This is a genomic window from Allobosea sp. GW821-FHT10B12 (assembly GCF_059415545.1).
This window is the reverse complement of sequence record NZ_JBWKNL010000001.1, coordinates 836,810-892,925: the sequence shown is the minus strand read 5'-3', so window position 1 is coordinate 892,925 and position 56,116 is coordinate 836,810. Positions and strand designations below refer to the sequence as shown.

At 66.4% G+C, this 56,116-nt stretch carries 52 protein-coding genes (2 of these 52 cut by a window edge); 21 read left to right on the top strand and 31 right to left on the bottom strand.

What is annotated here, in order from left to right; genetic code table 11:
* Nucleotides 1-1,337 carry the 3' portion of an apolipoprotein A-IV repeat region-like domain-containing protein gene (locus AC07O0_RS04300; RefSeq protein ID WP_494620335.1) on the top strand. 4,813 nt of this gene lie to the left of the window's left edge, so the window shows 1,337 of its 6,150 coding nt (coding positions 4,814-6,150); its start codon lies off the left edge, out of view; the stop codon is at nt 1,335-1,337.
* A gap of 102 nt (nt 1,338-1,439) precedes the next feature.
* On the opposite strand, the gene AC07O0_RS04295 is transcribed toward AC07O0_RS04300, so the two are convergent.
* The 5 genes from AC07O0_RS04295 to AC07O0_RS04275 all read right to left on the bottom strand — a co-directional run bounded on the left by AC07O0_RS04295 (nt 1,440) and on the right by AC07O0_RS04275 (nt 6,389).
* Entirely contained in the window at nt 1,440-2,033 is a 594-nt protein-coding gene (locus AC07O0_RS04295; RefSeq protein ID WP_494620333.1) for an ABC-type transport auxiliary lipoprotein family protein, read from the bottom strand.
* Between the two features lie 12 nt (nt 2,034-2,045).
* Complete coding sequence (locus AC07O0_RS04290; RefSeq protein WP_494620331.1) at nt 2,046-3,179, bottom strand: MlaD family protein; 1,134 nt, start codon at nt 3,177-3,179, stop codon at nt 2,046-2,048.
* Nucleotides 3,180-3,191: 12 nt separating this feature from the next.
* On the bottom strand, nt 3,192-3,905 hold the full coding sequence (locus AC07O0_RS04285) for an ABC transporter ATP-binding protein (RefSeq protein ID WP_493686085.1): 714 nt from the start codon (nt 3,903-3,905) through the stop codon (nt 3,192-3,194).
* Between the two features lie 128 nt (nt 3,906-4,033).
* The gene (locus tag AC07O0_RS04280) at nt 4,034-5,179 is read right to left on the bottom strand and encodes an MlaE family lipid ABC transporter permease subunit (protein ID WP_494620329.1); all 1,146 of its coding nucleotides are present in this window, start codon (nt 5,177-5,179) and stop codon (nt 4,034-4,036) included.
* A gap of 22 nt (nt 5,180-5,201) precedes the next feature.
* Complete coding sequence (locus AC07O0_RS04275) at nt 5,202-6,389, bottom strand: MFS transporter (protein ID WP_494620327.1); 1,188 nt, start codon at nt 6,387-6,389, stop codon at nt 5,202-5,204.
* A gap of 101 nt (nt 6,390-6,490) precedes the next feature.
* Here AC07O0_RS04275 and AC07O0_RS04270 point away from each other — a divergent pair, with 101 nt between their 5' ends.
* Nucleotides 6,491-7,381 (top strand): hypothetical protein, encoded by an 891-nt coding sequence (locus AC07O0_RS04270; protein ID WP_494620325.1) that lies wholly within the window; start codon nt 6,491-6,493, stop codon nt 7,379-7,381.
* 13 nt (nt 7,382-7,394) lie between these two features.
* On the opposite strand, the gene AC07O0_RS04265 is transcribed toward AC07O0_RS04270, so the two are convergent.
* The 3 genes from AC07O0_RS04265 to AC07O0_RS04255 all read right to left on the bottom strand — a co-directional run bounded on the left by AC07O0_RS04265 (nt 7,395) and on the right by AC07O0_RS04255 (nt 10,209).
* Complete coding sequence (locus AC07O0_RS04265; protein WP_494620323.1) at nt 7,395-8,273, bottom strand: ABC transporter permease; 879 nt, start codon at nt 8,271-8,273, stop codon at nt 7,395-7,397.
* Nucleotides 8,270-9,076 (bottom strand): ABC transporter ATP-binding protein, encoded by an 807-nt coding sequence (locus AC07O0_RS04260; RefSeq protein ID WP_494620321.1) that lies wholly within the window; start codon nt 9,074-9,076, stop codon nt 8,270-8,272. Before AC07O0_RS04260 ends, AC07O0_RS04265 begins: the two co-directional genes overlap by 4 nt.
* Before the next feature lie 104 nt (nt 9,077-9,180).
* Nucleotides 9,181-10,209, bottom strand: coding sequence for an ABC transporter substrate-binding protein (locus AC07O0_RS04255; RefSeq protein WP_494620319.1), 1,029 nt, complete (start codon nt 10,207-10,209; stop codon nt 9,181-9,183).
* A gap of 231 nt (nt 10,210-10,440) precedes the next feature.
* Between AC07O0_RS04255 and AC07O0_RS04250 the strand changes: the two genes are divergently transcribed.
* The gene (locus AC07O0_RS04250; RefSeq protein ID WP_494620317.1) at nt 10,441-11,100 is read left to right on the top strand and encodes an NAD-dependent epimerase/dehydratase family protein; all 660 of its coding nucleotides are present in this window, start codon (nt 10,441-10,443) and stop codon (nt 11,098-11,100) included.
* Between the two features lie 25 nt (nt 11,101-11,125).
* Complete coding sequence (locus AC07O0_RS04245; protein WP_494620315.1) at nt 11,126-11,926, top strand: creatininase family protein; 801 nt, start codon at nt 11,126-11,128, stop codon at nt 11,924-11,926.
* Nucleotides 11,927-11,933: 7 nt separating this feature from the next.
* Here AC07O0_RS04245 and soxR read toward each other — a convergent pair whose 3' ends face one another.
* A complete protein-coding gene (soxR, locus tag AC07O0_RS04240) occupies nt 11,934-12,395 on the bottom strand; it encodes a redox-sensitive transcriptional activator SoxR (protein ID WP_494620313.1) in 462 nt (153 codons plus the stop codon).
* A gap of 75 nt (nt 12,396-12,470) precedes the next feature.
* Between soxR and AC07O0_RS04235 the strand changes: the two genes are divergently transcribed.
* Nucleotides 12,471-13,025, top strand: a complete 555-nt coding sequence (locus AC07O0_RS04235) for an NADPH-dependent FMN reductase (protein WP_494620311.1) — start codon at nt 12,471-12,473, stop codon at nt 13,023-13,025.
* Between the two features lie 226 nt (nt 13,026-13,251).
* A complete protein-coding gene (locus AC07O0_RS04230) occupies nt 13,252-14,022 on the top strand; it encodes an MBL fold metallo-hydrolase (RefSeq protein WP_494620309.1) in 771 nt (256 codons plus the stop codon).
* A 129-nt stretch (nt 14,023-14,151) separates the two neighbouring features.
* On the opposite strand, the gene AC07O0_RS04225 is transcribed toward AC07O0_RS04230, so the two are convergent.
* From AC07O0_RS04225 to otnK, 3 genes are all read right to left on the bottom strand, one after another.
* Entirely contained in the window at nt 14,152-15,681 is a 1,530-nt protein-coding gene (locus AC07O0_RS04225; RefSeq protein ID WP_494620307.1) for a malonate--CoA ligase, read from the bottom strand.
* A gap of 37 nt (nt 15,682-15,718) precedes the next feature.
* Complete coding sequence (locus AC07O0_RS04220; RefSeq protein ID WP_494620305.1) at nt 15,719-17,047, bottom strand: malonyl-CoA decarboxylase; 1,329 nt, start codon at nt 17,045-17,047, stop codon at nt 15,719-15,721.
* An 82-nt stretch (nt 17,048-17,129) separates the two neighbouring features.
* Entirely contained in the window at nt 17,130-18,395 is a 1,266-nt protein-coding gene (gene otnK / locus AC07O0_RS04215) for a 3-oxo-tetronate kinase (protein WP_494620303.1), read from the bottom strand.
* A 356-nt stretch (nt 18,396-18,751) separates the two neighbouring features.
* On the opposite strand from otnK, the gene AC07O0_RS04210 reads away from it, so the two are divergent.
* The 5 genes from AC07O0_RS04210 to AC07O0_RS04190 all read left to right on the top strand — a co-directional run bounded on the left by AC07O0_RS04210 (nt 18,752) and on the right by AC07O0_RS04190 (nt 24,704).
* Nucleotides 18,752-20,257 (top strand): ABC transporter substrate-binding protein, encoded by a 1,506-nt coding sequence (locus AC07O0_RS04210; RefSeq protein WP_494620301.1) that lies wholly within the window; start codon nt 18,752-18,754, stop codon nt 20,255-20,257.
* A gap of 67 nt (nt 20,258-20,324) precedes the next feature.
* A complete protein-coding gene (locus AC07O0_RS04205; RefSeq protein ID WP_494620299.1) occupies nt 20,325-21,269 on the top strand; it encodes an ABC transporter permease in 945 nt (314 codons plus the stop codon).
* Nucleotides 21,269-22,141 carry an ABC transporter permease gene (locus tag AC07O0_RS04200; protein ID WP_494620297.1) on the top strand — a complete coding sequence of 291 codons (873 nt, stop codon included), beginning with the start codon at nt 21,269-21,271 and terminating at the stop codon, nt 22,139-22,141. The genes AC07O0_RS04205 and AC07O0_RS04200 overlap by 1 nt, the downstream gene beginning before the upstream one ends.
* Before the next feature lie 23 nt (nt 22,142-22,164).
* Nucleotides 22,165-23,967: a gamma-glutamyltransferase family protein gene (locus AC07O0_RS04195; protein ID WP_494620295.1), complete on the top strand. Its 1,803-nt coding sequence runs from the start codon at nt 22,165-22,167 to the stop codon at nt 23,965-23,967.
* Nucleotides 23,968-23,978: 11 nt separating this feature from the next.
* Entirely contained in the window at nt 23,979-24,704 is a 726-nt protein-coding gene (locus tag AC07O0_RS04190; RefSeq protein ID WP_494620293.1) for a DUF1028 domain-containing protein, read from the top strand.
* Between the two features lie 118 nt (nt 24,705-24,822).
* Here the strand turns inward: AC07O0_RS04190 and AC07O0_RS04185 are convergent, their stop codons facing one another.
* The 4 genes from AC07O0_RS04185 to AC07O0_RS04170 form a co-directional block, all read right to left on the bottom strand.
* Complete coding sequence (locus AC07O0_RS04185) at nt 24,823-25,779, bottom strand: dihydrodipicolinate synthase family protein (RefSeq protein ID WP_494620291.1); 957 nt, start codon at nt 25,777-25,779, stop codon at nt 24,823-24,825.
* A 71-nt stretch (nt 25,780-25,850) separates the two neighbouring features.
* Nucleotides 25,851-26,840: a TRAP transporter substrate-binding protein gene (locus AC07O0_RS04180; protein WP_494620289.1), complete on the bottom strand. Its 990-nt coding sequence runs from the start codon at nt 26,838-26,840 to the stop codon at nt 25,851-25,853.
* 33 nt (nt 26,841-26,873) lie between these two features.
* Nucleotides 26,874-28,142, bottom strand: coding sequence for a TRAP transporter large permease (locus AC07O0_RS04175; protein ID WP_494620287.1), 1,269 nt, complete (start codon nt 28,140-28,142; stop codon nt 26,874-26,876).
* On the bottom strand, nt 28,142-28,768 hold the full coding sequence (locus tag AC07O0_RS04170; RefSeq protein ID WP_494620285.1) for a TRAP transporter small permease: 627 nt from the start codon (nt 28,766-28,768) through the stop codon (nt 28,142-28,144). Before AC07O0_RS04170 ends, AC07O0_RS04175 begins: the two co-directional genes overlap by 1 nt.
* A gap of 86 nt (nt 28,769-28,854) precedes the next feature.
* Here AC07O0_RS04170 and AC07O0_RS04165 point away from each other — a divergent pair, with 86 nt between their 5' ends.
* Nucleotides 28,855-29,520: a GntR family transcriptional regulator gene (locus tag AC07O0_RS04165; RefSeq protein ID WP_494620283.1), complete on the top strand. Its 666-nt coding sequence runs from the start codon at nt 28,855-28,857 to the stop codon at nt 29,518-29,520.
* A gap of 130 nt (nt 29,521-29,650) precedes the next feature.
* On the opposite strand, the gene AC07O0_RS04160 is transcribed toward AC07O0_RS04165, so the two are convergent.
* The 6 genes from AC07O0_RS04160 to AC07O0_RS04135 form a co-directional block, all read right to left on the bottom strand.
* Complete coding sequence (locus AC07O0_RS04160; protein WP_494620281.1) at nt 29,651-30,730, bottom strand: alanine racemase; 1,080 nt, start codon at nt 30,728-30,730, stop codon at nt 29,651-29,653.
* Nucleotides 30,727-31,185 (bottom strand): RidA family protein, encoded by a 459-nt coding sequence (locus AC07O0_RS04155; protein WP_494620279.1) that lies wholly within the window; start codon nt 31,183-31,185, stop codon nt 30,727-30,729. Before AC07O0_RS04155 ends, AC07O0_RS04160 begins: the two co-directional genes overlap by 4 nt.
* The gene (locus AC07O0_RS04150) at nt 31,182-31,706 is read right to left on the bottom strand and encodes a GNAT family N-acetyltransferase (RefSeq protein WP_494620277.1); all 525 of its coding nucleotides are present in this window, start codon (nt 31,704-31,706) and stop codon (nt 31,182-31,184) included. Before AC07O0_RS04150 ends, AC07O0_RS04155 begins: the two co-directional genes overlap by 4 nt.
* 126 nt (nt 31,707-31,832) lie before the next feature.
* Nucleotides 31,833-32,999: an amidohydrolase/deacetylase family metallohydrolase gene (locus AC07O0_RS04145; RefSeq protein WP_494620275.1), complete on the bottom strand. Its 1,167-nt coding sequence runs from the start codon at nt 32,997-32,999 to the stop codon at nt 31,833-31,835.
* 41 nt (nt 33,000-33,040) lie between these two features.
* Entirely contained in the window at nt 33,041-33,616 is a 576-nt protein-coding gene (locus AC07O0_RS04140; protein WP_494620273.1) for a hypothetical protein, read from the bottom strand.
* A 128-nt stretch (nt 33,617-33,744) separates the two neighbouring features.
* The gene (locus AC07O0_RS04135) at nt 33,745-34,677 is read right to left on the bottom strand and encodes an N-carbamoyl-D-amino-acid hydrolase (protein ID WP_494620271.1); all 933 of its coding nucleotides are present in this window, start codon (nt 34,675-34,677) and stop codon (nt 33,745-33,747) included.
* A gap of 179 nt (nt 34,678-34,856) precedes the next feature.
* On the opposite strand from AC07O0_RS04135, the gene AC07O0_RS04130 reads away from it, so the two are divergent.
* The gene (locus AC07O0_RS04130; protein WP_494620270.1) at nt 34,857-35,156 is read left to right on the top strand and encodes an antibiotic biosynthesis monooxygenase; all 300 of its coding nucleotides are present in this window, start codon (nt 34,857-34,859) and stop codon (nt 35,154-35,156) included.
* A 138-nt stretch (nt 35,157-35,294) separates the two neighbouring features.
* Here the strand turns inward: AC07O0_RS04130 and AC07O0_RS04125 are convergent, their stop codons facing one another.
* The 5 genes from AC07O0_RS04125 to AC07O0_RS04105 form a co-directional block, all read right to left on the bottom strand.
* The gene (locus AC07O0_RS04125) at nt 35,295-36,161 is read right to left on the bottom strand and encodes an ABC transporter permease (protein ID WP_494620660.1); all 867 of its coding nucleotides are present in this window, start codon (nt 36,159-36,161) and stop codon (nt 35,295-35,297) included.
* A gap of 17 nt (nt 36,162-36,178) precedes the next feature.
* On the bottom strand, nt 36,179-37,120 hold the full coding sequence (locus tag AC07O0_RS04120; RefSeq protein WP_454026063.1) for an ABC transporter permease: 942 nt from the start codon (nt 37,118-37,120) through the stop codon (nt 36,179-36,181).
* 120 nt (nt 37,121-37,240) lie between these two features.
* On the bottom strand, nt 37,241-38,839 hold the full coding sequence (locus AC07O0_RS04115; protein ID WP_494620268.1) for an ABC transporter substrate-binding protein: 1,599 nt from the start codon (nt 38,837-38,839) through the stop codon (nt 37,241-37,243).
* 221 nt (nt 38,840-39,060) lie between these two features.
* On the bottom strand, nt 39,061-40,473 hold the full coding sequence (locus AC07O0_RS04110; RefSeq protein ID WP_494620266.1) for an amidase: 1,413 nt from the start codon (nt 40,471-40,473) through the stop codon (nt 39,061-39,063).
* Nucleotides 40,474-40,487: 14 nt separating this feature from the next.
* Nucleotides 40,488-41,717, bottom strand: a complete 1,230-nt coding sequence (locus AC07O0_RS04105) for a M20 family metallo-hydrolase (protein ID WP_494620264.1) — start codon at nt 41,715-41,717, stop codon at nt 40,488-40,490.
* A gap of 186 nt (nt 41,718-41,903) precedes the next feature.
* Here AC07O0_RS04105 and AC07O0_RS04100 point away from each other — a divergent pair, with 186 nt between their 5' ends.
* A complete protein-coding gene (locus AC07O0_RS04100) occupies nt 41,904-43,313 on the top strand; it encodes an MATE family efflux transporter (RefSeq protein ID WP_494620263.1) in 1,410 nt (469 codons plus the stop codon).
* Nucleotides 43,314-43,427: 114 nt separating this feature from the next.
* Nucleotides 43,428-43,850, top strand: a complete 423-nt coding sequence (locus AC07O0_RS04095) for a globin family protein (protein ID WP_454026068.1) — start codon at nt 43,428-43,430, stop codon at nt 43,848-43,850.
* Between the two features lie 6 nt (nt 43,851-43,856).
* Here AC07O0_RS04095 and AC07O0_RS04090 read toward each other — a convergent pair whose 3' ends face one another.
* A complete protein-coding gene (locus AC07O0_RS04090) occupies nt 43,857-46,028 on the bottom strand; it encodes a methyl-accepting chemotaxis protein (protein WP_494620262.1) in 2,172 nt (723 codons plus the stop codon).
* A 472-nt stretch (nt 46,029-46,500) separates the two neighbouring features.
* Between AC07O0_RS04090 and AC07O0_RS04085 the strand changes: the two genes are divergently transcribed.
* Nucleotides 46,501-47,199, top strand: coding sequence for a L,D-transpeptidase (locus AC07O0_RS04085; RefSeq protein ID WP_494620658.1), 699 nt, complete (start codon nt 46,501-46,503; stop codon nt 47,197-47,199).
* A gap of 168 nt (nt 47,200-47,367) precedes the next feature.
* Here the strand turns inward: AC07O0_RS04085 and AC07O0_RS04080 are convergent, their stop codons facing one another.
* Nucleotides 47,368-48,894: a calcium-binding protein gene (locus AC07O0_RS04080; RefSeq protein ID WP_494620260.1), complete on the bottom strand. Its 1,527-nt coding sequence runs from the start codon at nt 48,892-48,894 to the stop codon at nt 47,368-47,370.
* A 680-nt stretch (nt 48,895-49,574) separates the two neighbouring features.
* Between AC07O0_RS04080 and AC07O0_RS04075 the strand changes: the two genes are divergently transcribed.
* Together AC07O0_RS04075 and AC07O0_RS04070 are read left to right on the top strand one after the other, a co-directional pair.
* Complete coding sequence (locus tag AC07O0_RS04075) at nt 49,575-50,879, top strand: UDP-glucose dehydrogenase family protein (protein ID WP_494620259.1); 1,305 nt, start codon at nt 49,575-49,577, stop codon at nt 50,877-50,879.
* Nucleotides 50,880-51,001: 122 nt separating this feature from the next.
* Nucleotides 51,002-51,793 (top strand): DUF2076 domain-containing protein, encoded by a 792-nt coding sequence (locus AC07O0_RS04070; protein WP_494620258.1) that lies wholly within the window; start codon nt 51,002-51,004, stop codon nt 51,791-51,793.
* A 78-nt stretch (nt 51,794-51,871) separates the two neighbouring features.
* On the opposite strand, the gene AC07O0_RS04065 is transcribed toward AC07O0_RS04070, so the two are convergent.
* Together AC07O0_RS04065 and AC07O0_RS04060 are read right to left on the bottom strand one after the other, a co-directional pair.
* Nucleotides 51,872-52,687, bottom strand: coding sequence for a L,D-transpeptidase (locus tag AC07O0_RS04065; protein ID WP_494620256.1), 816 nt, complete (start codon nt 52,685-52,687; stop codon nt 51,872-51,874).
* Nucleotides 52,688-52,843: 156 nt separating this feature from the next.
* Nucleotides 52,844-54,268 (bottom strand): lipopolysaccharide biosynthesis protein, encoded by a 1,425-nt coding sequence (locus AC07O0_RS04060; protein WP_494620255.1) that lies wholly within the window; start codon nt 54,266-54,268, stop codon nt 52,844-52,846.
* 137 nt (nt 54,269-54,405) lie between these two features.
* On the opposite strand from AC07O0_RS04060, the gene AC07O0_RS04055 reads away from it, so the two are divergent.
* The 3 genes from AC07O0_RS04055 to AC07O0_RS04045 form a co-directional block, all read left to right on the top strand.
* Nucleotides 54,406-55,170, top strand: a complete 765-nt coding sequence (locus AC07O0_RS04055) for a sulfite exporter TauE/SafE family protein (protein ID WP_494620253.1) — start codon at nt 54,406-54,408, stop codon at nt 55,168-55,170.
* A gap of 65 nt (nt 55,171-55,235) precedes the next feature.
* Nucleotides 55,236-55,736 carry a GNAT family N-acetyltransferase gene (locus tag AC07O0_RS04050; RefSeq protein WP_494620251.1) on the top strand — a complete coding sequence of 167 codons (501 nt, stop codon included), beginning with the start codon at nt 55,236-55,238 and terminating at the stop codon, nt 55,734-55,736.
* On the top strand, nt 55,733-56,116 hold the start of the coding sequence (locus AC07O0_RS04045; RefSeq protein WP_494620249.1) for a DMT family transporter. It continues 459 nt past the right edge of the window; the window shows 384 of its 843 coding nt (coding positions 1-384); the start codon lies at nt 55,733-55,735; the stop codon falls past the right edge of the window. The genes AC07O0_RS04050 and AC07O0_RS04045 overlap by 4 nt, the downstream gene beginning before the upstream one ends.

Here is a 56,116-nt window from a genome sequence, read left to right as displayed (position 1 = left end):
AGGGCTACTCGGAAGGCACGCTGCGTGACACCGTGGCACTGATCTCCCGCATCGACGAGCAGGGCTCGGCGATGACCGAGACCTCGCAGGCCAATGCCGCGGCGCTCAACGCCGTCGCGCAGCGGCTGGAGCAGGTCGAGGCGCGCGTCGGCAATGTCCTGGCCGACCGCAAGGAATCGCTGGAGCACCTGCACGGGCTGATCGCCACGCGCACCGACGACATCGAGCAGATTACCCGCTCCTTCTCGTCGCTCCTCGATGAATCGCTCAGCAATGCCGAGACGCGCACCCGCCAGCTCAGCACCGTGCTCAGCGACGCGGCAGAATCGACCAGCAGCGCCATCGCCCAGCAGTTCGACTCGATCCGCGCCGCCAGCGGCCGCGAGCGCGAGGTCACGGCACAGGCGCTGCGGGCTGCCTATGAGGAGGTGGTGAACGAAGTCTCCGGCGAGCTCGGCAAGGTCACCGAGCGCTTCCAGAGCGCCGCCGAGGACATGCGCTCGATGTCGGCGGAGATCCATCGCGAGCTCGAGACGACCCGCACCGAACTCAAGAAGGGCGTGCTCGAGCTCCCGCGCGAGACACAGGAGTCGACCGCCGCCATGCGCCGCGTCGTCGCCGACCAGATCAAGGCGCTCAACGAGCTGACCGAGATCGTCTCGCGCTCGGGCCGCAGCAGCGACGTCGCACGCCCGCAGGGCGAGCGACGGGCGGTTGCCTACCAGCAGCCCGCACCGGTCGTCAGCACCTCGTCCGTCGCGGTGCAGAGTGCGCCGGTGCTGACCGAGCCGCTGCGCGCCTCGATCGACCCGACGCCGGAGCCGGCGCGCTCCGAGCCGAAGGTCCAGGCGCGTCCTGCCCCGGCGCCCGAGCCGGTGCGGCCCGAGGTCCAGCGTGCCGAGCCCGCTCCGGCCAAATCGGGCTGGCTCTCGGACCTGCTCAGCCGTGCCTCGCGCGACGATCGGGCACCCGAGGCCGCCAAGCCGACGGCGCACAGCATCGAGAAGCTCGATTCGCTCTCGGTCGACATCGCCCGGATGATCGACCATGACGCCGCGGTCGAGCTCTGGGAGCGCTACAAGCGCGGCGAGCGCAACGTCTTCACCCGCCGGCTCTACACCCTGCAGGGCCAGCAGACCTTCGACGAGATCCGGCGCAAATACCGTCGCGACATCGAGTTCAAGCAGACGGTCGACCGTTATATCGAGGAGTTCGAGCGCCTGCTCGGCGAAGCGGCCAAGGACGACCGAGACTCGATGGTGGCGAAGACCTACCTGACCTCCGAGACCGGCAAGGTCTACACCATGCTGGCCCATGCCAGCGGGCGCTTCGAGTAAGGAGCCGCGTACAGGAACGAAGAATGAAAAGGCCGCCAATTGGCGGCCTTTTTCTGTGCTAGCGGGCGTTGGAGAGTGCCTCTGGCTGCCAGGCTTGTTCCCTCAGCGCGCCCAGCGGGCGATCTGGATCAGCACCTGCGAGAGGGCCTGGTCGAGGGCCTGCGCCGCTCCTGCCCCTTCGGCGCCCGCCGGCACGCGTGCCGAGAACAGCTTGGCACGCTGGACCTTGCCGGTGCGATCGCCGATCAGCTTGGCGGTGATCTCGACCACGGCCTGGCCGCTGGCGGCGTCGATATTGAAGGCGCGGATATCGGTGTTGAGCTGGAAGTCGGGCACGATGCGTTCGCCCGGCCGGCCGACGGCGGCGATGCGGCTGCCGTTCTCGAAGGTCTGGATCAGGCGGGTCTGGACCAGATTGGGCACCCGGTCGGCCCATTGCGCCCCGCCGAGGAAGGAAAGCGCGCCGCTCGAATCCTTGACGATCAGCCGATCGGAATCGAGCGCCTGCACCGCCGTTGGCTGGGCGACGATCAGCACGCCCCCACCCCCGCCGATGCGGCCGAAATCGCGTGGCGCCGAGAGGTCGTAGGTCGTCGGCGCCGATCCGCCGCCGCAGCCGGCCAGCAGCAACGAGCCTGCCGCCGCGATGGACAGGGCGCGCAGACGGCCACGAAGCAGCGGGGGCAGAATCGGCATGGTCATAACGGGCTAGCGCGATCCGCTGTATTGGGGAAGCGGCGGACGGCCGCCGAAGATGAACTGCTGGGGATTGCGCTCGACATTGCGCAGGACGCGGTTGAGATCGCCGAGCGTGCGCTTGCCGTCGGAGGCCAGCGTTTCGAGATCGCGCAGCCCCGGCCCGGTGAAGCGGTTGATGCCGCTGGTGATCTCGGCAGTGCGCTTGTCGAGATTATCGGCCAGCACCCGGATCGACTTCGCGGCATTGGCGACCTCGGCGAAAGCGCCCTGCCCGTCCTGCGTGTTCAGGAAGGATTGCGCCGCCTTGAGCACGCCCTCGACCTGATCAGCGGCACGGTTGAGCTTGTCGGTGATCGAGGCGACGTCCTTCACCGCCTTGGAGACCTCGCTGCTGGACCCACCCAGCGCCGCGGTGAACTTGTCGACATTGTCGATGATGCCGGTGATCTTGGCACGATCGACCGAACGCACGACCCCGGTCAGTTCCTCGCTCAGCGTGCCGAGCTTCTGCGAGAGCGGCGCGATCGTGTCGGCGATCTGGCCGAAGCTCGTCATCAGCTTGTCGATGTTGCCGGAGTTGTCGCCGAGCGCCTGCGAGAACTTCTCGACATTGCGGACGGTGTTGGTGATCGAGCCGGAATTCTCCTTGATCAGCCCGTCGAGGTTGCCGAGCACCTCATCGGCCTTCTTCGCGACATTGCGGACCGATTCGATAATATCCTGAAATTCGGAACGCTCGGCGGTGATGGTCGGCAGCGGTTCGCCAGGCTTCGCCTGCAGCACGGCAGCATCAGGCTCACCGCCGATCAGCTGCAGCGCGACCACACCGGCGAGCCCCTGCGCCTCGATGCGGGCGCGGGTATCGACCCGCAGCGGCGTCGTATTGTCGACTTCGATCACCCCGAAGATGCGGCGCGGGTCATCCGGCTGCAGGCCGATCTGCTTAACCTCGCCGACACGCAGGCCGTTGAAGAGCACACTGGAGCCGCGCCCCAGGCCGGTCACGGTGCCGGTGAAGATCACCCGGACATCCTGCTTGCGGCCGCCGCCGCCGCTGCCGAACCAGTAGACGAAGCCGAACATCGCCGCGATCACCGCGAGCGTGAAGAGGCCGACCAGGGCGTAGTTCGCACGGGATTCCATCGCGAGCGTCCGTCACGTCCTCGTTTGATCGGGCATGCGGGCGCGGGCGCGTTCGCCGCCGAAATACGCCTTCAGCCAGGGATGATCGGAGGCCAGCATGGTGGCGAGCGGACCGACCGCGATGACACGCTTGTCCGCCAAGGCGGCAATCCTGTCGCAAGCTACATAAAGACTGTCGAGATCATGGGTTACCATGAACACCGTCAGGCCCAAAGTCTGCTTCAGCGTCATGATCAGTTCGTCGAACTCGGCGGCGCCGATCGGGTCGAGGCCCGAGGTCGGCTCATCGAGGAAGACGATCTCGGGATCGAGCGCCAGCGCCCGGGCGAGCGCCGCGCGCTTGATCATGCCGCCGGACAGTTCCGAGGGCACCTTGTCGGCTGCATCGGGCTTCAGCCCCACCATCTCGACCTTGAGCATGGCAAGCTCTTCGAGCAGCTTTGGCGAGAGCTTGAGATATTCCCGCATCGGCACCTGGATGTTCTGCTTGACGGTCAGCGCCGAGAACAGCGCCCCCTGCTGGAACATCACGCCGAAGCGGCGCTCGAGCCGGCGTCGGCCGTTCGGATCGAGCTTGTCGACGTTTTCGCCGAAGACCTCGATGGTGCCGCGCTGCTTGCGCACCAGGCCGAGGATGGTGCGGGTCAGCACCGACTTGCCCTGGCCGGAGCCGCCGACGAAGCCGAGGATCTCGCCGCGCATCACGTCGAGATCGAGCCCGTCCATGATCACCTTGTCGCCGAAGGCAACCTTGAGATCGCGGACGCGAATCACTGCCTCGGGCTCCGGCCCGGCGGCACCTTGCGGCCCGCGCGGGCCAGTCTGAGAAGGCCTGTCGAGCATCGCTCCGCCCCTCACATCCGGATCGAGGCGAAGAACATGGCGAAAAGCCCGTCGACCACGATGACCATGAAGATCGCCTTCACCACCGACGCCGTCACCTGATGGCCGAGCGATTCGGCCGAACCCTTGACCGCCAGACCTTCGATCGAGGCGATCAGGCCGATCACGAACGCCATGAACGGGGCCTTGATGAGGCCAACGGCGAAATGCTGCCAGGTGATCACCGACTTCAGGCGATCGAGATAGGTGTCGAGGCCGATGCCGCCATAGAGCCAGCTCACCAACCCGGCGCCGACGAGGCCCGACATGGCCGAGATGAAAGTCAGGATCGGCAGCGCGATGATCAGCGCCAGGATGCGCGGCACGACCAAGACCTCGATCGGGTCGAGCCCCATCACCCGGAGCGCGTCGATCTCCTCGCGCATCTTCATCGAGCCGATCTCGGCAGTGAAGGCAGAACCCGAACGGCCGGCGACCATGATCGAGGTCAGGAGCACCGAGAGCTCGCGCAGGACGAGGATGCCGGTCAGGTTGACGACGAAGGCGGTGGCGCCGAAGCGCTGGAGCTGGAAGATGCCCTGCTGCGCCACGATGCAGCCGACCAGGAACGAGATCAGGATGATGATCGGCGCGCCGTTGAAGGCGATCAGCTCGACCTGATTGACCAGCGACGGCCCACGGAACCGCCTTGGCCCGAACAAGGCGCCGACGCAGCCCGCCATCACCTCGCCGAGGAAGACGGCACCACCGGCCAGATCGCGGCCAAAGCGCATCACGCCCTGGCCGATGTCGACGAGGACAGTGACGAGGCCAATCGGGCGGACCGGCGGCTGATAATCGGTGACGTCGCGCTCGACCTCGGCGAGAAGCACCTCGTGCTCGGGACGGCGGCTGGTCAGCTCGACCGACGCCCCCTTCGCCTCGCCTTCCTGCTTGACCTGCCCGAGCAGATAGGCGCCGAGCGTGTCGAGGCGCTCGATTGCCGACAGATCGAGTCGGGCCTGGCGCACGCTGCCGATGCGCTCGACCAGCTCACTCGTCAGGGCCTCGAGACGCGGCGCTCGTCCCACGCTCCAGCGCCCGGCCAGCGCCACGACGAGAACGCCACCATCATCACGATAGACCGCCTGCGGCTCAGCGTCGTCGACGACAGCCATGACGGATCGCCAGCTCCCACACTCAGATTCGGCCCCCACGGCCTGTATCGCCGCGTGCCCGAAGGATAGCAAGCGCCGCCAGGATGAGCCCGAGTAGCGCGACCGGCACCATGGCGAGGAACACGCCCGGCCCGAACAGACGATAGAGATAGCCGGAGAAAATAGTGGTCAGCCCCATCGCCAGTGCACCGGCGGCAACCAAGCGGCCCTGCGCTGCTGCACGCCGGGCCTCCGGAGCGAGCGCCGAAAGCGCCGCCAGCGAGCCGAGATGGGCGCAGCCGAAAGTGGCGCCGTGCAGGAGTTGCAGCAGGAAGGTAACGGCGAGGCCGGGATCGGCGCTCATCATCCCGAAGCGCAGCGCCGCCGCCACCGCCGCGAGCGCGATCCAGAGCAGGCCGGCGAGGCCTCGTGCCGCGATGCTGCCGGCGACGAGGAAGACCACGATTTCGGCAAGGACCGCGACCGCCCAGAGCCAGCCGATCGCCTGGTCGCTGAAGCCGAGACTGCGCCAATGCAGCGAACCGAAGGCATAGAGGGCCGCATGGGTGGCGTTGACGCAGGCCGCCGCGCCGACCGCGAGCCAGAAGGGTAGTTTGAAACCGGCAGGAGATGCACCCTGCCGGATCGTCGGCGAGCTTCCCCCCGGCGGAGAGGGTGCCTGCAGGGCGGCGAGCGCCGCGAGCGAGCTGCTGCCGGCGAGGACGAACGGGATCAGCCAGGCACCGTACCGCGCGATCAGGTACCCGCCGGCAAGGTTCGAGAGCACGAAGGTCACCGAGCCCCAGAGCCTGACGCGGCCATAATCCTTCAGCGCCCCGGCTTTCACCTGCTCGGTGGTCAGGACATCAGCGAGCGGCACCACGCCTGACAACGCGATGGCGCTCAGCGCGGTCAGCACCGCGATCGGGATGAGCAGCGCCTGCTGCGCCAGAGCGAAATAGATGATTGCCGCCAGCGCGTTGAGCAGCGCCAGCAGGATGTTCGGGCGCAACCGGTCACCGAGGCCGGTCACAGATGAAGCGACGAAGACGCGGACCAGGATCGGGATCGCCAAGACATAGCCGATGTCGACATCGCTCAGCCCCTTGGAGCCGAGCCAGACCGGGAAGAACGGCAAATAGAAGCCGACGCCGAGGAAATTCAGCGCGTGCATGAGCGACAGGCGCACAGCCAGCAGGCGCGAGAATCCGGACCGGAGAGGCGGTGACATGCCCGTGGCAGCGATTTCTTAAAGAATCATCAGCAAGTTCGCAGGGGGCATCTTCGGCCGGCGAAACGCGATTCGGCCAGCCCATGGAGAGCAGCCTGGCCATGAGCGACGCGCGTTCGCTATCACCGCTGAGCGCGGCCGACTATGACGCGATCGCCGCCGCCGTGATGGAAACGGGGCGCGGTCGCTGGTTCCTGGCCGAGTATGCAAGGCGCAACCGGCAGGCCGACACCGAGATGGTGCTTTCGGCGATCGCCCGTCTCGAGCGCCTTTGCACCGTTCCCATCGCGGCGACGGAGCTTGCCCCGGACCTCTCGGAAACGGCGCGTGCGATCGCCGAACTGCGCGACGACCTCGACCGCGCCGGAGTCAGCGGCAGTTCTTCGCGCCTGTCTGCCCGCATTCAGGAGACCGCATCAGGCATCCTGGAGTCGGCGGAAGCGATCCAGGAAATCGCCTGGACGCTGCGCGAGTCGGGCTCTGAGCCGGACCTTTGCGACCGGCTCGACCGACGTGCGACCGAGATCTATGGCGCAACCACGGTGATCGAGGCTGGCGCCAACCAGATCGAAAAGGTCGCCGACACCATTGCCATGCTCGATGCGAGCCTGCGGGCAGCGGTAGATGATACCGGCTACACCCTGGCTGACGCGCCGCCACAAGTCCCCGCCGTGCCGACGGAGGTCCGCACGCCGCTCGCTCCACGGGCTGCGACCGATCCCGGCGACATCGACGTGGTCGAGGCAGGCACGCAGCAGCGCGCGCCCCTGAACGAGGCCGGCTTGCGGCTGTCGACGCAGTCCTATCGCCGACGCGGCAGCATCCAGGCCGCCGAGGACGATATCGCCTTCACCGATGTCGGCGCAGCGGCCGAGACGATCTCCATCCCAGCGCCAGCCAGCTCGGCCCGGATCGAGTTCAGCTATTCGGAGGCTGATCTGCGGGCGATTGGCTCGCTGCCGGTCGAAGACCGACTGCGCTTCTTCGGCTAGGTCCTCTCCGCGCTCAGTTCTCGCGCTTCAGCGCACTCTCGTGCCAGCGTCGCAGCAAGAGGTGCGAGACCAGGCTGGTCGCCAGGAAGATGGCGATGCCCGAGAGCGAGATCATCAGCAGCGCGGCGAAGACGCGCGGGATCTTGAGCTGATAGCCGGCCTCGAGGATGCGGTAGGCCAATCCCGACTCCGAACCACCCGTCCCTGCCACGAATTCGGCGACGACGGCGCCGATCAGCGCGAGCCCGCCCGAGATCTTCAGCCCGGCGAGGAAATAGGGCAGCGCCGCCGGCAGCTTGAGATGGCGCAGGGTCTGCCAGCGCGTCGCGCCGTGGAGCTGGAAGAAATTGATCAGGTTGTGGTCGGCCGAGTTCAGCCCGAGGATGGTGTTCGACAGGATCGGGAAAAAGGCGACGATCCAGGCGCAGATCAGCAGCGACAGGTTGATGTCGCCGGCCCAGATGATGATCAGCGGCGCGATCGCGACGATCGGCGTCACCTGCAGGATCACCGCATAGGGCAGAAGCGCCATCTCCAGCCATTTCGATTGGGTGAACAGCACCGCGAGCGTGACGCCGACGATGACAGCCGCCGCCAGCGCCATGAAGGTGATGCGCAAGGTGACCCAAAGCGACGTGGAGAGCGTGCCCCAGTCGGCGATCAGCGTCTGGCCGACCAGGAGCGGCCCGGGCAGCACATAGGACGGCACCTCGTTCCAGCGCACGGCGAACTCCCAGAGCCCGAGCACCAGAATGCCGACGAAGATCGGCGCGAGGATGCGCGGCCAGAAGCTGACCGGCAGGCCGAGGATGGTCGGCTCGGCGAGGGCAAGCGGGCGGGCTTCGGCGTCGGTGCCGTCATGCGGCACGGAGGTCGCGGATGGAGAACTCATGCGCCGATCGCCTCCTTGAGCTTGCCGGAGGCGAGCCGGCAGAGGTGAGCGTATTCGGCCGAGGTCCGGAACAATTCGTCGCGTGGATAGGGCGCGGAGACGTCGAGATCTGCCATGACACGGCCGGGCCGCGCCGCCATCACCACGATGCGCTGCGAGAGATAGACCGACTCGAAGACCGAATGGGTCACGAAGACGGCGGTGAAGCGCTCGCGCCACCACAGGTTCAGGAGGTCGTCGTTGAGGCGATGGCGGGTGATCTCGTCGAGCGCGGCGAAAGGCTCGTCCATCAGAAGGATCTTCGGCCGCATCACCAGAGCGCGCGCGATCGAGACCCGCATCTTCATGCCGCCTGAGAGTTCGCGCGGATAGGATTTCTCGAAACCCTTCAGTCCAACCAGCGCCAGCATCTCGGCCGCGCGCTCCTCGGCCTCCCGCCGCGGTACGTGCTTCAGAACCAGCGGCAGCATGACGTTGGAGAGCGCATTGGCCCAGGGCATCAACGTCGGGTCCTGGAAGACGAAGCCGAGATCGCGCTCCGATTTACCCTCGCCCGCACCGGGCCAGTCGATCGTGCCGGTGGACGGGCTGCCCAGCCCGGCGATCATGCGCAGCAAGGTCGACTTGCCGCAGCCGGACGGGCCGAGCAGGCTGACGAACTCGCCGGCGCCGAGGTCGAGATCGACGTCGCGCACGGCGATGGTGCCGTTGGCGAACTGCTTCGAGACCCGGCGGATCGAGACGAGCGGAGTTCCGCTCTTGTCGCCTGTCGCCGGAGGTGTGCTCAGATAGGCTGTGTCCAAAGGCCTGATGATCCAGTTTGCAAAAGGCCGTCATTCTCGGGCGGAGCGCAGACCCGAGAATCTCCGGCAAGAGATGCTCGGGACAAGCCCGAGCATGACGTTTCTCAGGGCTTGCCGACGCCCTTGTTGATGAACTCCAGGCTGTAGGCCTTCTTGACGTCGACGCCTGCAGGGATGACGCCGGCCTCGGTCATGGTCTTGGCGAAGCTCGCCCAGCGCGCATCGGTCATGGCACCGATGCCGAGGGTGCGCGCGTCGCCGGAGACGACGATGCCGTTCTCGTTCATCACCTTGAGAGCGTAATCGATCTTCTCCTGATCCATGTCGGGATTGTCCTTCAGGATCCGGGCGTTGGCGGCGGCGATGTTCGGGCCGCCCTTCATGTACTCAGCCCAGCCCTCGGCGGTCGCATCGACGAAGCGCTGCACGATCTCCTTCTTCTCCTGCACCATCTTGCGGGAGATCGTGATGGTGGTGTTGTAGTTCTCGAAGCCGGCATCGGCGAGGAGATGGACGACCGGCTCGACGCCGGCCTTGCGGATCACGAAGGGCTCGGAGGACAAAAAGCCCTGCTGAGTCAGCTTCTTGTCGGCGAGAAACGGCGCCATGTTGAAGGTGTAGGGCCGGATCTGCTCGTCGCGATAGCCGAATTTCAGCTTCAGGAACGGCCAGAAGCCGACGCGGGCCTGCGCCGCGATCAGGATCGGCTTGTCCTTGAGGGCGGCGAGCGTGTCGTTGCCCTGGCCGGGATGCGAGATCAGGACCTGCGGGTCCTTCTGGAAGATCGAGGCGATGCAGAGGAAGGGTAGGTTCTCCTGCGCGAAGCTCAGCGCCTCCAGCGAATTGCCCATGATCATGTCGACGCGGCCGCCGAGCAGGAGCTGGGTCGGGTTCTGCTGCGGACCGCCGGGGCGTATCTCGACGTCGAGGCCGTACTTCTTGTAGATGCCGTTGGCCGCGGCGAGGTAGAAGCCGCCATGCTCGGTCTGGGCGCGCCAGTTGGTCTGGTAGCTGACCTTGTCGAGGGTCTGGGCGTTGACGCGCGCGCCGGGCACCGGGATCAGCACCGAGGCGGCCGAGCCACCGAGCAAGCCGAGCGCAGCGCGCCGGTCGAGGCGATATTTCATCGTCATGGCCGAACCCCCTCCATCATGTCGCGAACCTGTCGCCGGGCTGCGCGATACCTGCGGCCGGCAAGCAGCTTGTATGCCACGGCCAAGGCCGTCATGTGAATGTGCGCCAGCGTTCTGCACACAGGCGGCAGCAGCGCTTCCATCGCGCCGCTCGCCGGCTATGCTGTGATCAGCCAAGGCCGTCTCCGGTGATGTCCTGCGGCGGGAAATCCAGCTGAAAACGTCTTCGCCATGAAAGCCCTGATCTTCGGCGCCACCGGCATGGTTGGACAAGGCGTTCTGCGCGAGTGCCTGCACGACCCCGGCGTCGAGGAGGTCGTCACGATCGGCCGCACGGCGACGGTCCAAAGCCACGCCAAGCTGCGCGAGATCGTCCATGCCGACCTCACCGACTATTCGGCGATCGAAGCAGAGCTCACCGGTTTCGATGCCTGCTTCTTCTGCCTCGGCGTCGCCTCGGCCGGGATGAGCGAGGCCGATTACAGCCGGATCACCCATGACATACCGCTCGCCGCGGCGCGGACGCTTGTTCGGCTCAACCCAGCGATGGCGTTCGTCCATACCTCCGCAGCAGGCACCGACAGCAGCGAGAGCGGCCGCGTGATGTGGGCCAGGGTCAAGGGCAGGACCGAGAACGCTTTGCTCCGCCTGCCGTTCAAGGCGGTCTACATTTTCCGGCCCGCCGGCATCCGCCCGATGCACGGCATCACCTCGCGCACCACGCTCTACCGTATCGGCTATGCCATTACGGCCCCGCTCCTGCCCTGGCTCGAGCGGACTTTCCCGCGCTACGTCACCTCGACCGAACGGCTGGGCAAGGCGATGCTGAAGGCCGCCCGCGTGGGCGCGCCCAAGCCGATCCTCGAATGCGAAGACATCAACCGGCTATGAACTGCCGCCGGCAAGGACAGACGACATGAGCGCGCGTTTCTGGGGCGACCTGAAGACCACCGACTTCGCCGGCCTCTCGCCCGATGCGACGATCGCCGTGCTCCCGCTGGCGGCGATCGAGCAGCATGGCCCGCATCTGCCCGTCTCGGTCGACACCACCGTGATGAACGCGATGCTGGCGCTCGCCATGCCGCAGGTTCCGGCCGAGCTCGATGTGCTGGTGCTGCCGACCCAGGCGATCTGCAAGTCGAACGAGCATCTGCATTCGCCGGGGACGCTGACGATCTCCTGGGACAGCGCGATCCGAAGCTGGATCGAAATCGGCGAGAGCGTGAAGCGCGCCGGCCTGCGCAAGCTCGTGCTCGTCACCTCGCATGGCGGCAATGTCGACCCGATGAAGGTTGTGGCGCGAGAACTCCGCGTCAGCCAGGGCGTGTTCGCGGTCTCGACCTCCTGGAGCAGTTTCGGCCTGCCGCCCGGGCTCTATGACGAGATGGACGCCAAGCACGGCATCCATGCCGGCGACATCGAGACCTCGCTGATGCTGCATTTTCGGCCCGATCTCGTCGACATGAGCCAGGCCGGCCGCTTCGTGCCGAGGACGGTCGAGATGGCGGACGAGGGCTACAAATGGCTGAGGCCGACCGGAGCCCATCCCTTTGCCTGGATGGCGCAGGATGTTCATTCGTCCGGCGCGGCGGGCGATGCCAGCCTCGCCACCGCCGAGAAAGGCAAGGCGACGGCCGAATTCCAGGCCGCGGGTTTCGTCGAATTGCTGGCGGATGTGGCGCGGTTTCCGCTGGCGAAATTGCACAAGGCAGAGTGAGCCGGCGTCAATCCGGATCGAGCAGCCTCGGCCCTGCGCCCTGTTTGCCGAGCTCGTCCCAGGGATTGTGCAGCGGGCAGCTCCTCACGGAGAGACAGCCGCAGCCGATGCAATCGGTGAGGTGGTCGCGCAGGCGCGTCAGCCGGTCGATGCGATGCTCAAGCTCCTCCTTCCAGGCGGCGGAGAGCCGGCTCCAGTCCTCCGCCGTCGGCGTGCGCTCCTGCGGCAGCGCCTTGAAGGCCTCGCGGATGGTCTTCAGCGGGATGCCGGTGCGCTGCGCCACCTTGATGATGGCGACGCGGCGCAGCACCTCGCGCGGATAGCGGCGCTGGTTGCCGGCATTGCGGCGGCTGCGGATCAGCCCTTCCGCCTCGTAGAAGTGCAGCGCGGAGACGGCGATGCCGCTGCGGCTCGCGACCTGACCGACGCTGAGATCGTCGGTGAAGGGATTGCGGGCTGGGTGCTTCATGACGCTTGACCTTAACCTTACTTGAGGTCTTATAGAGGTCGCTCCGCTGCATCGCCAGCCCCCCGGAGCCATCCCATGCACCGCCCGCTCATCCCCCAGATCAAGGTCGCCGTGATCTATGGCAGCACGCGCCAGGGGCGCCTGTGCACCAAGGTCGCAGGCTGGACGATCGCGCAGATCGAGGGCGACGGCCCCTTCTCAGTCGAGAGCGTCGACCCCGGCGCCCACGACCTCGCCGAACAGGCGGAACGGCTCGGCCGGGCCGATGCCTTCATCGTGGTGACGCCCGAATACAACCGCAGCTTCCCGGCTCCGCTGAAGGCGCTGATCGACGGCACGGGCGCGCAATGGCGCGGCAAGCCGATCGCCTTCGTCTCCTATGGCGGCGTCTCGGGCGGCCTGCGCGCCGTCGAGCAACTGCGCCTTGTCTTCGCCGAATTGCACGCGGCGACGATCCGGGACGGGGTCTGCTTCGCTAATGCCTGGGACCAGTTCGACGAGACCGGCCGCCTGCGCGATGCCGATCGCGCCGAGCGAGCAATGGCGACCATGCTCGGCCAGCTGCATTGGTGGGCAAGCGCGCTCCGGACCGCCCGCAATACCGTGCCCTACGGCCAGTTCGCGGCCTGAGCGGCCTCTGGCAGGACACAATATCGATAGCTGCTCGCGGGGATTTTCCCGTGTCAGCAGCTTGTCGGAGGCGAATTCATCGGCCGGACACCTGCCAGTGGAAGATTTCCCTGAAAATGCAGGCACCTAACGCCGCGATGCAGTTTGCTTCACAAATTCGAACTGGTGCCAGCGGCGGCATCCGGGAAGGATCGGGTGGACCGACCCCTCCTTCTGCGGAGCCGCCATGCAGCTCAAACTCCTGCGCAACGCCCTGCTCAAGCTGAGCTATGCCGGCAAGACCCTGCTGATCGATCCGGATTTCGGCGAGAAACTCAGCCGCCGCTCGATCGCCGGCAAGTCGCAGAACCCGATGGTCGACCTGCCCGAGCCGATCGAGGAGATCCTCGCCGGTGTCGACCATGTCATCGTCTCGCATCTGCATGCCGACCATTTCGACGATGTCGCCAAGGCGCGTATCCCGAAGGACATCCCGCTGATCTGCCAGCCCGGCAACGAGGAGGCGATCCGGGCGGCCGGCTTCACCAATGTCGAGCCGCTCGACCATTTCGTCCGCATCGGCCCGATCGTGGTCAAGCCGCAGCCGGCGCAGCACGGCACCGGGCCGGTCATCGAGGTGATGGGCAAGGTGATGGGCTTCACCCTGGAAGCGCCGGGCGAGCCTTGGATCTACTGGTGCGGCGACAGCGTGCTTTATCCGCCGCTGCAGGAGGCCGTCGCCAAGGCCGAACCCGACGTGATCGTCACCCATTCCTGCGGCGCGCTCTGGGACGGCACGCTGATCGTGATGGATGCGCAGCAGACGCTCGACTTGGCCGAGCAGGCGTCGCAGGCGACGATCGTCGCCGTCCATATGGAAGCGCTCGACCATGCCAGCGTCAGCCGGCAGGCGTTGCGCGAGGCGGCCGAGGCCCGCGGCATCGGCCGCGAGCGGCTGCTGATCCCGGCCGATGGCGAGACGATCGAGCTGAAGACGTCGGTGCACGCCGGCACCTGACCGACGCTGTCATCTCGGACAAGCCGCGAAGCGGGCTGATCCGGGATCCATGCCTGAACCGTTCCGGCATGGGTCCCGGGTCTGCGCTTCACTCACCCGGGACGACCTGAATTCAAGTACGAAAGGCCCCTATTCCCCCGCCTTGAGCTGCTTGGCGTAGATGTCCTTGTACTGCTCGCGCAGCAGGTTCTTCTGGACCTTGCCCATGGTGTTGCGCGGCAGGTCGGCGACGATGAAGACCTGCTTCGGCAACTTGAACTTGGCTAGGCGCTGCTCCAGAGCCTTGGCGATGCCTGCGGCGGAGATCTCCGAACCGGCCTTGGCCACCACCACGGCGGTGACGCCCTCGCCGAAATCCGGATGCGGGCAGCCGATCACGGCGCTCTCGATCACGCCCGGCATCTCGTCGATCTCGGCCTCGACCTCCTTGGGATAAACGTTGTAGCCGCCGGTGATGATCAGGTCCTTGCCGCGCCCGACGATGTGGACATAGCCGGCCGGGTCAATCTTGCCGAGATCGCCGGTGATGAAGAAGCCATCCGGACGGAACTCCGCTGCGGTCTTCTCGGGATTGCGCCAATAGCCCTTGAAGACGTTCGGGCCCTTGACCTCGATCATGCCGATCTCGTCGCGGACGAGCTCCTTGCCGCTCTCCGGATCGGTGACGCGCGCCGAGACGCCCGGCAGCGGAAAGCCGACCGTGCCCGCCACCCGGTCCCCGTCATAGGGGTTCGAGGTGTTCATATTGGTCTCGGTCATGCCGTAGCGCTCGAGGATGGCGTGGCCGGTGCGCTCGCGCCATTCGCGATGCGTCTCGGCGAGCAGCGGCGCCGAGCCGGAGACGAAGAGGCGCATATGCTTCACCGCCTCCTTCGACAGGCGCTGGTCCTGGAGCAGGCGGACATAGAAGGTCGGCACGCCCATCATGCTGGTCGCCTTGGGCAAGTGCTTGAAGACCTGCTCAGGGTCGAACTTCGGCAGCAGGATCATCGCCGCGCCGGCGAAGAGGATCACATTGGTCGCGACGAAGAGGCCATGGGTGTGGAAGATCGGCAGCGCGTGCAGCAGCACGTCGCCCTTGGTGAAGCGCCAGTAGTCGACCAGCGCCAGCGCGTTCGAGGCGAGGTTGTCATGGCTGAGCATCGCGCCCTTGGAGCGCCCGGTCGTGCCGGAGGTGTAGAGGATGGCGGCTAGATCGTCCGCACCGCGGGCGACATCGGCGAACTCGCCGGAAGCAGCGTTGGCCTTGTCGAGCAGGCTGCCCGCGCCGACGCCGAGCGTTTCCAGCTTCGCACCGGTCTTGTCGGCGAAGGGCTTCAGTGCCTCCGACTTGGCGGGATCGCAGACGAAGACGGCCGGCTCGGCATCGCCGAGAAAGTATTCGATCTCGGCCGGGGTATAGGCGGTGTTGAGCGGCAGGAAGATCGCCCCAGCCCGAACGGTGCCGAGATAAAGCATCAGCGCCTCGATGCTCTTCTCGACCTGGACGGCGACGCGATCGCCCGGCTTCACGCCGAGCGCCACCAGCGCATTGGCGAAGCGGGCGGAGACCGCAACCATGTCGGCGTAAGTATAGGTCCGGCCGTCATCGAGGAACGCGAAGGGCGCGGTTGGCGCCGGCATGCGGGCCTTGATCAGGTCGAACAGATGATTGCCCATGATTTCGGGTCCTTTCAGGCGTTTCCGTTGTTTTTGGTCAGTTATTGGCCGGCCGCAACTGCTTCTTCACCGAGGAGGAAGCGACCACGGTATTGCGGCTGGCGAAGGCCTCGTGATTGGTCTCGATGTCGTCGAGCTCGTAGCGATAGTTGACCATCACGCCATGCGACTCGCGCAGACCGCGATCGGAGAGATTGCCACCGACGTTGATCCGCTCCAGCCGCGCGCCATTGCCGAGATGGAAGCGCGCGACCGGGTCGATCACACGGCCCGAAGAAGTCCGGGCCCGCAGCATGTACTGCGCCATCATCTGGCCGAGGAGCTTGTCGCGGCGGGCACTGGTGACCTCGTCCTGCTTCGCGATCTCGGCCGGCGCCTGGATCAGCAGCGCCGCTTCCTCATTGGTCAGGCCCAGTTCGGCCGGCTCCGCCAGCGCCGGTCCGAGCCAGCGGGCGAAGCCCGGCACCGGCGACAGCGTGACGAAGACGTCGAGCCCCGGCAATTCGCGCTTCAGATCCTCGGCGACCTGCTTGATCAGAAAATTGCCGAAGGAGATGCCGCGCAACCCCTCCTGGCAGTTCGAGATCGAATAGAACACTGCAGTCGTCGCGGACGAGGCCGGCAGCACCTCGCGCGCTTCACTCAGCACGTCGACGATGCGGCTCGGGCTCTCGCGGGTCAGCGCCACTTCGACGAAGATCAAGGGCTCGTCGATGAGCTGCGGATGGAAGAAGGCGAAGCAGCGCCGGTCGGCTGGCTCGAGCCGGCGGCGCAGATCGTCCCAGTCCTTGATCGCGTGAACCGCCTCATAGCGGATGATCTTCTCCAGCACATTGGCGGGAGTGGTCCAGTCGATGCGGCGCAGCACCAGGAAGCCACGATTGAACCAGGAACCGAACAGGTGCCGGAAGTCGGCATCGACCGCCTTGAGCTCCGGCTCCTGTTTCATCGCCTCGAACAGGCTCTCACGCATCCGCACCAGCACATGGGTGCCGCCGGGCGCGAGATTGAGCCGGCGGAAGAGCTCCTGCCGGCGCGGCTCGGAGGCGAGATGGAGCTGGCCGATCGCCTCGGCGTCGGGATTGTCGCGATAACGCTCCAGCGCGGCGTCGAGCCGCTCGCGATCAGGACCGAAGCGCTCCTGCAGCAGCTGGAAGAAGGCGAGCCGGCCGGGCTCGTCGAGCTGCTCCCAATCGTCGAGCACGGCCTGCGCCAGCGCCATGCCCGAGGCCTCGCCGCGGCCCGAGAGCAGATCCTCGCAGAGCTTGTCGAGCGGTCGGCGGCGATTCGAGGCGAAGCGCTCGAAATTGATCAGCGCCCGGCCGCGATCGGCGACGCTAGTCAGGAGATCGCCAAGAAACGCCATCTGCACCCCCAAGGCCTGCTACCAGCGCCATCCTATACGAGTTTACCGCAGTGCAAACGCGACAGGCCGCGACACGATCGCGCTACTTCAACAGCTCCCAGGCCTTGAGGAAGAAATCGGGCGCGCCGAAGTTCCCCGACTTCAGCGCCACCACCATCTCCGGCCCGTCAACGACGCGGGTCCAGGGCACGCCGGGATCGATCTCCGGCCCGATCTCCAGCGTACGGATGGCAAGACCCTGCACGACCGCGCCGGAGGTCTCGCCGCCGGCCACGAGCAGGCGGGTGACGCCGCCGGCGCTCAGAAGCCGAGCGACCTCGGCGAAAGCATGCTCGACGATCTCGCCGGCCTTGTCGCGGCCGAGCTTGTCCTGCACCGAAGCGACCTCGGCCGGGTCGTCGCTGGAATAGACGAGGAAGGGCTTGTCGGCCGGCTGAGCCAGGGCCCAATCCGCCAGCTCCTTCGCCGTCTGCTGCCCGCCAGCCAGCGCCAGAGGATCGACTTTCAGTGCCGGGATACCGGCCGCGAGCGCTGTCTTGATCTGGCCGCGTGTCGCAGTCGAGCAGCTGCCGGAGATGATGCCGGCGCGGCCGGCCGGTGCCGAGAGATGCGTCGCGGTCTCGCGCCAGGGCAGCAGCCCAGTCTTGCGGAAGTTTTCGGGAAGGCCCATGGCGATGCCGGAGCCGCCGGTGAGCAGCACATGCTCCGAAATCGCCTCGCCGAGCACCATCAGATGGCCGTTATCGAGCGCGTCGGTGACGACATAGCGCACATCGTCGGCCGCCAGCTCGGCCAAGCGCTTGCGGACGGCGGCGGCGCCTTGGTTGACGGAAGCATAGGAGGCGAGCCCGACCTTGTGCGCGGTCTGCGCGCCCATCAATCGCATCAGGTTGGAATCCCGCATCGGGGTCAGCGGGTGATCCTTCATCGAGCTCTCATGCAGCGGCACCTCGCCGACGAAGAGGTAGCCCTGGAAGATCGAGCGGCCATTGGCCGGGAAAGCCGGGCAGACGATCGCCTGATGGGCATTGAGGCGCTGCATCAGCGCATCGGCGACCGGGCCGATATTGCCCTTGGCGGTCGAATCGAAGGTCGAGCAATACTTGAACAGGATCTGCCGCGCGCCGGCCGCCAGCAGCGCCTCGCAGGCAGCGAGCGAATCCGCCACAGCCTCGGCGACTGGATTGGTACGCGACTTCAACGCGACGACGACGGCGTCGGCCTCGGGCAGGGTTGCGCCGGCGGCAGGGGCACCGATGACCTGGACCGTGCGCATCCCGGCGCGGTTCAGCATCAGGGCGACGTCGGTCGCGCCCGTCATGTCGTCGGCAATCACACCCAGCAGCATCGTTCGACCTTTCCTTGCGTTCCCCACGACCATATGAGCGATCCGCGGCGAAAATCTTGCATACCAAAATTAGTGCGAGCGGCGACAGGCCTTGCCCGCCCTGCCGCCATGCAGGCGCCGGCGGCTGGTATTCGTCATACTGTATCCATTGCGCCAATCGCGGCGTCGTGGAATGTTCGCGGCAACGCTCGGCGGGGGCAAGCCGAGCCTATCGACGATCACCGAAAAATGCGCCAGCTTGGTACCGAATGGGACCAAACAAAAATCTCCCGCGGGGCTCCGGGATCGCCGCAAGAGCGATGGAGCCTCGGCCAACGGGCCCAGGTCAAAGCAAAACAACGATGAGGGGAACAGCGATGAAACGTATCGTTCTGCTGGCGTCGGCGGCCATGCTTGGCCTCGCCGCGCTTCCGGCACAAGCCCAATCACCATCGACCTTGCGGATCGGGCTCCAGGAGGACCCCGACATGCTCGATCCGCACAAGGCCCGCACCTTCGTCGGCCGCATCGTCTTCATGGGCCTGTGCGACCGGCTCGTCGACATCGATCCAGAGCTGAAGATCATCCCGCGGCTCGCGACCGAATGGTCGTTCTCGGCCGACGGGCTGACGCTGACGATGAAGCTGCGCACCGACGCAAAATTCCATGACGGCGAGACGTTCAACGCCGAGGCGGCCAAGGCCAATCTCGAACGAGCGATGACGCTGCCGGATTCGCTGCGGAAGTCCGAGCTCGCCTCGGTCGAGAGCGTCAGCGCGCCCGATCCGGCAACGCTCGTCCTCAAGCTCAAGCGCCCCGATGCGACGCTGCTAGCCCAGCTCACCGATCGCGCCGGAATGATGCTGTCGCCGAAGAGCCTCGGGCCCGACATCACCGCCAAGCCGATCTGCTCCGGCCCCTACCAGTTCGTCGAGCGCGTCCAGAACGACCGGATCGTGCTGGACAAGTTCAAGGGGCATTGGGAAGCGGACAAGTACCAGTTCGACCGGATCGTCTACCGCGCCATTCCCGACACCACGGTCCGCCTCGCAAACCTGCGCGCCGGCGAGCTCGACATGCTGGAGCGCCTGGCGCCGACCGATGTGAAGTCGGCCAAGGCCGACAAGAGCCTCAAGATCGAGAGCACGGCCAATCTCGGCTACCAGGGCATCACCATCAACACCAGCCATGGCGAGGCCGCCAACCAGCCCATGGGCAAGGACAAGCGAGTGCGACAGGCGCTTTCGCTCGCCGTCGACCGCAAGGTGCTGAGCCAGGTCGTGTTCGAGGGGCTCTATGAGCCGATGAACCAGCCCTTCAACCCGGGCAACCAGTATCTCTCCGCCGCCCTGCCGGTGCCGGAGCGCGACGTCGCCAAGGCCAAGGCCCTGCTGAAGGAAGCCGGCGTCGCCAAGGTCAGCGTCGAGCTCTTCGTCACCAACAATCCGGTCGACGCCCAGCTCGGCCAGGTCATCCAGGCGATGGCGCAGGAGGTCGGCATCGACGTCCAGATCCGCTCGACCGAATTCGCCAGCCAATTGCGCGACCAGCAGCAGGGCAAGTTCCAGATGAGCCGGATCGGCTGGTCCGGCCGCATCGATCCCGACGGCAACATCCACCAGTTCGTCACGACCAAGGGCAACCAGAACGACGGGCGCTACTCCAATGCCGAGGTCGACAAGCTGCTCGACGAGGCCCGCACGCTCTACGACGTCGCCGAGCGCAAGAAGCGCTATGACGCGGCGCAGAAGATCCTCCAGGACGAACTGCCGATCGTCTATCTCTACAACCAGACCGTTTTCTTCGCGCTGCGCTCCAACCTCCAGGGCTTCGTGATCAATCCCGACGGGATGATCCGGCTCTCGGGATTGAAGCGGTCGTGAGAAGTTCACCCGAGTCTAGGGAGCGCAGCCGCGCTCCCTTCCCGGCCTGCAACGGTGACCGGCAGCCATGTTCGCGCTGATCGGCCGCCGCGTCCTGATTGCGATCCCGACGCTGTTCCTGGTGTCGCTGTTCGTCTTCGCCCTGCAGAGGGCATTGCCGGGCGATCCGTTCCTCGTCATCGCAGGCGAGGAGCGCGATCCCGAGGTGATCGCCCGCCTGCGCGAAATCTACCGGATGGACGACCCGATCGTGGTGCAGTTCTTCGCCTGGCTCGGCCAGGTGATCCAAGGCGATTTCGGCCGCTCGCTGCGCACCGGCGAGCCAGTGCTGAACCTCATCCTGCAGAAGCTGCCGGTGACGATCCAGCTCGCCACCGCCTCGATCATCATCGCGCTCATCATCGGGCTTCCAACCGGCATCATCGCGGCGCGGCGCAAGGGTACGATCGTCGACTATTCGGCGAGCGCGCTCGCTCTGTCGGGCCTCTCGATCCCGAATTTCTGGCTCGGCATCATGCTGATCCTTGTTGTCGCCGTGGAGCTGAAATGGCTGCCGGCCTCGGGCTTCGAATCGATCTTCGTCGATCCCAAGGCCGCAATCGAGCGCCTGATCATGCCGGCCTTCGTCCTCGGCGGCGGGCTCTCGGCCTTCATCATGCGCCACACCCGCTCGGCCATGCTCGAAGTGCTGCGCTCCGACTATGTCCGCACCGCCCGCGCCAAGGGGCTCGACGAGGAAACCGTCGTCCACCGCCATGCGCTGCGCAACGCACTCATCCCGATCATCACCCTGTCGACACTGCTGTTCGGTGAATTGCTGGCCGGCGCCGTGCTGACCGAGCAGGTCTTCACCATCCCCGGCTTCGGCAAGCTGATCGTCGATGCCGTCTTCAACCGCGACTATGGCGTCGTACAGGGCGTGGTGCTGTGCACGGCGCTCGGCTTCATCCTGATGAACCTGCTCGCCGACGTGCTCTATATCCTCGCCAATCCGCGCCTGAGGAACGCCTGATGAGCGCCACGATCGAGACAGGCGCCACCGGGCCCTTGCAGACACGCCCGGGTGTGCTGCGACGGCTGATACGCAACCGCTCGGCACTGATCGGCGGAGCCCTCGTTCTGACCTTCGTCCTGCTGGCGATCCTGGCGCCGATCCTGCCGCTGGCCGACCCGTTGAAATCGAACTTCCTCGCGATCCGCAAGCCGCCCTCGGAACTCTACTGGTTCGGCACCGACGAGCTTGGCCGCGACCAGGTCTCGCGCCTGTTCTATGGCGCGCAGACCTCGCTGCTTGCCGGCATCGTCTCGGTCTCGATCGCGCTGGCGATCGGCATTCCGTTCGGCCTTGCCGCCGGCTGGTATGGCGGCTGGGTCGACATCGCGATCTCGCGCGTCACCGAGGCGCTGCTCGCCTGCCCTTTCCTGATCCTCGCCATCGCCTTCGCCGCGATCCTCGGCCCCTCGCTCACCAATGCGATGATCGCGATCGGCCTCTCGGCGGTGCCGATCTTCATCCGGCTGGTGCGCGGCCAGGTGATGACGGTCAAGGCCGAGGATTTCGTCGAGGGGGCGCGATCGGTCGGGGCGCGCGATCTGCGCCTGATGCTGATCCACGTCCTGCCCAACACGCTCTCGCCGATCATCGTGCAGGCGACGCTGTTCATGGCCCAGGCAATCATTCTCGAAGCCGCCCTCTCCTTCCTCGGCCTCGGCCAGCAGCCGCCCTCCCCGTCCTGGGGCCAGATGCTCAACGTCGCCAAGAATTTCATGGAGCAGGCGCCGTGGATGTCGGTAGCGCCCGGCATCGCCATCTTCCTGGCGGTACTGGGCTTCAACCTGCTCGGCGACGGCCTGCGCGACGCGCTCGATCCCAAAGAATCCTGATCCTACTGCCTAAGGAACCACCCATGTTCACCACCCGCCCCGAGATCCTCGGCACCTTCGGCGTCGTCACCTCGACGCATTGGCTCGCGACCGCGTCGGGCATGGCGATGCTGGAGAAGGGCGGCAACGCCTTCGACGCCTGCGCCGCCGCAGCCTTCGTGCTGCAGGTGGTCGAGCCGCATCTCGTCGGGCCGGCCGGCGACATGCCGGCGGTGTTCTATTCAGCCGAGACGAAGAAGGTCGAAGTGCTCTGCGCCCAGGGGCCGGCACCGGCGGCCGCGACGATCAAGGCCTATAAGGACCTCGGCATCGACATCATCCCCGGCGACGGCCTGCTCTCGACTGTGATCCCCGGTGCCTTCGGCGGCTGGATGACGATGCTGCGCGACCATGGCCGGCTGCCGCTGCGCGAGGTCCTGGAGCCGGCGATCGGCTATTTCGAGAACGGCCACCCGATGCTGCCGCGCGTCTCCGACACGATCGTGGGGCTGAGCGACCTCTTCACGAATGAATGGACGACATCGGGCGCGGTTTATCTCCCCGGCGGCAACGCCCCGAAGGGGCGCGAGCTCTTCCGCAATCCGGCTGCCGCCAACACCTACAAGCGTATTCTCGCCGAGGCGGAAGCCGCCGGCAGCGATCGCCAGAAGCAGATCCAGGCTGCCTACGACACCTGGTACAAGGGCTTCGTCGCCGAGGCGATGGACGCCTTCTGCCGCACGCAAGCGCCGATGGATTCGACCGGCCGCCGGCACAAGGGCCTGCTCACCGCGCAGGACATGGCCGGCTGGACGCCGCATTACGAAGCGCCGGCAAGCGTGACCTACCATGACTGGGAGGTCTTCAAGATCGGCCCCTGGGGTCAGGGCCCGGTCTTCCTGCAGACGCTGAAGATCCTCGAAGGCTTCGATCTCTCGGCAATGGGCCCGGCCAGCCCCGAATTCATCCATCATGTCGCCGAGGCGATGAAGCTCGCCTTCGCCGATCGCGAAGCCTATTACGGCGACCCGGATTTCGTGAAGGTGCCGCTCTCGACGCTGCTGTCGGAGGATTACGCCCGTGGCCGCCGCGAGTTGATTGGTAATGAGGCCTCGAAGGAGATCCGCCCGGGCGCGGTCCCGGGCTTCGAAGCCCAGGTCGCGCAGGCGCTCGCCAATATCCGGATCGCCGGCCAGCATGGCGCCGCGACCAGCGCGACCGTCGGCGAGCCGACATTGGCCTCGATGGTCGCCTCCTCGCAGCGCGGCGACACCGTGCATATCGACGTGATCGATCGCTGGGGCAACATGGTCGCGGCGACGCCGTCGGGCGGCTGGCTGCAATCCTCGCCGGTGATTCCCGAGCTCGGCTTCCCGCTGAACTCGCGCGCCCAGGCCTTTTTCCTCGAAGAGGGGCTGCCATCCTCGCTCGCGCCAGGCAAGCGCCCGCGCACGACGCTGACCCCGACGATCGCCTTCGAGAACGGGCAGCCGCGCCTCGCCTTCGGCACACCGGGCGGCGACCAGCAGGAACAATGGCAGCTCGGCATGTTCCTGCGCCGGGTGCATCACGGGCTCAATTTGCAGGAGGCGATCGATCTGCCGCTGTTCCACACCCAGCATTTCCCCTCGACCTTCTATCCGCGCGAGGCGCGGCCCGGCCATCTCGCGGTCGAAGAGAGCGTCGGCGAGGCTGTCCTGGCCGATCTTATCCGCCGCGGGCATGAGCTGGAGCGGGCTCCGGCCTGGACTGTCGGGCGTCTCACCGCAGCCGAGAAGAGCGCCAACGGGCTCTTGCGTGCCGCCGCGACGCCGCGTCTGATGCAGGCCTACGCCGCCGGCCGCTGAGGAAAAAGCCTATGACCTGGTCCATCGTCGCGCGCGATGCCGCGACCGGCGCCTATGGCGTCGCCGTCTCGACCTGCGCCTTCGCCGTCGGCTCGCGCGTGCCCTATGGCTGCGGCAGGGTCGGTGCGATCGCGACGCAGGCCTTCGTCAACCCGCTCTACGGGGTCGATGGCCTCCGGCTGCTGCAGGAAGGGCGCTCCTCGGTCGAGATCATCGCCAACCTGACCGCTGCAGATGAAGGCCGGGCGCACCGGCAATTCCACCTGATCGACCGCGACGGCCGCACCGCATCCTTCACCGGTAATGCCTGCATCGACTGGTGCGGGGCGGTGAACGGGCCGCAGGTCTCGGTCGCCGGCAACATGCTGGCCGGTCCGGAAGTCGTCCAGGAGACGCTGAAGGCCTATGTCGAGAACTCGGGGCTCGACTTCGACGAACGCCTGCTGGTGGCGCTCGAAGCCGGCGAGAAGGCCGGCGGTGACAAGCGCGGCCGGCAATCCTGCGCCATCCGGATCTGGGCGAGTGAGCCGGTGCCGAGCTTCGACATCCGGGTCGACGACCATGCCGATCCGCTCGCCGAACTGCGCCGGATCTGGCGGGTGGCGCATCAGCGCTATGTGCCGTTCCAGCTGGCCTCGCCCTCGCGGGCGCGGCCTGCCGGCGTCACCGACCGGGCCGAGCTCGACCGGCTGTGCGGGGAGTACGCTGCGGCGTGGAATGCGCGGCATCCGGAGTGACGGTCGGCGGAGCCGATCGTCATGCTCGGGCTTGACCCGAGCATCTCGGAAACCAGTGCCTTCTCGTCATGAGATTCTCGGGTCGGCGCTACGCGCCGCCCGAGAATGACGGCTCTGGTCACGCCGCCTTGGTAGCGCGGCCCTCGGCAGCCCACTTGGCGTACCAGCTCTTGAAGCGGCGCCACTCGGTCTCGACATAGTTGCGCTGGGCGTCGGAGAGCCTGTCAGCGTCGTTGAAGTGACGCCCATAGGCCTTGTGCCCCTCCAGCACCATCAGGTGCTTGTAGTAGAGCACCAGATCGACTCCCTCGTCGAAGGACGACAGCACATAGAGCGCCCGCTCCAGCTCGAGCGCGTCGCGCTCGGCCTGCGGGTCACCGGCGGCCGCCTTCTGCGAGAGCGCGACGAGGTGCAGCACCTCCTTGGGCAGGGCGTTGCCGATGCCGGTGATCGCGCCCTTGGCGCCGCACCGGATGAAGCCGTGGGTGACCTGCGTGTCGACGCCGACCATCAGGGTCAGCTTCGGATCACGGTTGGTGATGTGCTCGGCCGCATAGGTCAGCGCCGCGCCGCCACCGAACTCCTTGAAGCCGACGAGATGCGGGAAGCGCTCGTTGAGCGCGAAGAACAGGTCGGCCTTGGTCTCGTAGCCGTAATAGGGGCTATTGTAGATCACCGACGGCAGGTCGACCGCCGCTTCCAGGATGCCTTCGAAATGGGCGCGCTGAGCCTGGAGCGAGGAGCCGCGCGAGAGCACGCGCGGGATGACCATCAGGCCCTGGGCGCCGGCCTTCTTGGCATGAGCGGCGAGCGCGGCGGCGCGCTTGGGGTTCTGCGCGCCGGTGCCAACGATGAGCGGGATGCCACCCTTCACGAGGGCCTCGACACCCTCCATGCGCTGCTCGTCCGTCAGCAGCGGCCAGTCACCCATCGAGCCGCAATAGACGACTGCCGACATGCCGGCGTCGATCAGATGGCGGCCGGTGCGCACCAGCTCAGCATAGTCGACATCGCCCGAGGTGGTGCAGGGGCTCATCAGGGCGGGGATGGTGCCGCTGAAGATGTTCTTGGTCATGGCAGAGGTCCGCTCGCAGGAGGAATGCGGCTGCGGGCCGATCGCCCGCAGCAACGATAATAGCCTGAAGATCAGGCCGTGATCGACTGGCCGGCCTTGCGCAATCCGGCGAGCACCGGCGCCTTGGGCAGCCAGATCTTGTCGAACTCGGCGATGACGGCCTCGGAATCCTTCGGGTTGGCGAGCTTGAAATTGGCACCTGCCGCCTTGAACTGCTCGACCAGCTTGGGCTCGTTGCCGGCGAGCGCGTCGATCTGCTCGTCGAGCGCGGCGCGCACCGTCTTGGTGATCAGTTCGCGATCGGCTGCCGACATGCCTTGCCAGACGCGACCCGAGGCGAGCGCGATCACCGGCATGAAGATCGCGTTCATCTGCAGGATAGTCTTCGAGACCTTGTCGAAGCGCTGGTTCCAGGAGAACTCGAGATCGGCCTCGAGCCCATCGACCTGGCCATTGGTCATGGCGTCGAAGACCTGCGGCGTCGGGATCGGGGTCGGCGCGGCGCCAAGCAGTTGGTAGAAGTCGCGGTAGACCGGCGTCGGATTGATGCGCAGTTTCATGCCCTTGATGCCGGCGACGCCATCGATCTCCTTGGCGGCGAAGACGGCGCGCATGCCTGTGATGCCCCAGGCCAGGCCGACGCAGCCGGTCTCGCGCGGCAGCACGTCGAACAGGCCCATCGCCACCGGGTGGCGCACCAGCTTGGCGATCTTGGCGGTGGAGTCGACAATATAGGGCGCGGTGATCGCGCCGATCGCCGGCACGCGCGAGCCGAGCTCGGCGGCCATGATCCAGCCCATGTCGAGCGCGCCGGACTGCATCTGCTGCAGCATCGCCGCCTCGTTGCCGAGCTGGCCGGAGTGGAAGACCGTGAGGTTCAGCCGGCCATTGGTCTCGGCCTTCAGGCGCTCACCGACCTTGACGGCCGCGACGTTCCAGGGATGGCCGTTCGGGGTGAGGATGCCCAAGCGCAGATCCTTGCTCTGGGCGAGCAGCAGCGCCGGCTTGGCGATCGGCAGGGTCGCGGCGGTGGCGATCAGGTGACGGCGTGAGATGGTCATGACGGAACTCCCCTTATTGGTTGGCGGACAGGTTCACTTCACCAGGGCCAGCGACAGCCATGGGTAGATCGAGAGTAGGACCAGGAGGACGCAGGAGATGATGAAGAAGGGCAGCGTCACCAGGAACATCTTGCCGGGCTTTGCTCCCGTCACCGCGGCGGCGACGAAGAAGCACAGGCCCACGGGTGGCGAGAGCAGGCCGAGCACGAGGTTGATCACCACGACGACGCCGAAATGGCGGGGATCGATCGCATAGACCTCGGTCGCGATCGGCAGCAGGATCGGCACCGTCATGATCAGGCCGGGGATGCCGTCGATCACCGTGCCGATGACCAGCAGGATGACGTTGACCAGCAGCATGAAGGTCACCGGGTCCTTGGCGATCGCCTGGATCGAGGCGGCGACGCTCTGCGGGACCTTGCCGTAGACCAGCACCCAGGAGAACACTGCGGCGGCGGCGACGAGGAAGAGCACGATCGCCGAATAGACGCCGGCGCGCAGCATCATCTGCGGCAGCTGGCCGAAGCTGAGCTGCTTCGTCCAATAGCGGCCGATCAGCAGCGCCGCGACCGAGCCGACCGCCGCCGCCTCCGTCGCATTGGCGAAGCCGCCAAGGATCGAGCCGACGATGACGATCGGGATCAGCAGGGTCGGCGCCGAGCTCAGCACGATCTTCGCACGCTCGCGCAGGGTCAGCTTGTCGCCGGCCGGGTAGTTGTAGACGAAGCCCATGCCGGCGATGATCAGGAAGAACAGGATGGTCAGGAGCACGCCCGGCACGATGCCGGACATCAACATGTCGCTGACCGAGACCTGCGCCAGCACGGCGTAGACGACGAACATCACCGACGGCGGAATGATCGGGCCGAGCATGCCACCATAAGCGGTCAGGCCGGCGGCGAAGTCCTTGTCGTAGCCCTTGCGCTCCATCTCGGGGACCATGACCTGCGCCATGATCGCGACCTGGGCCGTCGCCGATCCGAGGATCGAGGCGACGAACATGTTGGCGAGGATGTTGACATAGGCGAGCCCGCCCTTGAGCGAGCCGACGAAGGCCATGGCGAGATCGACGATGCGGCGGGTGATGCCGCCACCATTCATGATCTCGCCGATCAGGATGAAGAGCGGGATGGCGATCAGCCCGTAGCTGTCGACGCCACCGAACATCTGCAGCGGGTAGTTCGGCAGCAGCTGCATGTTGCCGGTCGCCGCCATGTAGATGAGGGCGCCGAGGCACAGGCACAGCGCGATCGGCACGCCGGCCAGCATGATGCCGAAGAAGGCTCCAATCGTGATCGCCATCAGTTCACCACCCCGTCGGCATTGGCGGCGAAGCCCGGCAGTTCCTGCCTGGCGACGAGGCCGAGATCCTCGAACAGGTTGGCCAGCGCATGCAGCGTCATCGAGAGCGCGAAGATCGGCATGATCAGATAGATCACCCAGGTCGGCCAGTTCAGCGTCTGGGTCCGCTCGGTGTAGATGAAGTTGAAGGACCCAGCGGCGAATTCCCTGGCGTCGAAGCCGGCCTGGGCGATGCCGACAGGATCGAGCCAGAGCCAGCACATCACGCCGAGGCTGATGCCGAACAGGACGACGCCGAGCGTCGCGACCACCCGGAAGATCGCGGCGCCGCGCGCCGAGAAGCGCTCGGTCAGCATCGTCACCGCGAAATCGAGCCGCATGCGCGTCATGGCGGAGGCGCCGATGAAGGTGAGCCAGACGACGCTGTAAACCGCGGATTCGTCGATCCAGTAGATCGGATAGCCGGTGTAGCGCGTGACCACATTGAGCAGGATCAGTGCCGAGAGCAGGAACATCAGGCCCTGGATCGCGCGGTGCTCGAGCCGGAGCAGACGCCCTGACAATCCGACGATCGCCTCCGGTACAGCCATGGAGCGGCCTTTCGCCGCGACAGCTTCGTTGTTCATGCTTGCCTTCCCCTGGCTGCGTTGTAGATTGTATAAAATCTACGTGTCAATGGTTTTTCGCAGCGCGACCAGCTAGGCTGTGGCCGATGTCCCCTCCCCTGAAGCACCGCACCCTGTCCTCGGCGATCCTCGACCGCCTGCGCCAGGAGATCCTCGACGGCAGCTACCCCGCCGGCTCGCAGTTGCGGCAGGACGCGCTGGCACAGGCCTATGAGGTCAGCCGCATCCCGGTGCGCGAGGCGCTGTTCCAGCTCGAGGCGGAAGGGTTCGTGCGGATCGTGCCGCATAAGGGCGCGATCGTCTCAGGGCTGTCACTGGATGAGATCAACGACGTCTTCGAGCTGCGCAAGCTCCTGGAGCCGCGGCTGCTGGCGAGCTCTGTACCGGCGCTGACGGCAGAGGATTTTGCGGCCGTCGCCGGGATGGAAGCGGCCTTCGAGGAGGCGATGGCGGCGCGCGACATCAGCCGCTGGGGACTGCTCAACGCCGATTTTCACATGGCGCTCTATGCGCGGGCGACGCAGCCGCGCACGCTCGCGATCGTCGCAGGACTCCTGCAAACCAGCGACCGCTATACGCGGCTGCAATTGCAGCGCAGCTCCTCGATCGAGCGGGCGCGGACCGAGCACAACGAGCTGATCCGGCTCTGCCACGCCGGGGCGATGCAGGAGGCGAGCCGCCTGCTCGTCGACCATATCGAGCTGGTCAGACGGGATCTGGTGGCGTTCCTGGAGGAGCGCGGGAAGGGGTAAGAGCTCCCCTTACCGCCATGGTCGGGCTTGTCCCGACCATCCACGTCTTCCTTCGGGCAATGCCGTGTTCAAGACGTGGATGCTCGCCACAAGGGCGAGCATGACGGCGTGATTCCCAGACGAGAGTCGATCAGGTCAGCTTGCCGCGCGCCGCCACCGGCAGCTCTCCGATCAACTTGTCGCCACGCACCGTCACCAGCCGGTCGACCATGTTGACGACGACGCAGACATGGTTCGGCACCACCCGTACGACCTCGCCGACATTGGGCCGCTCATTGCTGCCGGAGAGATCGAGGAAACCATGCTCCTCGGCGAATTGCGCGATCCTGGCCAGCGGATATTCGAGGATATAGCCGTGGCCGTCGAGCCCGCCCTTGTCGCTGGTCAGCGTCTTCGAGCCGGAATCGAGGATGCCACGCTCCGGCCCGGCCCGGCTGACGACCGTCGCGTAGACGGTCAGCGCGCAGTCGTCCAGGCTCGCCACCCCGGCCGCGATCTGCATGCGGTCGTTGAAGATCGAGGTGCCCGAGCGATGCTCGGTCGAGCCCTTGAGCTTGCCGATATTCGGGATGTTGGGCGAGCCGCCGGTCGAGATGATGCCGGCTTCGAGGCCAGCCTCGCGCAGGCCGGCATTGGCGGTGTCGAGGAAGTCCTGCGTCGCCGGCCAGCCGGTTTCGGGCGGGTACATCAGGAAGCCGGCGAAGGTCAGACCCTTGGACGCGGCGATCTGCTTGGCGAGTTCGACCGCCTCGCCGGGGGTCTCGACGCCGGCGCGCTTGCGGCCGGTATCGCATTCGACCACGACCTCGAGATTGCGCCCGGCGATCTCGGCGGCCTTGGGCAGGCCGGCGATGGTGACGGGATTATCGGCCGCGACGATCATGCGAACGCGGCGCTGCAAGGCACCGAGGCGCCCGAGCTTCTCCTCGCCCAAAATGTTGTAGCTGATCAGGATGTCGTCGATGCCGCCATCGGCCATGACCTCAGCCTCGCCGAGCTTCTGGCAGGTGATGCCGCGCGCCCCGGCCGCGACCTGGAGCCGCGCCAGCTCGGGCGATTTATGCGTCTTGATGTGCGGGCGGTTGGCGACGCCGGCGGCGTCGCAGGCGGCCTGGAGCCTGGCGATGTTGGCCTCGACCTTGTCGAGGTCGATGACGACGGCCGGCGTGCCGTAGACGCGGGCGATCTCTTCAGCGAGCGCGGTCGTCACGGCAGCACCCGGACGATGACTTCGATCTCGACGGTCATGTTGTTGGGCAGCGAGCCCATGCCGACGGCCGAGCGGGCATGGCGGCCGTTCTCGCCGAGCACGGCGACGAACAGGTCCGAGCAGCCATTGATGACTTTTGGATGCTGGGCGAAGTCGGGGGCGGCATTGACCATGCCGAGCAGCTTCACGACCTCGATCTTGTCGAGCGAGCCGGCTGCCTTCTTCATCGCCGCGAGCAGGCCGAGGCCGGTCTGCTTGGCATGCTCGTAGGCTTCCTCGATCGAGACGCCGGCGCCGACCTTGCCGGTCGGATAGGTGCCGTCGGCGCGCTTCGGACCCTGGCCGGAGAGGTAGATGAACTCGCCGACGCGCTTGAAGCTGACATAGGTCGCGACCGGGGTCGGCACCTCCGGCAGGGTCAGGCCCAATTCCTTGAGCTTGTCATCGGCACTCATGCGCTTCTCCCATCGTCTTTCAAATCGCGAACCATGTAGCGGGCCGCATCGTCATAGCTCGCAAGCTTGCGGGCAAGGGCTTCGTCATGCGCCTCGCGAAAGCCCCGGCGACGCCAGAAGCCGGCCGAGTTGCCGACGGCGACGAGGGCCATGCAGTCAAAGCCGGAGGTTCGAGCATGGGCCGCCAGCCTGTCGACGCAGATCGAGGCGGCGCCACCGCCGCGCGCGCCCGGCAACAGAGCGAGGTCGTGGATGTAATAGGCGTCTGCATCATCGGGCACAGTGCCGAGCAGGCTGTCGAGCGCCGGCACCTGTCCGAGCCGCCAGGGATGGCTCAGCACATAGCCACCGATTTCCTCTCCGCCCGACAGCACAAGGCAGCCGGCAGAGTGAAGCGCGAGGCGTTCGGCGAAGACCGCCTCGCCTTCCGGATAATCAGGATGCACCTGCGCCGCCACTGCCATCACGGCCGGAAGGTCGGCGGCGGCCATGGCGCGCCAGGAGGGTGGGGAGTTGTTCATTGCGACTCGCACGTCATGCTCGGGCTTGCCCCGAGCATCTCAGGCCGCAGAAGGCTCCAATCAGCCCCCTCTCGTCCAGAGATTCTCGGGTCTGCGCTTCGCTTCGCCCGAGAATGACGCTTTGTCCTACGCCGCCTCGACCCTCCTGAACTTGTTGCTGCGCTTGGGGTGCCACCAGGCGCCCTTCAGCACCACGCCCTCGGAGACGATCTTGCGGTCGCCGATGAGGTGCTCGCCGACGACGTCGACATAGTCGAACTTGCCTTCCTTGATGGTGAGCACCGTCGCATCGCCGAGCGAGCCGACCTTGAGCGAGCCGTATTCCATACGCTTCAACGCCATGGCGGCGTTCACAGTCGAAGCGGCGACGACATTGTTCAGGCTCATGCCCATGCAAAGGAACTTCGACATGGTGGTGACCTGATCATAGGCCGGGCCGTCGATGCAGAGCTTGTGTACGTCGGAAGAGATCACGTCCGGTTCGAAGCCGTTGGCGAGCATGGCGCGCGTCGTCTTGAACGAGAACGAGCCCTTGCCGTGGCCGATATCGAAGATGACGCCGCGCTTGCGGGCGGCGAGCACCTCGGGCTTTACCGTGCCCTGCGCGGTCGAGGGCGCGTTCGGGAACGGCCGGAAGGCGTGGGTCAGCACGTCGCCGGGGCGCAACATGCCGATCACTTCCTCATAGGATGGCGGCGGATGGTCGATATGGCACATCAGCGGCATGCCGACCTCGTTGGCGACCTGCAGCGCGATGTTGAGCGGCACCGTCCCTGACGTCCCCGAGGCGTGCAGGCCGACGCGCACCTTGATGCCGACGATCAGGTCGCGGTTCTTGTCGGCGACCTCGACGCAGTCGATCGGGTTCATCAGGCGAAGATCGCCGCTCTCACCGACCATGACGCGATGATCGAAGCCGTAGATGCCGGCATGCGAGACGTGGAGATAGGCAAGGATGCGGGCCTGGCTCTTCTCGATGACGTGCTTGCGGAAGCCCGGCCAGTTGCCGGGCCCGGCCGAGCCGGTGTCGACCGAGGTGGTGACGCCCGAGGCACGGCAGAACTCGTCGGCGTCGATGCCGAGCGAGGTGCCACCCCAATAGACATGGGTGTGCAGGTCGATCAGGCCCGGCGTGACGATGTAGCCGGAGACATCGCGGATCTCCTTGGCGCCCTTCAGGTCCTTGCCGAAGCCCGAGACCTTCCCATCCGTGAATGCAACGTCGATGACGCCGTCATGCTTCTGCGACGGGTCGATCACCCGTCCGCCCTTGAGGATGAGATCGTGAGTCATGACAGCTCCATCGGGAAACCGGGCGGGCGGCAGCGTCGCGTTCAGGCGAAGCTGGCCGTCGCGCCCTTCTGGATAATAGAGAAGGCTTTGGCGAAGTGGTTATGCAGCTCAGGAATATAGAGCTGCGAGATGGACGGGTCCTGCATGGGAATGTATTTCGCGCCGCCGTCGCGCGGATCGGCCCCGCCGAGATAAGCAGGCAGGCCGCGCCCCTTGAAGGCGTCGAGGCGATCGTCGAGACGGGCGATCACGAGCGAACCGCAATCGCCCCATTCATAGGGAATGGCGAAGTAGAGCTTGGCGGCATAGGCGAGCCGCGACGAGCCGACCATGTTGGAATAGCGCTGGATCGTCCCTTGCCGCCGCGCCGCCTGCTTCACCTTGAGGAAGACGTCGTATTCGGCCCACCAGCCGCCCGCCGCGGCACGCATCGGGTCCGATGCGAAGCGGGCCGAATCGCAGAAGCGAAAATAGTACTGTCCGACGCTGAGATGGATGCGCTGGACATGCGACATGCCGCCGTTCTGCGGGCCGCCCGAGAGCCCTCGTGCGGCTGCGTCGTGCTGGGCCAGCTTGGGCGGGAAAAAGCAGTCCTTGTTCAGGGGATCGGGGGACACTGCATCACTCCTGTCGAGGCGCCGCATCCATTGGCTCAACGAGCGCACGCGGCATCGTCGAGCCCTTGGCCTGATCAGAGCCGGTTCTCGCCCGCGCCATGGGAATGCGGCGCATGCGCCAGCTGCGTTCACGCGATCACCGCGCCCTTGCGCTCGACGATCATGCCGTAGGCTTGAGGTTCGCGATGCTTGGCGAAGTTGAAGGTCGAGTTCCTGTAGCTGTTGCCGAGGTCGAGATCGCAGCGGGCGACGACGAGCTCGTCATCCTCGGTCACGGCCTGCGCCACCACCTCGCCGGTCGGGGCGATGATGCAGGAGCCGCCGATCTGGTCGACGCCGGCTTCCAGCCCGGCCTTGGCGACGCCGACCACCCAGGTCGCGTTCTGATAGGCGCCGGCCTGCATGACGAGCTGGTTATGGAAGTTGCCGAGCCGATCATGGTCCGGCGCCGGCGGATTGTGCTTGGGCGTGTTGTAGCCGAGCACGATCATCTCGACGCCCTGCAGTCCCATGACCCGGTAGCTCTCGGGCCAGCGCCGGTCGTTGCAGATCATCATGCCGAGCCGGCCGCCCATGGTTTCCCAGACAGGCCAACCGAGATTGCCAGTTTCGAAGTAGCGCTTTTCGAGGTTCTGGAAGACGGCGTCAGGCCGATACTCGGGATGCCCCGGCAGATGGATCTTGCGATATTTGCCGACGAGCTTGCCGGATTTGTCGACGAGGATCGCGGTGTTGAAGCGGCGCTTGCGGCCGTCCTCGAAGGCGAGCTCGGGATAGCCGAGATGGAAACCGATGCCGAGCCGCTCGGCTTCGGCGAAGAGCGGCGCCGTCTCGTTCGAGGGCATGGCGCTCTCGAAATAGCCGTCGATCTCGGCGTCATCATCCATCCACCAATGTGGGAAGAAGGCGGTCAGCGCCGCCTCGGGATAGACGACGAGATCGCAGCCGCTCGATTTCGCCTGCCGCATCAGTTCGATCATGCGCGCGACCGCCGAAGCACGGCTCTCCTCGCGCTGGATCGGCCCGAGCTGGGCTGCGCCGACGGTCAGGATACGGGGCATCGGAAGGCTCCTGCTGTGCTTGCTCGTTGTTTCAAGATTCCGCAGGAGGCGGGCGCCACTATCCCTGTGCGCCATTGCGCAGCTGCCGTTACGGCAATAGCGTCAGGCGTTTCCTCTGGGCACGGTCCGGACACCCCGGCCGCGGCTGCCAGGGCAGCATCGAGCTGCGGATCAAGGCCATGACTACCTTCAATGTCGTTCGCTTCCGCATCAAGCCTGGACGCGAGGCGGAATTCCTCGATGCCCATCGCCAGGGCAAGGCCAACTGGCCGGGCCTCGCGCGGGGGCACATCGTCAAGACCGGCGACCAGACCTATTGCCTGATCGGCGAATGGGCCGACCTCGCCGCTCTGAAAGGCGCGCGCGACCAGATGATCGCAACGCTCAACAGCTTCCGCGATACGCTCGAGGATCTCGGCGGCAATCTCGGCGTCACCGATGCGGTGTCCGGAGACGTGGTCGTGGACCTTCGCGCTTAAGCCCCGGCAGACAGGCTCATCACGGAAAGCGACGGCATCGCCGCGCGAACAAGCTCGCCCGGATGCGGGCGAGTTCAATGTTCGGATCGGGCTTTGACGAGGCCCGACGACAACGCATGACATGACGCCAGGCCGCTTTCAGATGCCCTTGGCCAGCCGCGGATCGAGCGAGTCGCGCAGACCGTCGCCGAGCAGGTTCACGGCAAGCACCGTGATCGACAGGAACACGGCCGGGAAGAAGACGATGTGCGGCCTGACCTGCCAGAGCGCCCTGCCTTCGGCCATGATGTTGCCCCAGGACGGCGTCGCGGGCGGCACGCCCGCGCCGATGAAGGACAGGATCGCCTCGATGATCATGGCGCTGGCGCAGATATAGGTCGCCTGCACCGTCATCGGCGCGATCGTGTTGGGCAGGATGTGCTTCCAGATGATGCGCGGCACGCTGGCGCCGTTCGAGATCGCGGCCTCGACATAGGGCTGCTCGCGCAGGGAGAGCACGACGCTGCGCACCAGGCGGGCGACGCGCGGAATCTCGGCGATGGTGATGGCGACGATGACGTTGCCCACCGAGCCGCGCGTCAGCGCCATCAGAGCGATGGCGAGCAGGATCGGCGGGATCGACATCATGCCGTCGATGACGCGCATGACGATGCCGTCGGCCCAGCGGATGAAGCCGGAGAACAGCCCGACCGCAAGGCCGGCGACGGAGGCCAGGATCGCAACCGAGAAGCCGACGATCAGCGAGACGCGCGCGCCATAGACGACACGCGAATAGATGTCGCGACCGAGCATGTCGGTGCCGAACCAATATAGTTCGGACGGTACGCGGGTGCGCCGTGCCGTCGAGATCGCCGTCGGATCGACCGTCCAGAGCAGCGGCGCGAAGACGGCGATGAAGATCATCAGCAGCAGGAGGAAACCGCCGATCGCGACCGAGGGGTGCTTGCGCAGATAGGAGCGCCTGGGCGGCTTGAACTCCGCGCCGATTTCATCCGCCAGGGGCAGTGGAGCAGCTGGAGCGGTCAATAGCGTATCCTCGGGTCGACGAGGGTGTAGATCAAGTCGACGGCCAGGTTCACCAGCACGTAGACAAAGGAGAAGATCAGCACGACGCCCTGGATCACGGGATAGTCGCGCCGCAGGATCGCATCGAGCGTCAGGCGGCCGAGCCCCGGAATGGCGAAGACGCTCTCGGTGACGACGGCGCCGCCGATCAACAGCGCCACGCCGATGCCGATGATGGTGATGACTGGAACCGCGGCATTCTTGAGCGCGTGCAGGAAGAGGACGTTATTCTGCGCGAGCCCCTTGGAACGGGCCGTGCGGATATAGTCCTGCTGCAGGACCTCGAGCATGGTTGCGCGGGTGATGCGCGCGATCAGCGCGATATAGACCGTGCCGAGCGTGATCGAGGGCAGGATCAGGTTCTTGAACCAGGGCCAGACGCCCTGCGCGATCGGCGTGTAGCCCTGCACCGGCACCCAGTCGAGCTTGAGCGCGAAGACATAGGCGAGCAGGTAGCCGATCACGAAGACCGGGACAGAGAAGCCGAACACCGCGAAGCCGACGACGGCGCGATCGACCCAGGTGCCAGCCTTCCAGGCCGCGACGACACCGAGCGGCACGGCGATCACCACCGCGAAGATCAGCGTCAGCACCATCAGCGACAGCGTCGGCTCGATGCGCTGGGCGATCAATTGGGTCACCGGCAGCGAGGTGAAGATCGAGGTGCCGAGATCACCCTGCAGCACCCGGAAGAACCATTCGCCGAAGCGGATCAGATAGGGCCGGTCGAGGCCCAGGCTCTGGCGGATGCGTTCGACGTCGGCGGGTGAGGCCTGGTCACCGGCGATCACGGCCGCCGGATCGCCCGGCGCGATATAGAGAAGCGAGAAGACGAACAGCGCCACGAAAGCCATGACGGGGATCGTCGTGATGATACGTCTGATGATGAATGCGAGCATCGAAACCCTGAGTTGCCGCTGCTGGCGCCGGGCCAATCAGGACCTTAAGTCCCGACAGGCCCGGCGGGCTTGATCTGGGCCCGGCCCCGGCGAAAAGCCGGGACGCAGGCCTGCTCGGTCTCAGGCCTTGGCCACGCCCCAGAAGAAGGGCAGCGGACCGCTGGTCACGCCGGTGACGTTCTTCCGCCAGGCCTGGTAGCCGAGATAGAATCCGGTCGGCGCATAGACGACGTTCTCGACGGCGGCCTTGTTGAGGCGGTCCATCGCCGCCTTCTCCTCGGCCTGATCCTTGGCGTTGAACCAGTTGGTGACCTCGGTCTCGACCGCAGGCACGTCCGGCCAGCCGAACCAGGCCTTGTCGCCATTGGCACGGATCGCGGTGTAGGAGGACGGGTTGATGCAGTCGGCGCCGGCATGCCAGGTGTGGAACATGCTCCAGCCGCCCTGGCTCGGCGGCGTCTTCTGGGCGCGCCGGGCACCGACCGTGCCCCAGTCGGTGGCGACGAAGTCGACCTTCAGGCCGATGCTCTTCAGCAGTTCGGCGGTGACGTCGCCCATCGCCTTGGTCGCCGACATGTCCTGCGCCACGACGCAGATCACCGGCTCGCCATTATAGCCGGACTCGGCGATGAGCTTCTTGGCGGCCGCGATGTTCTTCATCTTCAGCATGTCGCCGCCGGCTTCGGTATAGAGCGGCGTGCCGGGAGTGAAGAAGCCGGGCAGCGGCTTCCAGAGCTTGTCGTCGTCGCCGACGATCGAGCGCATGAAGTCTTCCTGGTTCATCGCCGTCAGCACCGCCTGGCGCACCTTCAGATTGTTGAAGGGCGGGTGCAGGTGGTTCATGCGGAAGGCGCCGATATTGCCGAGCGGATCGCCGATATCGACGTTGATGTCCTTGTGAGCCTTGAGCACCGGCACGAGGTCGGAGAGCGGGGTCTCCCACCAGTCGACCTCGCCGCTCTGCAGCGCCGCCGCCGCGGTCGCGGCATCGGGGATGATCACCCATTCGACGCGGTCGACCAGCATGTTCTTGCCGCCGGCGAGCCAGTCGGCCTTCTCGGAGCGCGGCACATAATCGGCGAACTTCTCGAAGACGGCCTTGGCGCCCGGCACCCATTCATTGCGGGCGAACTTCATCGGCCCGGAGCCGACATATTCGGTGATCTGCGTGAACGGATCGGTCTTGGCGATGCGCTCGGGCATGATGAACGAGCACGGCGCGTTGTTCTTGGCGAGCGCCAGCAGCATCTTCGGGAAGGGCTGCTTGAGCTTCCATGTCCAGGTGCGGTCGTCGACCGCGGCGAGCTCGTTCTCGATCGCCCTGATCATCAGGCCCATCGGGTCGCGGGCCTGCCAGCGCTTCAGGCTCTGCACCACGTCCTTGGCGAGAACCGGCGTGCCGTCATGGAATTTGAGGCCGGAGCGCAGCTTGAAGGTCCAGGTCAGGCCATCGGAGGAAACCTCCTCGCCCTCGACCATCTGGCGCTGCGGCTGGAACTTCGAATCGATGCCGTAGAGCGTGTCCCAGACCAGCGCGGCGGCGTTGCGGACGACGTATTGCGTTCCCCAGATCGGGTCGAAATTGGCGAGGTTCGCCTGCGGCACGAAGCGCAGCGTCTTTGCCGCGGCGCCCTGCGAGAGCGCCGGCATGGCGAGGCCGCCGGTCGCTGCCAGGACACCGGTCCCGGCGGCGGTCTTCAGAAAATTCCTGCGGTCCATCGCAATGCTCTCCCCTGGAACGGCGACCTCTGATCGGGCGACCTTGCCTAGAGTGTGGGCAGAAAAATCCGCCGCTGACAACACGCTTGAAGGGCCGCTGACGACAGAAAGCGCCGTGCAGGGTTCGTGCCAGACGGAACCGGTTTGCGCCTCACGACATCGTTTGCAAACAAACGACGCATGAAGCGACCCCACCACCGCAGAAAATTGCGCCCAGAAAACTAAATCGATTTGATCGGAGCGTCGACGCGCGCGAAGGGATGTGCTGCCTCAAAGGCCGCGGCCGCCTGCATCACCAGCCCATCATTGCCGAAGGCGCCGATGATCTGCAGGCTTGCCGGCAATCCGGCAGAGGTCAGCCCACAGGGAACGGCGGCGGCTGGCTGCTGCGTGATGTTGAACGGGTAGGTCAGCGGCGTCCAGCGCGTCCAGTCCTCGCCATAGCGACCGTGCTCGGGCGTATTGCGGCCCACGGAGAAGGCCGGCAGCGGCAGTGTCGGCGACAGCAGGAGATCGAAGCGCTCGTGGAACTGCGCCATCTGATAGGCGAGCGCATTGCGCTGATACAAAAGGGCATCGACGTAAGCGGCGCTGTCGATCCGCTCGCCCATTTCGGCGACCGCGACGAGGCCGGGGTCCATCTGGGCGCGTCCGGCCGCGTCGGTGCTGCGCAAGCCCAGCGCCGCACCGGCGGACCAGAGCGTCATCAGCGTCGCGATCGGATCGTCGAAGCCAGGATCGACCTCCTCGACCGTAGCGCCGATCTCGCGGAAGGTCAGCGCCGCCGCATGCGTCAGCGCTGCGATCTCCGGGTCGACCAGGGCATCGCCACCGAGACGCGGCGACCAGGCGATCCGCAGGCCGCGCACGCCGCGATCGAGCACAGCCGTGAAATCGGGCGGCATGTCCTTGAAGGCGGTCATATCGCGCGCATCGGGCCTGCCGATCGCGTTCATGGCGAGGGCGGAATCGCGCACGGTGCGGGTCAGCGGGCCGAGATGGGCGAGGAAGCCCATCACCGAGGCCGGCCAGGCCGGCACGCGGCCATAGGTCGGCTTCAGGCCGAAGACACCGCAGAAGGCGGCGGGGATGCGCACCGAGCCGGCGCCGTCGGTGCCGAGATGAATGCAGCCGAGATTGAGTGCGGCGGCGACGGCCGCGCCCGAGGAGGAGCCGCCCGGGCCGGTCGAGACATCCCAGGGGTTGCGGGTGATGCCGGAGAAGGGCGAATCGCCAACGCCCTTCCAGCCATATTCCGGCATGGTCGTCTTGCCGAGGAAGACGCAGCCGGCCTCGCGCAGCCGCGCCGTCGCCGGAGCGTCCTGCTGGAACGGTGCGTCGGAGGCGAGCGCCGAGCCGCGCCGCATCGGCCAGCCGGCGACGCCGAGATTGTCCTTGATCGTCACCGGCACGCCATCGAGTGGGCCGAGCGCCTCGCCTTTGAGCCAGCGCGCCTCGGCAGCCTGCGCCATGGCGAGCGTCACGGGCTCGTCACGGACAACGAAGGCGTTCACCTCCGGCTCGAACTGCTCGATGCGGGCGAGCGCGTCCCTCGCGACCTCGACCGGCGAGAGCTCCCGCGCAGCATAGAGGCCGCCGAGCTCGGCGGCGGACAGCGAAGCGATGGTGGTCATTGATCGAATCCCCGTCAGGCGTTGGCGGCGCGCCAGGCGGCGCTGAGCAGGACATTGGCGCCGGCGACCATGTCGTCGTCGCTGCTGAGTTCGGCCGGGTTGTGCGAGAGGCCGCCGATCGAGGGGATGAAGACCATCGCCGTCGGGCAGAGCCGCGACATCATCTGCGCATCGTGGCCGGCGCCGGAGATCATCCGGCGGATCGGCAGGCCGAACTCGGCGGCGCTCGCCTCGACGCTGGCGATCAGGTCCTCGGCGAAGGGCGTCGCCGGGAACCGGGCGAGATCGCGGAAGCTGATGGCGATGTCGTCGCGCGCCGAGAGTTCAGCACAGAACTTGCGCACGGCCGCCTCGGCCTCGGCCAGGGGCGCATCCTGCGGATTGCGCAGGTCGAGCGTCATCACCACGGTTTCGGGCACGACATTGACGTTGCCGGGCCGGGTACGGATGACGCCGGAATTGGCGAGCTGGCCCGGGATCGTCTTGGTCAGCTCGTTGGCGAAGATGTTGATGCGGGCGGCCGCGAGGCCGGGGTCCTTGCGATAGCGCATCGGCGTAGTCCCGGCATGGCTCGGCCGTCCCGTCAGCGTCAGCTCGAGCCAGCAGATCGCCTGGATGCCGGTGACCGCGCCGAGCCCGCCACCTTCGCTTTCCAACACCGGTCCCTGCTCGATATGCAGCTCAAGATAGGCGTGCGCCGGCAGGAAGCCGGGCTGCTCGGCGCCGTGATAGCCGATGCGCTTGAGCTCGCTGCCGAGCACGGCACCCTCGGAATCGAGTTCGCCATGGGCGGCCTCGACGCTCATCCCGCCGGCCCAGACATAGGAGCCGAGCATGTCGGGATGGAAGCGCGCGCCCTCCTCATTGGTGAAGGCGATCACCGCCATGTCGCGTTTCGGGGTCACTCCGGCATCGCGCAAGGCCGCCAGCACCTCGACACCGCCGATCACGCCGAGCGCGCCGTCGAAGCGCCCGCCGGTGCCCACCGTGTCGATATGCGAGCCCATGATCACCGCCGGCCCGTCCTCCTGGCCCTTCAGGATGCCGACGATGTTGCCGATCGCATCGACGCGGACATCGAGGCCGAGCGCCTTCAATTCGCCGACCAGCCAGTCGCGCCCCTGCTTATCCTCGTCGGTCAGCGCGAGGCGCCTGCAGCCACCCTCCGGCGTCGCCCCGATCCGCGACAGGGCCGCCAGCCGCGAGAGCAGGCGCTCCCCGTCGATCCGCAGGTTGGTGCTCATCGCGTCGGCTCTCCATAGGCGGGTATGAGATCGGTTCTCCTGCCCAGCAGGCCGGAACCGGCGCCGGCGCGCAAGAGGCAGATTGGGCGACGCGACGCGGGCCGGCAGCGCGCCACGCGCAGAACGCGGCCCGGGCCGGCGCCTCCTGGGCTGTGAAGGAGCAATCTGCCCAGATAAAAGGCACTCATGTCGCAGATCGCTCTTCCCTACCAGCCGGCGAGCCCCTGGCTCACCGAGGTCAAGGCCATGCTGGCGCTGAGCTGGCCGATGGTCCTGACCAATGTCGCCCAGACGGCGATGACGGCGACGGACGTGATTATGATGGGCCATCTCGGCCCGGACTCGCTCGCCGCCGGCGCACTCGCCTCCAATCTCTACATGGCCTTCCTGATCTTCGGCATCGGCGTGATGGCGGCCGTCGCGCCGATGGTCGCGATCGAGCTCGGGCGGAATCGGCATTCGGTGCGCGATGTCCGCCGTACCGTTCGCCAGGGCTTCTGGGTGGCCGCGACCATGGCCGGGCCGATGTGGCTCGTCCTCTGGCAGGCCGAGGCGATCCTCGCGGCGATGGGCCAGAGTCCGGCGCTGGCGCAAGCAGCCGCCTCCTATCTGCACACGCTGCAATGGGGTCTGCTGCCGTTCTATTGCTATCTCGTCCTGCGCGGTTTTCTCGCGGCGCTGCAGCGGCCGTTCTGGGTCTTCGTGACCGTGCTCTTCGCGGTCGTCTTCAACGCCTTCGCCAACTGGGTGCTGATGTTCGGGCGGCTCGGCTTCCCGGCGCTCGGCCTTCCCGGCTCGGGGCTGGCGACGGCCCTGGCCTCGACCTTGATGTTCGCAGGCCTCGCGCTGGTGGTCTCGCTCGACCGGCGCTTCCGGCGCTATCACCTGTTCGGCCGGTTCTGGCGACCGGACTGGAGCCGCTACCGCGCCTTCTGGCGGATGGGCCTGCCGATCGGCACCACCGTCGGCTTCGAGGTCTGGATCTTCAACGGCGCCGCCTTCCTGATGGGATTGCTCGGCCCGACCTCACTCGCCGCCCATGCGATCGCGATCCAGATCGCCTCGCTGTGCTTCATGGTGCCGATGGGCATTGGTCAGGCCGGGACGGTCAGGGTCGGGCGCGCCTTCGGCGCCGGCGACAGCGAGGGCATCGCCCGGGCCGGCGCGACGGCGCTCGTGCTCGCGACCGCCTTCATGTGCTTCACCGCCCTGCTGATGTTGCTGATCCCGCATTGGCTGGTCCTGCCATTCCTCGACGCCAGCAAGCCGCGCGCCGCCGAAGTGGCGCAGCTCGCCGTGCTGTTCCTGTTCTATGCGGCGATCTTTCAGGTCGTCGATGGCGTGCAGGTGGTCGGCGTCTCGATCCTGCGCGGCCTGCGCGACACGCGCGTGCCGATGCTCTTCGCCGGCCTCGGCTATTGGGGAATCGGCCTGCCGCTCTCGGCCGCGCTCGGCTTCTGGACATCGCTCGCCGGCGTCGGCATCTGGATCGGTCTTGCAACCGGCCTGGCGATCGTCGCCGGGCTGATGCTTGCACGCTGGTTCGCGCGCGAGCGGCTCGGCCTGACCAGAGCGACCGGCGAGCAAACCTCCTAGATTCAACGGCTTCTTATTTGCAAGAATCCGCTAACTCTGGGTTGCGCTTCCAGGTGAATTGGCGGAGGATTTCCGAAACGATCCCTCATGCTGCAATGCTGAAGGGAGAAGGTCGTGACGCCGCAGGATATCGCGCTGGTCCGGTCGAGCTTTGCGCAGCTGCATCGGCGCAAGATCGAGACGGCGTGCCTGTTCTACGAGCGGCTGTTCACCACGACGCCCAGCGCACGCGCCCTCTTCAAGACTGATATCGAGACCCAAGCGGCCAAGCTGATGGAAACGCTGATGGTCGCGCTCGCCATGCTGAATGATCCGGCCGGCCTCGATGCCCTGCTCAAGCGCCTGGGCGAGCGCCATCACGGTTACGGTGTACAGCCCGAGCATTACGAGGCCGTCGGCAAGGCCTTGCTCTGGACTCTGGAGACCTCGCTGGGCCCAGCCTTCACGGCCCAGACCCGGGCGGCCTGGACCGAGCTCTACGGTCAGATAGCTGAAACCATGCTTTCCGCCACCGCGCCGAGCCGGCGCTCGGCTTAAGCCCGCTTAGAACTCTTCCCAGCCATCGTCACTGTCGCGGCCGTTTGCGGCCTTGCGGGCCGGCGCGGCCGCGGCTTTCGGCTCGCGGCGCGGGGCGGCCTTGCTCTGGGCGAAGGCGGCCTCGGCGAGCTGGCGCAGGCGCTCCGGCTCGGGGTCGTGGCCGCTGGCGCGATCGGCCGGGCCCGCCGGGTGGAGCGGGGCGGCGGCGCGCGCTGGCGCCTGGGCTGCGGGCCGCGCGGACGGACGCGTCACGGGGCCGGCGGAGCCCGCCCCCATCATGCCAGCCGAGGCGAGGCCGTTGCCTGTCCGGAAGCTCGCGACCAGGGTGTTGAGCTCGCCGATCCGGCCGGTGAGCGCGCCGGCCGAGGCGGCGCTCTCTTCGGCCAGCGCCGCGTTGGCCTGCGTCATCTCGTCGAGATGGGCGACCGCCTGGCTCATCTCGTCGATGCCGTGGGCCTGCTCGGCCGAGGCCGCCGAGATCTCCTGGATCGTGCCGGTGACCTTCTGCGAGGCGGACAGGATCTTCTCCAGCGAATCGCCGGCCCGGCGCACCAGTTTGACGCCCTGTTCGACCTCGGTGTTGGAGGACGAGATCAGCCCCGAAATGTCCTTGGCCGCTTCGCTTGAGCGCTGGGCGAGCGTGCGGACTTCCGAGGCGACGACCGCGAAGCCCTTGCCGGCGTCGCCGGCCCTCGCCGCCTCGACCGCGGCGTTGAGTGCGAGCAGGTTGGTCTGGAAGGCGATACCGTCGATCACCGAGACGATCTCCGAGATCTTCTTCGAGGCTTCCTCGATCCGGGCCATGGCGCTGACCGCCTCGCCGGCGATGGCGCCGCCATCCTGCGCCGCCTTCATCGCCTCCTCGGCGACCGCCGCCGCCTGGCGGGCGCCCTGAGCGGAAGCCTTCACCGAGGCCGCGAGCTCCTCGGTCGTCGCCGCCGTCTCCTCGAGCGAAGAGGCCTGTTCCTCGGTCCGTTTCGACAGATCGTCGGCGCCCATGTTGATCTCGCGCGCCGCGACGCCGACATCGGCCGAGGTCGATTGAATTGTCCGGACCGTCTCGGAAAGGCGTGCGATCGTCTCGTTGACCGCGTCCTTGAGTTCGGCAAAGCGGCCGCGATAGGCGGTCGGCACTTGCCGGGTCAGGTCCCCAGCCGCCAGTGCATTCAGCACCTCGACGAATTCGGTTGTGGCCGAATCGACGACCGCATTGATCTCGTTGATACCGGCGACGAGCTTCTGCATCTGCTCGTCGGCATCCTCTACCTGCAGCCGCGCCGAGAAGTCACCCGCAGCCGCAGCCGCGACCACTTCGCCGACATCCGAGACGACAACAGCCATCGCATCGGCCGAACGGATCCGGTCCGCCGCAGCGGCGCGCTCCTGCTCCTGCAGCAGCGCGACCTGCTCGGTGCTCTGACGCAGCACCGCGACGGCCCGCGCCATGTCGCCGATCTCGTCTTGCCGCTTGGTGTGCGGGACCGCGATGTCCGTCTCGCCGGCCGTGAGGCGGCTCATGCTGCCACTGAGATCGAGCAGCGGCCGCGTGATCGAGCGCTGTGCAAACAGAATGGCGGCGGCGATCGAGGCCAACAGTGCCGAGAGCAGCACCGCCGGAAGGATCCACTGGACCTGCTTCGTGAAGGCGGCGGCCTCTGCAGCTAGTCTGTTGCCGACCTCCTCGTTGCGCTTGCCGAAGGCAACGAGCTGATCGTTCAGCGCCTTGCGATTGGCGCGATTCTGATCGTTGTTGCCCTGCTGGTTGGCGGCCGCGGTCGAGACCTCGCGGCCGAGCCGAATCGTCTCGCTGCGGAAGGTGATGAACTCCTCGACCGACTTCTGCAGGTTGACGGCGGTCTCGCGCTCCTGCGCCGGCACCAGAGCGACCAGATCGGCAGCGAGCTTGCGCATCACCGGGAAGCGCGCCTCCTTGGGCTTGGCGAAAGCCTCCGCCTCCTTGGCATCCTTCGACATGTAGATGCCGCGCGAATCCATCACCACAGCGAAGACCTGGGTGTTGAGCCGCTCGGTAAGCAGTGCGATCTCGCCCTGGATATCGGAGCGGGCATTGAGATCGCTGGAACGCGACAGTGCGTAGAGACTCAAGACCGCGGACAGGATCGCGCCGGCGGCGACGATCCCCAGCATCGCCAACACCTTGAAGCGGATCGATTTCATGTTCTTGCTCGTGCTTCCGCACGGTCGAAGACGTGACCGGCGCTTAAACTTTCGGCATGACCAGGCACCGAAGCCGATGAGGCCTGAAAAGCTTTGCCGACAGTGGTTAAGAGCCGTTTAAGGCAGCGTCCTTTCCCTTGGGAAACCGATGCAAAACGCGGCAATCCTCCTCTTTTAGCTGCAAATCTGAGCAGACGCCTGCATAAGGTTGCGCCTCGTCCGGCATGCAAAGACAGCATGTCGCACTGTGGCATTCGAGCCACGCTGTGCGTCGGCCACAATTTCGCCGCATACTTTTCACCCCGACGCCACGCAGGGCCGTGAAGTGGAAGAGGTCAGCCGGCGAGAATTCATTGGAACTTGTCGGCATTTCACCTGTTGTCGCTGCCAGCCGCCGCCCAATTCAAGAGTTCGAGAGATGCCCTCCCTGCCTGATGCTTCCGCCACCTGTTCCCGCCGCCGTTTCCTGACGATGGCCTCGGCCTTCGTACCCGTCGGCCTGGCCGGATGCGTCACTGGTCCGCAGCAGCCCTACGAGGCGCGCACGCCGGTCCATCAGAACGCCGCCTTCCTGTCGATGTATGACGAGCGGCCGGAGGAGCGTCATCCGCTGCCAGCGACCGACATCGACGAAGTCGACACGCGCTTCCTGCGCCAGGAGGTCAATTACCGGACCCCCGAAGCGCCCGGCACGATCGTGGTCGATACCTCGGCGCGCTATCTCTATCTGGTCCGCGAGAATGGCCGTGCCATCCGCTACGGCATCGGCGTCGGCAAGCAGGGCATGTCCTGGCGCGGCCGCGCCAACGTTGCCCGCAAGGCGGAATGGCCGCGCTGGACGCCGACCGCAGCGATGATCGCCCGCGAGCCGGAGCGCAACGCGCGCTGGGCCGGCGGCATGGCCGGCGGGATCGAGAATCCGCTCGGCGCGCGCGCCCTCTATCTTTACCAGGGCAATCGCGACACCCTCTACCGCATCCACGGCACGAGCGAGCCTTGGTCGATCGGCAAGGCCGTGTCCTCCGGCTGCATCCGCCTGTTCAACCAGGACATCATCGACCTGCACAGCCGCGTCCCGACCGGCACGCCGGTGGTGGTACTGAACCGCAATCCGATCGGGGAACCCGAGCTCGACGAGACCGACGCTCCCCTGCCGCCTGACGACATCTGAGGGCTCGCAGCCGGCCCGTTCGGCCTGTTTCATCAGAAGGGCGGCCGGTTCTTCCGACCCCGGATGGCCACTGACGACGAATGAAGCGCCTGCATGCCCGCAGGCGCTTCATCGTGCGAGATCGAAGACGCCACGCGGCCACCAGGTGTGCCAGGCGCGCCACATGGTTCAGAAGTCGATAGCGGTGAAGATCAGGTTGGCGGCGGAGATCTCCGCGAGGGAAACACCCTCGATCAGGACGGCCGCATCCTCGAAGCCATCGAGCGTGACCAGGACGCCCGCCTCCGTATCGCGCGAGGCGGCCAGGAAATCATCATAGTCGCGGATCGAGGCGATATCGCCGTTGGCGTCGATGAGGAAACTCAGGATGTCCCTTTCAGCAGCGTTGAAATCGACGACGCGATCGACGCTGCCGGGGGTGTCGTAACTGACGCTCCAGTGGAACACGTCGGCGCCGTCGCCGCCGATCAGCTCGTCGGTTCCCGGCTGGCCGACCAGGCGGTCATCGCCCGCGCCACCGCTCAGCCGATCGTCGCCAAAGCCGCCGATCAGCTCGTCGTTGCCGCCCCGTCCCTCCAGGAGATCGTTGCCGCCGTTCGCAGAAAAGCGGTCACTGCCATCGGCGCCGCGCAAAGTGTCGTCAGAAGCCCCGCTTTCGAGCTCGAAATTTTCGATGCTGGCATAGGTCGGTCCACCGGGAATCCAGCCCTGCGTCGCGTCGAAGTCGAGCGGGCCGGGCAGATCGCCCAGGCCGAACAGGAGGCGGTCATTGCCTGCCCCGCCATTGACGGTGTCGTTGGCATCCGCGCGGATCCAGTCGTCTCCCGCGCCGCCATTGATCGTCGCGGCTTCGTCGGTGCCGCGCTGCGAGAAATGCGTGATCCTGTCATTGCCATCGCCGCCGTCGATGATGTCGCTGCCTTCCCAGCTTCCGATGGTGTCGTCGCCGGCCCCGCCCTTGAGGACGTCGTCGCCGGCACCGCCGTCCATCGTGTCGTTGTCGGCCCCGCCATTCAGATAGTCGTTGCCGGCGCCTCCCTGGAGGGAATCGAGGCCGTCGCCGCCGAACAGCACATCGTCGCCGTCATCGCCCGACAAATTGTCATAGCTGGCTCCGCCGGTGATCCAGTCATTGCCGGCTCCCCCTCTCAGGGTGTCCACGCCCTCGCCGCCATGCAGCTCGTCATCGCCGGAGCCGCCGGACAGCTCGTCGGCACCGTCTCCACCCTCGATGCGATCATCACCCGCTCCGGTACTGGCGATGAGACGATCGAGATCGCCAGCACTCACTCTGTCGTTGCCGGCGCCGGTGGTGACGACTGCCCATTCGATATCCTGGAAGACGATGTGCTGAGCGGTCGCGGGGTCGCTGCCGATCGAGCCATGGCCGCTCGCACCGTCGAAGGTCACGTCGTCCGTGGCCGAGGAGGTATCCACGAAGAGCGCATCATAACCGGTGCCACCATCGACCGCGCCGCCCGTTCCGACCAGGATCAGCCGGTCGAAACCATCGCCGCCATAGAGTTGGTCATAGCCGCTGGCGCTCCTGACGACATCATTGCCCGCTCCGGCATCGACGATGTCGTCTCCAGCGCCGCCGTCGATGTCGTCATCGCCGGCAAGGCCCCAGATGCGATCCGCCTCGCTTGTCCCGCGGAGCGTGTCGCGTCCAACCGTCCCCACGATTTCGGCCATGAACTCACTCCCTCTCATTCAGCCTCCGAACATCCAAAGTAAATAAAAAAACACGTCTTATCAACATGGTGGCAAGTGTTCTTTCTTATAAATATTACTGTAATTCTTCCATTTATTTGAAAATTGATTTGCGCAGGAAATATATTGATAGTCGAAATAACTCTTAAACTAAGGCAATTGCGACAGCCGAGCCGATTTCGACAGCCCTTTCGCCTGACGTCGTCCGAGTTTTGTCCAGCCTCGAGTTCGCTTCCGGCGATTGCCCGTTCGGGTAAATGGAGCCGTGCGCATCGCCGGCTGATCGATGGTCATGCCCCGCGCGCAAAGGAGGTGCACCGTCTTTCCCAGCTCGCCACGGCCATCCGCCAACCGTCGGCTCGAGCCTTCCAACACACGAAGGGAAAGCCGCGACCAATGCCGCCCCCGCCTTCGGCACAGGCCAAGGCAACCTTAGAATATATTATTGTTATAATTGGCGATTTTGTCCCAACAGTACGAATTGGAGGCTCGCGAGGCGCAAGTCCTGATAGCCGCCCTTTTCCCGTATCGTCACAGCAGCGTAACCCGTCATCGTCATAGCGCGCGCAGGACCGGGGCGCGCGGCAGCGATTTGCCTCGGCACAGTTTTGCGGTACGCCCTGCCTGTCGGCAGCCCGCCGGCCGGATGATGAGAACGCCAGATGCGCGTGACGATGATCGGTTCAGGCTATGTCGGTCTGGTCTCGGGAGCCTGCTTCGCCGATTTCGGCCATGAGGTGACCTGCGTCGACACCGACGCCGGCAAGATCGCGGCGTTGAAGCGCGGCGAGATCCCGATCTACGAACCCGGCCTCGACGACCTCGTCGCCAACAATGTCCGCGCCGGGCGGCTTTCCTTCACCACCGAGCTGGCCGGACCGGTCGCGGCGGCCGATGTCGTCTTCATCGCGGTGGGCACACCCTCGCGGCGCGGCGACGGCCATGCCGATCTCTCCTATGTCCACCAGGCGGCGCGCGATGTCGTCGCGGCGATCGAGGGCTTCACCGTCGTCGTGACCAAATCGACCGTGCCGGTCGGCACCGGCGACGAGGTCGAGCGGATCATGCGCGAGACGAAGGCCGACGCCGATTTCGCCGTGGTCTCCAATCCCGAATTCCTGCGCGAAGGCGCCGCGATCGCCGACTTCAAGCGGCCGGACCGCATCGTCATCGGCACAGAAGACGATCGCGCCCGCAAGGTGATGGAAGAGCTCTACCGGCCGCTCTATCTCAACGCGGCTCCGCTCCTGTTCACCGCACGGCGGACCTCGGAGCTGATCAAATACGCCGGCAACGCCTTTCTCGCGACCAAGATCACCTTCATCAACGAGATGGCGGATCTGTGCGAGCGAGTCGGCGCCAATGTCCAGGAGGTGGCGCGCGGCATCGGCCTCGACAACCGCATCGGCGGCAAGTTCCTGCATGCCGGCCCCGGCTATGGCGGCTCCTGCTTCCCGAAGGATACGCTCGCGCTGATCAAAACGGCGCAGGACATGGAAAGCCCCTTGCGCCTCGTCGAGACGGTGGTGGCGGTCAACGACCAGCGCAAGCGGGCGATGGCACGCAAGGTGATCGCCGCCTGCGGCGGCTCGGTCAGGGCCAAGCGCATCGCCGTGCTCGGCCTCGCCTTCAAGCCCAACACCGACGACATGCGCGAGGCGCCCTCGCTGGCGATCGTCACGGCGCTGCTCGATGCCGGCGCCGATATCACTGCCTACGACCCCGAGGCGATGGCCAGTGCCAAGGCGCTGATGCCCGAAATCACCTACGCGCCCGATGCGTATTCCTGTATCGAGGGAGCAGACGCGTTGGTCATCGTGACCGAATGGGATGCCTTCCGGGCGCTCGACCTCGGGCGCGTCAAGGCAGCGCTGCGCCATCCCGTCGTCGTCGACCTGCGCAACGTCTACCGCTCCAGCGAGATGCGCGAGCGCGGCTTCACCTATGTCAATGTCGGCAACGCCTGAAGCTTCGCTCCTTTTCGGCGCGACAGAAAGGCGCCGGACAGCCGCCTTGATAGCGTCATAAGCCGTCACCACCTTTCGGGGCGACAGGGCGACCGCCTTGTCCAACATGAGAGGAGATGACGATGACGCCGCAGGAACGCGACGTGATCGCCGGGATTTTCGACCGCCTGCGTCAGGCGGCCAACCAGCCCCGCGACCCCGAGGCTGAACGTTTCATCGCTGACCGCCTGCGCGAGCAGCCCTATGCCGTCTATGCGATGGCGCAATCGGTCTACATCCAGGAGCAGGCGCTCACCAGCCTGCAGGGCCAGATCGAGCAGCTGCAGGCCGAGGTCCAGCAATTGCGCAGCCAGCCGCCCGCACCGGCCCCGGCCCAGCAATCCGGCGGCTTCCTGTCGGGCATCTTCGGCGGTGGCGCGAGCCAGCCGGCCCGCTCCGGCTCGGTGCCGTCCTTCCCGCAGCGCGCCGCGCCTCAACCGGCCTCGCCGCCCTGGGGCAGCCAGGCGGGAGCGCCGCAGCAGGGCATGGCTCCGCAGCAAGGCATGGGCGCTGCGCCCGGCTCCTGGCAGAACCAGGCGCCGCAGCAGGCTCCGGCCCGCGGTGGCGGCTTCATGGCAAGCGCGCTGACGACAGCGGCCGGCGTCGCCGGCGGCATGGTCGCCGGCAACATGCTGATGAACGCGCTCGGCGGCAACAAGAGCACGGCGAGCGAGGCCAAACCGGCCGAGGCCAGCACTGCGCAGAACAAGGACGCATCGCAGAGCAACGAGGCGGCCAATACCCAGACGGCCGCCGATCAGCAGCCCGCTGCAGAGCCGCAGCAAGCCCAGCCGGAGCCGACCTATCAGGACGCCAGCTACGATGATGGCAGCTATGACGACGGTTCGAGCGGCGGAGACGACGACTGGGCCTGAGGCTTACATGGCCCGCTGAAACGACGAGGCCCGCCTGGCGACAGGCGGGCCTTTTCTTTGGGCAGCGTGCCGCTCGCCTCAGATCACGAGAACCTTCGCGCCGACGCGCACCCGCTCGTAGAGGTCGACCACATCCTCGTTGTTCATGCGGATGCAGCCGGAGGAGACCGCCTGGCCGATCGTGTTCGGCTCGTTGGTGCCGTGGATGCGATAGAGCGAGGAGCCGAGATAGAGCGCGCGTGCGCCCATCGGGTTCTCGGGACCGCCCGCCATGAAGCGCGGCAGGTCGGGCCGGCGCTTCAGCATCTCGGCCGGCGGCGTCCAGCTCGGCCATTCCGCCTTGCGGGTGACGGCCTTCATGCCGGCCCATTCGAAGCCGGGACGGCCGACACCGATGCCGTAGCGCAAGGCACGGCCACCCGGCTGCACCAGGAAGAGGAAACGCTGCGGCGTGTCGATGATGATGGTGCCGGGCTTATGCGGGCCGGCATAGGCGACTTCCTGCTTCTGGAAGCGCGGGTCGAGGGTACGCGCGATCGGCCGTTCGGCCGGCATCGGCGTGCCGAGCGCAGCGGAACGGCGCTCGCGGCGCGGCTCCATCGGATCGCCCTGGATCGGAACCGGCGCCTCGTAGTCGGAGAGGCGGCGCATCGCCGGCTGCTGGCCATAGGCAGCGCGCGGCGGCCGGTTGTAGACGGCGCCGCCGCGGCCATAGTCGGTCGGATCCTGGCCAGTCATCATCATCTCGATGAAGCCGCCACCATACTGGCCGCGCGCAGTCGAGCTCGTGACCATCGGGTCGGCAGGACGCCAATAGGTCTGGGCATTGGCCTGGCCCGATAGCTGGAGGGTACCGCCAAGCACGACGACGGGAACGAAATAGAGCGGACGCATGACGCAACTCTCTGGACGCAACGTGCCGGAAGCGTGAGGCGATGCGTTGAAATGAATGGTGAATCGTTGACTTTGCTCGGGCTGGAACCGACTTAATCGCTCGAATTCCCGGGATTAACCTTAGCGATCCCCGAGCAAACGCAGTAAACGCCTGGTTCACGCTGCCCGCTTGCGCATGGCGAGCCATAGCCGCAGCAATGTCCGGCAGCGCGCCACGTCGAAAGCCAGCATCAGCCCGCCATAGACCACTGCACCGAACGCGGCCTGGAGCAGCAATTCCGGCAAGGCTGGCAAGCGGCCCGAGAGCGGCCAGACCACTGCCGTCATGACTGCGACCGCCGCGACGATGATGCCGACATCCCGCGGCTTCGGCAGGACAGGCAGGCTCCGCAGCGCAAGCCAGCCGGTGATGACGAGAACAGTGAGGAAGCTGACGGTCTGGCCGAGCGCGAAGCGCTCCGGCCCGGCCACGACGCCGCCGAAGACGAGCGCGAGATTGGCGGCCAGGCCCGTGCAGGCGGCGAAAGTCACCATGCCGGTGCGCTTGCCGAGCAGGAAGACCGGATAGAGCCCGGCCACGAAGACCGTCAGGGCGACGAAGCCCGGCAGCAGCAAGAGCATGTAGGCTGCGAAGTGGCCGTGGAACGCCGCCGGCACCAGCAACCTCTCGAACGCCGGCAGCACGAGGAAGAGCCCGGCCGCGACCGGCAGCGCCACCATCAGCACGATCACGAGATTGTCGGCGATGCGCTTTTGCGCCGCGCGGCGGCCCTTCGCTTCGTCGAGCCGCAGCACCTCGCGCAGCATGACGATCTCGAGCGTCGCGGCGAGCGTGCCGAACAGGCGCAGGCCCATATCGGCCGCGAGCGAGAAATAGCCGGCCTCGGCGAAGCCATAGGCGTCGGCGAGCAGCGAGCGGTTGAGCAGCGGGATCAGAGAATAGATCGCGTTGGCACCGACGAGCGGCAGTGCGTAACGGGCGAAGTCGAGCGCGAGATCGCGCCGTGCCGCCGACCATGAGAGCGGGGCGTCGGCGAGCGCCCTGCGTACCGCGAGCAGCGCCGCCATGACGCTGACGACGCCGCCGAACATCACGATCGTCGCGTCGCGCATCCACCAGGCGCCGCCGACCATCAGCAACAGCGCCAGCACGTTCTTGACGATGACCAGACGGGCATAGGCCGCATCGAGGAAACGCGCCCTGGCGATGGCGCCATGATAGTCGAACATGCCGGCGCAGATGCCGCCCAGCACCGAGGCCGCCACCAGCATGACCGGCAGGCCGAAATCGACGCCGGCGACGACGGCTGCGACGAGCAGGCCGGTGAGCGCGATGGTCATACCTGCGCTCAGCACATCGAGGGTCGCCCGGATCTGCGGCTGTTCCTCCCGGCTCTTCTGCGAGTAGAAACGGACGGCGGAGAGCCTGATCCAGTCGAGCAGCGCGGTGTTGAGCACGACGATGATCGCCGCGCCGATGGCGTAGCGGCCGAATTCGGCGGGGCCGAGGAAATAGGCGATGAGCAGCCCGAGGGCGAAGTTCAGCCCGGCATTGATCACGAAGGGCAGGAGAACGGTCATGACGCCATCGCGAAGGGGCAGGCCAGCTCGACACCGGCAACGCATGACTGCGCTGATTCCGCGCAATCGCCAAACCCCGCCTGTCCAGACCCAAACTGGCCCGATCTCGCTGCTCGCTATGGCGATGGGCTGAACAGATGCCGAGCGATCCGCTGTTCTATCTCGTCGGCTGGAGCACGACCCTGCTCATGGGCATCGGCAAGGGCGCCTTCGGCGGCGGGCTCGCCATCCTCGGCGTTCCGCTGCTGGCGCTGGTGGTCGATCCCCTGCAGGCCGCGATCATGGTAGCGGTGCTGATCGCGGCGATGGACCTCGTCGCCATCGGCAGCTTCGGCGCCTCGACCTGGTCGAAGAGGGATCTCGCCTGGCTGATCCCCGGCCTGATCGTCGGCATCGCGATCGGCTACGCGGTCTTCCTCATCGTCGACGCACGCATCGTCACGCTGATCATCGGCATCATCACGCTCGCCTTCACCGCGCACTGGTTCCTGCGCGGCCGGACCGTACTGGCGGGCAAACTTCCGGTATCACCGCCATTGGCCTTGCTGGCTGGCACGGCCTCCGGCTTCACCACCTTCGTCGCCCATGCCGGCGGGCCGCCGGTGGCGATGTATCTGCTGGCGCGCGGCCTCTCCAAGACCGCCTTCGTCGGCACGACCATCGCCTTCTTCATGCTCGGCAACCTCCTGAAGCTGCCGCCCTACATCGCCCTTGGGCTGAAGCAGCCGCAGGCTTTCTGGGCCGCGCTCGCGCTGTTGCCGGCTGCGCCGATCGGCGTCTGGATCGGGCGCTGGCTGCATGAGCGGCTCGACCAGAAGCGACTGTTCTTCGCCTGCTATCTGCTGCTTGCCGTGGCCGCGCTGAAGCTGACGGCCGACGCCGCGCTGGCATTGCTGCGATAACGGCATGGCAGGAGCGCGAGCGAGCCATCTTTGCAGAGTCCCGGATTGGCCCTAAGCGATCGATCATGACCGCCCTGCCCGCTCTTCGCGACGCCACCGACGCCGATTCGGAACCGCTCGCCACCCTGATCGCGGCGACCTTCGCCGAGTATCCGAACTGCTTCTTCGACTGGTCGGAATTCCCGGAGCTGCGTCGCCCGGCCAGCCACTACGCTGAAAAGGGCGGCAGGCTCTGGGTCGCAGATGGGCCGGATGGGCGCATCGCCGGCTCGATCGCCGTCGTGCCGGTGCCCGACCAGAACGCGGTCGAGCTGTTCAAGGTCTATGCCGACCCGAGCCAGCGCGGCAGCGGGCTGGCGCAGGCGCTGTTCGCCCGCACCCTCGCCTTCGCCGAGGCCGGCGGCTATGGCGAGATGATGCTGTGGTCGGATAGCAAGTTCGCCCGCGGCCACCGCTTCTACGAGAAGCTCGGCTTCGTGCGCTGGCCGGGCGAGCGCTATCTCGCCGACATCTCCTCCTCCTGGGAGTATCATTTCCGCAAGCCGCTCGCCCCGGCACGGTCATGACCGCCAACACGGCGCTGCGGGCGGTTCTCGGCATCGCGCTGCTCACCGCGATGGATGCGGTGATCAAGGCGCAGATGCAGCAGCATCCGTTCCTGCTGGCGCTGTTCATGCGCTTCGCCATGGGCGGCCTGTGCGCGTTAGCGGTGCTGGCCTTCCTGCGCCCCGCCTTTCCGACGCGCGCCAGCCTGATCGGCAATTCAGTGCGGGTGCCGGTGGTGATCCTGACCGCCGGCAGCTTCTTCTATTCGGTCTCTGTTTTGCCGCTGGCCGAGGCGCTGACGCTGTCGTTCCTCGCCCCGGTCTTCGTCGCCCTGCTCGGGGCGCTGATCCTGAAGGAGCGGCTCGACGGGCGCATCCTGCAGGCGCTCGGCTTCGGCCTT

Bases quoted from the DNA above. Each gene is read 5' to 3' on its own strand.
- AC07O0_RS04295 (WP_494620333.1), bottom strand. From the start codon at position 2,033: ATGCCGATTCTGCCCCCGCTGCTTCGTGGCCGTCTGCGCGCCCTGTCC.
- AC07O0_RS04290 (WP_494620331.1), bottom strand. From the start codon at position 3,179: ATGGAATCCCGTGCGAACTACGCCCTGGTCGGCCTCTTCACGCTCGCG.
- AC07O0_RS04285 (WP_493686085.1), bottom strand. From the start codon at position 3,905: ATGGACGGGCTCGATCTCGACGTGATGCGCGGCGAGATCCTCGGCTTC.
- AC07O0_RS04280 (WP_494620329.1), bottom strand. From the start codon at position 5,179: ATGGCTGTCGTCGACGACGCTGAGCCGCAGGCGGTCTATCGTGATGAT.
- AC07O0_RS04275 (WP_494620327.1), bottom strand. From the start codon at position 6,389: ATGTCACCGCCTCTCCGGTCCGGATTCTCGCGCCTGCTGGCTGTGCGC.
- AC07O0_RS04270 (WP_494620325.1), top strand. From the start codon at position 6,491: ATGAGCGACGCGCGTTCGCTATCACCGCTGAGCGCGGCCGACTATGAC.
- AC07O0_RS04265 (WP_494620323.1), bottom strand. From the start codon at position 8,273: ATGAGTTCTCCATCCGCGACCTCCGTGCCGCATGACGGCACCGACGCC.
- AC07O0_RS04255 (WP_494620319.1), bottom strand. From the start codon at position 10,209: ATGACGATGAAATATCGCCTCGACCGGCGCGCTGCGCTCGGCTTGCTC.
- AC07O0_RS04250 (WP_494620317.1), top strand. From the start codon at position 10,441: ATGAAAGCCCTGATCTTCGGCGCCACCGGCATGGTTGGACAAGGCGTT.
- AC07O0_RS04245 (WP_494620315.1), top strand. From the start codon at position 11,126: ATGAGCGCGCGTTTCTGGGGCGACCTGAAGACCACCGACTTCGCCGGC.
- soxR (WP_494620313.1), bottom strand. From the start codon at position 12,395: ATGAAGCACCCAGCCCGCAATCCCTTCACCGACGATCTCAGCGTCGGT.
- AC07O0_RS04235 (WP_494620311.1), top strand. From the start codon at position 12,471: ATGCACCGCCCGCTCATCCCCCAGATCAAGGTCGCCGTGATCTATGGC.
- AC07O0_RS04230 (WP_494620309.1), top strand. From the start codon at position 13,252: ATGCAGCTCAAACTCCTGCGCAACGCCCTGCTCAAGCTGAGCTATGCC.
- AC07O0_RS04225 (WP_494620307.1), bottom strand. From the start codon at position 15,681: ATGGGCAATCATCTGTTCGACCTGATCAAGGCCCGCATGCCGGCGCCA.
- AC07O0_RS04220 (WP_494620305.1), bottom strand. From the start codon at position 17,047: ATGGCGTTTCTTGGCGATCTCCTGACTAGCGTCGCCGATCGCGGCCGG.
- otnK (WP_494620303.1), bottom strand. From the start codon at position 18,395: ATGCTGCTGGGTGTGATTGCCGACGACATGACGGGCGCGACCGACGTC.
- AC07O0_RS04210 (WP_494620301.1), top strand. From the start codon at position 18,752: ATGAAACGTATCGTTCTGCTGGCGTCGGCGGCCATGCTTGGCCTCGCC.
- AC07O0_RS04205 (WP_494620299.1), top strand. From the start codon at position 20,325: ATGTTCGCGCTGATCGGCCGCCGCGTCCTGATTGCGATCCCGACGCTG.
- AC07O0_RS04200 (WP_494620297.1), top strand. From the start codon at position 21,269: ATGAGCGCCACGATCGAGACAGGCGCCACCGGGCCCTTGCAGACACGC.
- AC07O0_RS04195 (WP_494620295.1), top strand. From the start codon at position 22,165: ATGTTCACCACCCGCCCCGAGATCCTCGGCACCTTCGGCGTCGTCACC.
- AC07O0_RS04190 (WP_494620293.1), top strand. From the start codon at position 23,979: ATGACCTGGTCCATCGTCGCGCGCGATGCCGCGACCGGCGCCTATGGC.
- AC07O0_RS04185 (WP_494620291.1), bottom strand. From the start codon at position 25,779: ATGACCAAGAACATCTTCAGCGGCACCATCCCCGCCCTGATGAGCCCC.
- AC07O0_RS04180 (WP_494620289.1), bottom strand. From the start codon at position 26,840: ATGACCATCTCACGCCGTCACCTGATCGCCACCGCCGCGACCCTGCCG.
- AC07O0_RS04175 (WP_494620287.1), bottom strand. From the start codon at position 28,142: ATGGCGATCACGATTGGAGCCTTCTTCGGCATCATGCTGGCCGGCGTG.
- AC07O0_RS04170 (WP_494620285.1), bottom strand. From the start codon at position 28,768: ATGAACAACGAAGCTGTCGCGGCGAAAGGCCGCTCCATGGCTGTACCG.
- AC07O0_RS04165 (WP_494620283.1), top strand. From the start codon at position 28,855: ATGTCCCCTCCCCTGAAGCACCGCACCCTGTCCTCGGCGATCCTCGAC.
- AC07O0_RS04155 (WP_494620279.1), bottom strand. From the start codon at position 31,185: ATGAGTGCCGATGACAAGCTCAAGGAATTGGGCCTGACCCTGCCGGAG.
- AC07O0_RS04150 (WP_494620277.1), bottom strand. From the start codon at position 31,706: ATGAACAACTCCCCACCCTCCTGGCGCGCCATGGCCGCCGCCGACCTT.
- AC07O0_RS04145 (WP_494620275.1), bottom strand. From the start codon at position 32,999: ATGACTCACGATCTCATCCTCAAGGGCGGACGGGTGATCGACCCGTCG.
- AC07O0_RS04135 (WP_494620271.1), bottom strand. From the start codon at position 34,677: ATGCCCCGTATCCTGACCGTCGGCGCAGCCCAGCTCGGGCCGATCCAG.
- AC07O0_RS04130 (WP_494620270.1), top strand. From the start codon at position 34,857: ATGACTACCTTCAATGTCGTTCGCTTCCGCATCAAGCCTGGACGCGAG.
- AC07O0_RS04120 (WP_454026063.1), bottom strand. From the start codon at position 37,120: ATGCTCGCATTCATCATCAGACGTATCATCACGACGATCCCCGTCATG.
- AC07O0_RS04115 (WP_494620268.1), bottom strand. From the start codon at position 38,839: ATGGACCGCAGGAATTTTCTGAAGACCGCCGCCGGGACCGGTGTCCTG.
- AC07O0_RS04110 (WP_494620266.1), bottom strand. From the start codon at position 40,473: ATGACCACCATCGCTTCGCTGTCCGCCGCCGAGCTCGGCGGCCTCTAT.
- AC07O0_RS04105 (WP_494620264.1), bottom strand. From the start codon at position 41,717: ATGAGCACCAACCTGCGGATCGACGGGGAGCGCCTGCTCTCGCGGCTG.
- AC07O0_RS04100 (WP_494620263.1), top strand. From the start codon at position 41,904: ATGTCGCAGATCGCTCTTCCCTACCAGCCGGCGAGCCCCTGGCTCACC.
- AC07O0_RS04090 (WP_494620262.1), bottom strand. From the start codon at position 46,028: ATGAAATCGATCCGCTTCAAGGTGTTGGCGATGCTGGGGATCGTCGCC.
- AC07O0_RS04085 (WP_494620658.1), top strand. From the start codon at position 46,501: ATGGCCTCGGCCTTCGTACCCGTCGGCCTGGCCGGATGCGTCACTGGT.
- AC07O0_RS04080 (WP_494620260.1), bottom strand. From the start codon at position 48,894: ATGGCCGAAATCGTGGGGACGGTTGGACGCGACACGCTCCGCGGGACA.
- AC07O0_RS04075 (WP_494620259.1), top strand. From the start codon at position 49,575: ATGCGCGTGACGATGATCGGTTCAGGCTATGTCGGTCTGGTCTCGGGA.
- AC07O0_RS04070 (WP_494620258.1), top strand. From the start codon at position 51,002: ATGACGCCGCAGGAACGCGACGTGATCGCCGGGATTTTCGACCGCCTG.
- AC07O0_RS04065 (WP_494620256.1), bottom strand. From the start codon at position 52,687: ATGCGTCCGCTCTATTTCGTTCCCGTCGTCGTGCTTGGCGGTACCCTC.
- AC07O0_RS04060 (WP_494620255.1), bottom strand. From the start codon at position 54,268: ATGACCGTTCTCCTGCCCTTCGTGATCAATGCCGGGCTGAACTTCGCC.
- AC07O0_RS04055 (WP_494620253.1), top strand. From the start codon at position 54,406: ATGCCGAGCGATCCGCTGTTCTATCTCGTCGGCTGGAGCACGACCCTG.
- AC07O0_RS04050 (WP_494620251.1), top strand. From the start codon at position 55,236: ATGACCGCCCTGCCCGCTCTTCGCGACGCCACCGACGCCGATTCGGAA.